The 55,815-nt window shown below is 61.1% G+C and carries 57 protein-coding genes (2 of these 57 cut by a window edge); 38 read left to right on the top strand and 19 right to left on the bottom strand.

The genetic code is table 11. The features are described 5' to 3' along the window. The 28 genes from fliP to ACB031_RS11080 all read left to right on the top strand — a co-directional run. On the top strand, positions 1-484 hold the 3' portion of the coding sequence (gene fliP, locus ACB031_RS11215; RefSeq protein WP_010634623.1) for a flagellar type III secretion system pore protein FliP. It extends 296 nt beyond the left edge of the window; only the last 484 of its 780 coding nucleotides appear in the window; the start codon falls outside the window, past its left edge; the stop codon is at positions 482-484. 27 nt (positions 485-511) lie between these two features. Continuing rightward, positions 512-781, top strand: a complete 270-nt coding sequence (gene fliQ / locus ACB031_RS11210) for a flagellar biosynthesis protein FliQ (protein WP_005298799.1) — start codon at positions 512-514, stop codon at positions 779-781. A 49-nt stretch (positions 782-830) separates the two neighbouring features. Beyond that, the gene (gene fliR, locus ACB031_RS11205) at positions 831-1,622 is read left to right on the top strand and encodes a flagellar biosynthetic protein FliR (RefSeq protein WP_371139557.1); all 792 of its coding nucleotides are present in this window, start codon (positions 831-833) and stop codon (positions 1,620-1,622) included. 134 nt (positions 1,623-1,756) lie between these two features. Beyond that, entirely contained in the window at positions 1,757-2,887 is a 1,131-nt protein-coding gene (flhB, locus tag ACB031_RS11200) for a flagellar biosynthesis protein FlhB (protein ID WP_017766597.1), read from the top strand. Positions 2,888-2,994: 107 nt separating this feature from the next. After that, positions 2,995-5,097, top strand: a complete 2,103-nt coding sequence (flhA, locus tag ACB031_RS11195) for a flagellar biosynthesis protein FlhA (RefSeq protein ID WP_005298806.1) — start codon at positions 2,995-2,997, stop codon at positions 5,095-5,097. 16 nt (positions 5,098-5,113) lie between these two features. Then, positions 5,114-6,526 (top strand): flagellar biosynthesis protein FlhF, encoded by a 1,413-nt coding sequence (gene flhF / locus ACB031_RS11190; RefSeq protein ID WP_005298808.1) that lies wholly within the window; start codon positions 5,114-5,116, stop codon positions 6,524-6,526. Between the two features lies 1 nt (position 6,527). Next, a complete protein-coding gene (locus ACB031_RS11185; protein WP_010634619.1) occupies positions 6,528-7,403 on the top strand; it encodes a MinD/ParA family protein in 876 nt (291 codons plus the stop codon). Next, positions 7,396-8,115, top strand: a complete 720-nt coding sequence (locus tag ACB031_RS11180) for an RNA polymerase sigma factor FliA (RefSeq protein ID WP_005298811.1) — start codon at positions 7,396-7,398, stop codon at positions 8,113-8,115. Before ACB031_RS11185 ends, ACB031_RS11180 begins: the two co-directional genes overlap by 8 nt. 111 nt (positions 8,116-8,226) lie before the next feature. After that, positions 8,227-8,610, top strand: coding sequence for a chemotaxis response regulator CheY (gene cheY / locus ACB031_RS11175; protein ID WP_010634617.1), 384 nt, complete (start codon positions 8,227-8,229; stop codon positions 8,608-8,610). Between the two features lie 12 nt (positions 8,611-8,622). Further along, positions 8,623-9,363, top strand: a complete 741-nt coding sequence (locus tag ACB031_RS11170; RefSeq protein WP_005298816.1) for a protein phosphatase CheZ — start codon at positions 8,623-8,625, stop codon at positions 9,361-9,363. Between the two features lie 11 nt (positions 9,364-9,374). Then, positions 9,375-11,567 (top strand): chemotaxis protein CheA, encoded by a 2,193-nt coding sequence (locus tag ACB031_RS11165; RefSeq protein WP_371139556.1) that lies wholly within the window; start codon positions 9,375-9,377, stop codon positions 11,565-11,567. A gap of 32 nt (positions 11,568-11,599) precedes the next feature. Continuing rightward, a complete protein-coding gene (locus ACB031_RS11160; RefSeq protein ID WP_017766599.1) occupies positions 11,600-12,709 on the top strand; it encodes a chemotaxis response regulator protein-glutamate methylesterase in 1,110 nt (369 codons plus the stop codon). Positions 12,710-12,711: 2 nt separating this feature from the next. Next, on the top strand, positions 12,712-13,449 hold the full coding sequence (locus ACB031_RS11155) for a flagellar motor protein (RefSeq protein ID WP_010634614.1): 738 nt from the start codon (positions 12,712-12,714) through the stop codon (positions 13,447-13,449). Positions 13,450-13,451: 2 nt separating this feature from the next. Further along, positions 13,452-14,375 (top strand): flagellar motor protein MotB, encoded by a 924-nt coding sequence (locus ACB031_RS11150; RefSeq protein ID WP_017778738.1) that lies wholly within the window; start codon positions 13,452-13,454, stop codon positions 14,373-14,375. 4 nt (positions 14,376-14,379) lie between these two features. Further along, entirely contained in the window at positions 14,380-15,174 is a 795-nt protein-coding gene (locus ACB031_RS11145) for a ParA family protein (RefSeq protein ID WP_005298826.1), read from the top strand. Continuing rightward, positions 15,171-16,040, top strand: a complete 870-nt coding sequence (locus ACB031_RS11140; RefSeq protein WP_371139555.1) for a chemotaxis protein CheW — start codon at positions 15,171-15,173, stop codon at positions 16,038-16,040. Before ACB031_RS11145 ends, ACB031_RS11140 begins: the two co-directional genes overlap by 4 nt. 69 nt (positions 16,041-16,109) lie before the next feature. Continuing rightward, complete coding sequence (locus ACB031_RS11135) at positions 16,110-16,598, top strand: chemotaxis protein CheW (protein ID WP_005298836.1); 489 nt, start codon at positions 16,110-16,112, stop codon at positions 16,596-16,598. Between the two features lie 18 nt (positions 16,599-16,616). Continuing rightward, the gene (locus ACB031_RS11130) at positions 16,617-17,003 is read left to right on the top strand and encodes a DUF2802 domain-containing protein (protein ID WP_010634610.1); all 387 of its coding nucleotides are present in this window, start codon (positions 16,617-16,619) and stop codon (positions 17,001-17,003) included. Between the two features lie 163 nt (positions 17,004-17,166). Continuing rightward, entirely contained in the window at positions 17,167-17,802 is a 636-nt protein-coding gene (gene ccmA, locus ACB031_RS11125) for a cytochrome c biogenesis heme-transporting ATPase CcmA (RefSeq protein ID WP_005298840.1), read from the top strand. Positions 17,803-17,807: 5 nt separating this feature from the next. Next, the gene (gene ccmB / locus ACB031_RS11120) at positions 17,808-18,476 is read left to right on the top strand and encodes a heme exporter protein CcmB (protein WP_244365027.1); all 669 of its coding nucleotides are present in this window, start codon (positions 17,808-17,810) and stop codon (positions 18,474-18,476) included. Positions 18,477-18,639: 163 nt separating this feature from the next. Beyond that, the gene (locus ACB031_RS11115) at positions 18,640-19,380 is read left to right on the top strand and encodes a heme ABC transporter permease (protein WP_005298843.1); all 741 of its coding nucleotides are present in this window, start codon (positions 18,640-18,642) and stop codon (positions 19,378-19,380) included. 2 nt (positions 19,381-19,382) lie between these two features. Continuing rightward, positions 19,383-19,589, top strand: coding sequence for a heme exporter protein CcmD (ccmD, locus tag ACB031_RS11110; RefSeq protein WP_005298845.1), 207 nt, complete (start codon positions 19,383-19,385; stop codon positions 19,587-19,589). Further along, entirely contained in the window at positions 19,586-20,077 is a 492-nt protein-coding gene (ccmE, locus tag ACB031_RS11105) for a cytochrome c maturation protein CcmE (protein WP_010634607.1), read from the top strand. Before ccmD ends, ccmE begins: the two co-directional genes overlap by 4 nt. Next, the gene (locus ACB031_RS11100) at positions 20,074-22,029 is read left to right on the top strand and encodes a heme lyase CcmF/NrfE family subunit (RefSeq protein WP_010634606.1); all 1,956 of its coding nucleotides are present in this window, start codon (positions 20,074-20,076) and stop codon (positions 22,027-22,029) included. The genes ccmE and ACB031_RS11100 overlap by 4 nt, the downstream gene beginning before the upstream one ends. Beyond that, the gene (locus ACB031_RS11095; RefSeq protein ID WP_010634605.1) at positions 22,026-22,556 is read left to right on the top strand and encodes a DsbE family thiol:disulfide interchange protein; all 531 of its coding nucleotides are present in this window, start codon (positions 22,026-22,028) and stop codon (positions 22,554-22,556) included. Before ACB031_RS11100 ends, ACB031_RS11095 begins: the two co-directional genes overlap by 4 nt. 11 nt (positions 22,557-22,567) lie before the next feature. Next, entirely contained in the window at positions 22,568-23,047 is a 480-nt protein-coding gene (locus ACB031_RS11090) for a cytochrome c-type biogenesis protein (RefSeq protein ID WP_005298856.1), read from the top strand. Then, complete coding sequence (ccmI, locus tag ACB031_RS11085) at positions 23,044-24,318, top strand: c-type cytochrome biogenesis protein CcmI (RefSeq protein ID WP_371139554.1); 1,275 nt, start codon at positions 23,044-23,046, stop codon at positions 24,316-24,318. Before ACB031_RS11090 ends, ccmI begins: the two co-directional genes overlap by 4 nt. A 79-nt stretch (positions 24,319-24,397) precedes the next feature. Continuing rightward, a complete protein-coding gene (locus ACB031_RS11080; protein WP_371139553.1) occupies positions 24,398-25,210 on the top strand; it encodes a VacJ family lipoprotein in 813 nt (270 codons plus the stop codon). A 124-nt stretch (positions 25,211-25,334) separates the two neighbouring features. Here ACB031_RS11080 and sodB read toward each other — a convergent pair whose 3' ends face one another. Next, positions 25,335-25,919, bottom strand: coding sequence for a superoxide dismutase [Fe] (gene sodB, locus ACB031_RS11075; protein WP_005298860.1), 585 nt, complete (start codon positions 25,917-25,919; stop codon positions 25,335-25,337). Positions 25,920-26,205: 286 nt separating this feature from the next. Between sodB and ACB031_RS11070 the strand changes: the two genes are divergently transcribed. Then, on the top strand, positions 26,206-26,550 hold the full coding sequence (locus tag ACB031_RS11070) for a Grx4 family monothiol glutaredoxin (RefSeq protein ID WP_010673955.1): 345 nt from the start codon (positions 26,206-26,208) through the stop codon (positions 26,548-26,550). A gap of 66 nt (positions 26,551-26,616) precedes the next feature. Here ACB031_RS11070 and ACB031_RS11065 read toward each other — a convergent pair whose 3' ends face one another. Beyond that, a complete protein-coding gene (locus ACB031_RS11065; protein WP_026140853.1) occupies positions 26,617-27,828 on the bottom strand; it encodes an RsmB/NOP family class I SAM-dependent RNA methyltransferase in 1,212 nt (403 codons plus the stop codon). Positions 27,829-28,038: 210 nt separating this feature from the next. Here ACB031_RS11065 and ACB031_RS11060 point away from each other — a divergent pair, with 210 nt between their 5' ends. The 6 genes from ACB031_RS11060 to ACB031_RS11035 all read left to right on the top strand — a co-directional run bounded on the left by ACB031_RS11060 (position 28,039) and on the right by ACB031_RS11035 (position 33,966). After that, the gene (locus ACB031_RS11060; protein WP_371139552.1) at positions 28,039-30,018 is read left to right on the top strand and encodes a reprolysin-like metallopeptidase; all 1,980 of its coding nucleotides are present in this window, start codon (positions 28,039-28,041) and stop codon (positions 30,016-30,018) included. After that, on the top strand, positions 30,015-30,344 hold the full coding sequence (locus tag ACB031_RS11055; RefSeq protein ID WP_371139551.1) for a hypothetical protein: 330 nt from the start codon (positions 30,015-30,017) through the stop codon (positions 30,342-30,344). The genes ACB031_RS11060 and ACB031_RS11055 overlap by 4 nt, the downstream gene beginning before the upstream one ends. Positions 30,345-30,498: 154 nt before the next feature. Continuing rightward, positions 30,499-31,137 carry a pyridoxamine 5'-phosphate oxidase gene (gene pdxH / locus ACB031_RS11050; protein WP_005298871.1) on the top strand — a complete coding sequence of 213 codons (639 nt, stop codon included), beginning with the start codon at positions 30,499-30,501 and terminating at the stop codon, positions 31,135-31,137. A gap of 38 nt (positions 31,138-31,175) precedes the next feature. Beyond that, the gene (locus ACB031_RS11045) at positions 31,176-31,790 is read left to right on the top strand and encodes a glutathione S-transferase family protein (RefSeq protein ID WP_201892261.1); all 615 of its coding nucleotides are present in this window, start codon (positions 31,176-31,178) and stop codon (positions 31,788-31,790) included. Continuing rightward, positions 31,790-33,418, top strand: coding sequence for a GNAT family N-acetyltransferase (locus ACB031_RS11040; RefSeq protein ID WP_371139550.1), 1,629 nt, complete (start codon positions 31,790-31,792; stop codon positions 33,416-33,418). Before ACB031_RS11045 ends, ACB031_RS11040 begins: the two co-directional genes overlap by 1 nt. 32 nt (positions 33,419-33,450) lie before the next feature. After that, on the top strand, positions 33,451-33,966 hold the full coding sequence (locus ACB031_RS11035) for a GNAT family N-acetyltransferase (RefSeq protein ID WP_005298877.1): 516 nt from the start codon (positions 33,451-33,453) through the stop codon (positions 33,964-33,966). Positions 33,967-34,030: 64 nt separating this feature from the next. Here ACB031_RS11035 and ACB031_RS11030 read toward each other — a convergent pair whose 3' ends face one another. From ACB031_RS11030 to ACB031_RS10960, 15 genes are all read right to left on the bottom strand, one after another. After that, positions 34,031-34,438, bottom strand: coding sequence for a hypothetical protein (locus ACB031_RS11030; protein ID WP_371139549.1), 408 nt, complete (start codon positions 34,436-34,438; stop codon positions 34,031-34,033). A 241-nt stretch (positions 34,439-34,679) separates the two neighbouring features. Further along, positions 34,680-35,810 carry a JmjC domain-containing protein gene (locus tag ACB031_RS11025; protein WP_371139548.1) on the bottom strand — a complete coding sequence of 377 codons (1,131 nt, stop codon included), beginning with the start codon at positions 35,808-35,810 and terminating at the stop codon, positions 34,680-34,682. Positions 35,811-35,947: 137 nt separating this feature from the next. Further along, entirely contained in the window at positions 35,948-37,318 is a 1,371-nt protein-coding gene (gene purB, locus ACB031_RS11020; protein WP_010634594.1) for an adenylosuccinate lyase, read from the bottom strand. Between the two features lie 122 nt (positions 37,319-37,440). Continuing rightward, complete coding sequence (gene hflD, locus ACB031_RS11015) at positions 37,441-38,052, bottom strand: high frequency lysogenization protein HflD (RefSeq protein WP_371139547.1); 612 nt, start codon at positions 38,050-38,052, stop codon at positions 37,441-37,443. A gap of 157 nt (positions 38,053-38,209) precedes the next feature. Further along, positions 38,210-39,316, bottom strand: a complete 1,107-nt coding sequence (gene mnmA, locus ACB031_RS11010; protein ID WP_124249733.1) for a tRNA 2-thiouridine(34) synthase MnmA — start codon at positions 39,314-39,316, stop codon at positions 38,210-38,212. Between the two features lie 158 nt (positions 39,317-39,474). Further along, positions 39,475-39,942 carry an NUDIX hydrolase gene (locus tag ACB031_RS11005; protein WP_117405175.1) on the bottom strand — a complete coding sequence of 156 codons (468 nt, stop codon included), beginning with the start codon at positions 39,940-39,942 and terminating at the stop codon, positions 39,475-39,477. 95 nt (positions 39,943-40,037) lie between these two features. Beyond that, positions 40,038-40,967: a pseudouridine synthase gene (locus ACB031_RS11000; protein ID WP_324038972.1), complete on the bottom strand. Its 930-nt coding sequence runs from the start codon at positions 40,965-40,967 to the stop codon at positions 40,038-40,040. Between the two features lie 77 nt (positions 40,968-41,044). Next, positions 41,045-41,812 (bottom strand): PTS sugar transporter subunit IIA, encoded by a 768-nt coding sequence (locus ACB031_RS10995; RefSeq protein ID WP_260750687.1) that lies wholly within the window; start codon positions 41,810-41,812, stop codon positions 41,045-41,047. Next, complete coding sequence (locus ACB031_RS10990; RefSeq protein WP_017409976.1) at positions 41,813-42,118, bottom strand: PTS fructose transporter subunit IIB; 306 nt, start codon at positions 42,116-42,118, stop codon at positions 41,813-41,815. Between the two features lie 241 nt (positions 42,119-42,359). Then, entirely contained in the window at positions 42,360-43,766 is a 1,407-nt protein-coding gene (uhpT, locus tag ACB031_RS10985; RefSeq protein WP_017780840.1) for a hexose-6-phosphate:phosphate antiporter, read from the bottom strand. 417 nt (positions 43,767-44,183) lie between these two features. Then, positions 44,184-46,091: a fructose-specific PTS transporter subunit EIIC gene (locus ACB031_RS10980; RefSeq protein ID WP_017780839.1), complete on the bottom strand. Its 1,908-nt coding sequence runs from the start codon at positions 46,089-46,091 to the stop codon at positions 44,184-44,186. Positions 46,092-46,785: 694 nt separating this feature from the next. Continuing rightward, positions 46,786-48,237 (bottom strand): AAA family ATPase, encoded by a 1,452-nt coding sequence (locus ACB031_RS10975; protein WP_319909860.1) that lies wholly within the window; start codon positions 48,235-48,237, stop codon positions 46,786-46,788. A 328-nt stretch (positions 48,238-48,565) separates the two neighbouring features. Further along, positions 48,566-49,042, bottom strand: a complete 477-nt coding sequence (locus tag ACB031_RS10970; RefSeq protein WP_371139546.1) for a GNAT family N-acetyltransferase — start codon at positions 49,040-49,042, stop codon at positions 48,566-48,568. Positions 49,043-49,096: 54 nt separating this feature from the next. Next, positions 49,097-49,372, bottom strand: coding sequence for a hypothetical protein (locus ACB031_RS10965; protein WP_017781171.1), 276 nt, complete (start codon positions 49,370-49,372; stop codon positions 49,097-49,099). Positions 49,373-49,467: 95 nt separating this feature from the next. After that, positions 49,468-49,932: a MerR family transcriptional regulator gene (locus ACB031_RS10960; RefSeq protein WP_371139545.1), complete on the bottom strand. Its 465-nt coding sequence runs from the start codon at positions 49,930-49,932 to the stop codon at positions 49,468-49,470. Between the two features lie 216 nt (positions 49,933-50,148). On the opposite strand from ACB031_RS10960, the gene ACB031_RS10955 reads away from it, so the two are divergent. Beyond that, positions 50,149-51,393 carry an NADH:flavin oxidoreductase/NADH oxidase family protein gene (locus ACB031_RS10955; RefSeq protein ID WP_371139544.1) on the top strand — a complete coding sequence of 415 codons (1,245 nt, stop codon included), beginning with the start codon at positions 50,149-50,151 and terminating at the stop codon, positions 51,391-51,393. A gap of 121 nt (positions 51,394-51,514) precedes the next feature. Here the strand turns inward: ACB031_RS10955 and ACB031_RS10950 are convergent, their stop codons facing one another. Next, complete coding sequence (locus ACB031_RS10950; RefSeq protein ID WP_371139543.1) at positions 51,515-52,552, bottom strand: Mal regulon transcriptional regulator MalI; 1,038 nt, start codon at positions 52,550-52,552, stop codon at positions 51,515-51,517. Between the two features lie 273 nt (positions 52,553-52,825). Here ACB031_RS10950 and malX point away from each other — a divergent pair, with 273 nt between their 5' ends. Both malX and ACB031_RS10940 read left to right on the top strand, forming a co-directional pair. Then, positions 52,826-54,397, top strand: a complete 1,572-nt coding sequence (malX, locus tag ACB031_RS10945) for a maltose/glucose-specific PTS transporter subunit IIBC (RefSeq protein WP_025201980.1) — start codon at positions 52,826-52,828, stop codon at positions 54,395-54,397. Positions 54,398-54,472: 75 nt separating this feature from the next. After that, entirely contained in the window at positions 54,473-55,675 is a 1,203-nt protein-coding gene (locus ACB031_RS10940; RefSeq protein ID WP_371139542.1) for a MalY/PatB family protein, read from the top strand. Positions 55,676-55,702: 27 nt separating this feature from the next. Here the strand turns inward: ACB031_RS10940 and ACB031_RS10935 are convergent, their stop codons facing one another. Continuing rightward, positions 55,703-55,815 carry the end of a hypothetical protein gene (locus ACB031_RS10935; protein ID WP_322111602.1) on the bottom strand. Its footprint extends 667 nt past the window's final position, so only the last 113 of its 780 coding nucleotides appear in the window; its start codon lies beyond the right edge, outside the window — the gene reads right to left on this strand; its stop codon occupies positions 55,703-55,705.

Below are 55,815 nucleotides of genomic sequence, written 5' to 3'. Positions count from 1 at the left end.
GTTGATCGGCATCGCCCTGTTCATGTCGTTCTTCATCATGTCGCCGGTGCTGGATCGCATCAACAACGAGGCGCTGCAACCCTATCTGGCCGAAACCATCCAGGCCAAGGAGGCGCTGGAGCGGGCCGAGCTGCCCATCCACCAGTTCATGCTGGCCCAGACCCGGATCAAGGATCTCAACACCTTCATGGAGATAGCGAACGTGCAGGTGGACAAGCCCGCCGACGTGCCGCTGCGGGTGCTGATCCCGGCGTTCGTCACCAGCGAGCTCAAGACCGCCTTCCAGATAGGCTTCATGCTGTTTCTGCCCTTCCTGGTGATAGACCTGGTGGTGGCCAGTATCCTGATGGCGATGGGGATGATGATGCTGTCACCCATGCTGGTGTCGCTGCCGTTCAAGCTGATGCTGTTCGTCATGGTGGATGGCTGGAACCTCATTCTGGGATCCCTGGCCAACAGCTTCGGTCTGGGTGCCGGTGGTTAAGGGCGAACGACGCAAGGAGCGAATGGCATGAGTCCTGAAACCTTTATCGACGTGTTTCGCGAGGCGCTCTGGCTGGTCACCATCATGGTGTGTGCCGTGATCCTGCCGAGCCTCTGCGTCGGCTTGCTGGTGGCCATCTTCCAGGCCGCCACCTCCATCAACGAACAGACTCTGAGCTTTCTGCCCCGTCTCATCGTCACCCTGTTTGCGCTGGGGGCGGGGGCGCACTGGGGCCTGCAGAGTCTGATGGACTTCTTCATGCTGATGGTGAGTCAAATTCCCGAGGTGGTGGGATGAGTAGCCAGGCCGTGCGCCTGCCGCTGCCGCAGGCCGGCAGGGTGCCCGCATGACCTATACAACCGCTCTCATCATGGAGTGGTTGTCTTCCATCGTCTGGCCGTTGGCGCGAGTGAGCGGGCTGCTGATGGTGATGGCAGTGTTCGGCAGCCGGCTGACCCCGGCCCGCATTCGCATCAGCCTGGCGCTGGCGCTCACCCTGATGATCGCCCCTCTCTTGCCCGCCATGCCCAGGATTGAGCTCTTCTCCGTCGGCAGTTTTCTGGTGCTGGGGCAGCAGCTGCTGATCGGCATCGCCCTCGGCCTGATGACCCAGTTTCTGATGGAAAGCTTCGTGATGGCCGGCCAGATCATCGCCATGCAGACCAGCCTGGGGTTTGCCACTCTGGTGGATCCCATGAACGGCCAGTCGGCCCCTGTGGTGGGTCAGTTTTATCTGATGCTGGCGACCCTGGTGTTTCTGGCGGTGGATGGTCACCTCATCATGCTGCGCATGGTGGTGCTGAGCTTTGATACCCTGCCGGTGTCGGACAGCGGCCTCAGCCTGCCCTCCATTCGCGATCTGATCGGTTTTCTCGGGGTCATGTATCAGGCCTCGCTGGTGATGGCGCTCTCCGCCATCGTCGCCCTGCTGCTCATCAACTTTGCCTTTGGCGTCATGACCCGCGCCGCCCCTCAGCTCAACATCTTCAGCATCGGCTTTGCGGTCAGCATGATGTCGGGCCTGCTGATCCTCTGGCTCACCATAGGTGGCTTCCTCGGCCATTTCGACAGCATGTGGGAGCGGGTGCAGGAGACCAGCTGCACCCTCATCGGCACCCAGTGTCTGGGGGGCCAGTAAGATGTCGGCGGCAGGCTGGGGGGCCCATTGCACGGGATGGATTGCCTGGACCTGCCCTGTTGGCATGGTGCGACTGAACAACGGCGCTCAGGCGGGTTTGATACCTGATTGCCTCAACCTGTGCGGGGGTCAGCATGGCTGATACCGATCAGGAACGTACCGAACAACCCACGGGCAAACGTCTGCAACAAGCCCGGGAAAAAGGGCAGATTGCACGATCCAAGGAGCTGGGCACCGCCAGCGTCCTGCTGGCGGCCGTATTCGGCCTGCTGATGGTCAAGGAGAGCCTGGCCGGCGCCATGGTCAAAGTGCTCACCATGGGCTTTACCCTGGACAGGGAGCAGGCGTTCGATCCCAACGCCATGATGACCATGCTGCCGGCCCTGCTGCGCGAACTGCTGCAGCCTCTTGGTCTGCTGTTCATGCTGGTGGCCATCGCGGCCTTCGTCGGCAACGTACTGATGGGGGGGATGAACTTCTCCTCCGAGGCCATGCTGCCCAAGTGGAGCAAGCTGAGCCCCCTCAACGGCATCAAGCGGATGTTCGGGGTGCAGTCCCTGGTCGAGCTGATCAAGTCCATCGCCAAGGTGGTGTTCATCACCCTGTTCGCCTGGTGGATGCTCTCCAGCCAGTTCAACCACCTGCTCAACCTCTCCCTCGAGGGCTACCCGGGCGGCATCATAGACGCGCTGGATCTGCTGCTGTGGATGCTGATCATCCTCTGCTGCGCCCTCATTCCCATCGTCGCCATCGACGTGCCGTTCCAGCAGTGGAACCACATGCGCCAGCTCAAGATGACCAAGCAGGAGGTCAAGGACGAGTTCAAGGACAGCGAGGGTAAACCCGAGGTGAAAGGGCGGATCCGTCGCCTGCAGATGGAGATGGCGATGCGCCGCATGATGGGGGACGTGCCCAAGGCGGACGTGGTGATCACCAACCCGACCCACTACTCGGTGGCGCTCAAGTACGATTCCGCCAAACCTGGTAGCGCGCCCAAGGTGGTAGCCAAGGGTACCGATGAAATCGCAATGAAGATCAGGGAGATAGCCCGAGAGTACGAGATCCCTGTGATGCCCTCTCCGGCGCTGACTCGCGCCATCTACCATGCTACCGAGATAGGCCACGAGATCCCGGAGGGGTTGTTTGCCGCCGTGGCCCAGGTGCTGGCCTACGTCTATCAGCTCAGGAAGTTCCGCCGTGGCCGTGGTCGCCGCCCCAACCCGCTGGCCAAGGATCTGCCCATCCCGCCCGAATTTCGCAAATGACAAACTTCTGACACAGTCAAAATAAAATCATTTAATTTCAATGGGTTGCATTGTTGGCTTGATGTTTGCTTTAATCTGGCATCAGCGGTTTGAGATTGAGAAAAACGATGAAACTCCAGGCATCATTGGGCCGTATCAAAGAGTACAAGTGGCTGTTGACCAAGGGCGTGGGGACGCCGCTGCTGGTGCTGGCCTCCCTTGGTATGGTGGTGCTGCCCATCCCGCCGCTGATGCTGGATATCCTCTTCTCCTTCAACATCGCCCTCTCCATCGTGGTGTTGCTGGTAGCGGTCTACACCCGCCGGCCGCTGGAATTTGCCGCCTTTCCGACCGTGTTGCTGATCGCAACCCTGCTGCGTCTTGCCCTCAACGTCGCCTCTACCCGGGTGGTGCTGCTGGAAGGCCACAACGGCAGTGCGGCGGCCGGCCATGTGATCGAGGCTTTCGGCAACGTGGTGATCGGCGGCAACTACACGGTCGGCATCATCGTCTTCATGATCCTGATGATCATCAACTTCGTGGTGGTCACCAAGGGTGCGGGCCGGATCTCCGAGGTGAGTGCACGCTTCACCCTGGATGCCATGCCCGGCAAACAGATGGCCATCGACGCGGATCTGAACGCCGGCCTCATCAATCAGGAAGAGGCCAAGAAGCGTCGCCAGGATGTGACCCAGGAAGCCGACTTCTACGGCTCCATGGACGGTGCCTCGAAATTCGTGAAAGGGGATGCGGTGGCGGGGATCATGATCCTCTTCATCAACATCCTGGGCGGTTTCATCATCGGCATGGTGCAACACCAGCTGAGCTTCGGCGAAGCGGCCCAGATCTACACCCTGCTGGCGATAGGTGACGGTCTGGTCGCCCAGATCCCGTCCCTGCTGCTCTCCATCGCCGCCGCCATCATCGTCACCCGTCAGAATACCGATCAGGACATGGGTACCGCGGTGCTGGGTCAACTGTTCGACAACCCCAGAGCCCTCATCATCTCGGCCGGTATCCTGCTGATGATGGGCAGCGTGCCCGGCATGCCCCATCTGGCGTTTCTGAGCCTGGGTGGCGTCGCCGCCGCCGGCGCCTGGTGGCTGCTACGCCGCGAGAAACAGCTGGCCGCCAAGGCCGCCAAGGGCGAGCTGATGCCGGCGAACGCGGAGCAGCCTCACGAGCAGAAAGACTTGAGCTGGGACGACGTGATGCCGGTGGATATCATCGGGCTGGAGGTGGGTTATCAGCTCATCCCGCTGGTGGACCGCAATCAGGGCGGCGAGCTGCTCAACCGGATCAAGGGGGTGCGCAAGAAGCTCTCCCAGGAGCTGGGTTTTCTGGTGCCTGCGGTGCATATCCGTGACAACCTGGATCTCGCCCCGAACCAGTATCGCATCACCTTGATGGGGGTCAGTACCGGCGAGGCCAATGTTTACCATGATAAGGAAATGGCCATCAATCCGGGTCAGGTGTTCGGCCAGATCCAGGGGATTGCCACCCGGGACCCCGCCTTCGGACTGGAGGCGGTCTGGGTCGCCAAGGAGCAGGTCTCCCAGGCGCAGACCCTGGGCTATACCGTGGTGGATACCGCGACCGTGGTGGCCACTCACCTCAGCCAAATCCTCTCCAACCATGCCGCTCTGCTGCTGGGTCACGATGAAGTGCAGCAACTGCTCGACATGATAGGGAAGCATCAGAACAAGCTGGTGGAAGGGCTGGTTCCTGAGGTCATCTCCATGGGTAACCTGGTGAAGGTATTGCAGAATTTGCTCAATGAAGGCGTGCCAATCCGCGATATGCGCACTATCCTGCAGACCCTGGTGGAATATGCCCCGCGCAGCCAGGATCCGGAAGTGTTGACGGCCGCCTGCCGTATCGCCCTGCGGCGCCTGATCGTGCAGGAGATTGCCGGACCGGATCCCGAACTGCCGGTGATCACCTTGGCACCGGAATTGGAACGTATATTGCATCAATCCCTGCAGGCAGGGGGTGGTGATGGCGCCGGCATCGAGCCGGGACTGGCGGAGCGGATGCAGCGCTCGCTGGTGGAAGCCACACAACGACAAGAACTGGAAGGCCAGCCGGCCGTGCTTCTGACATCAGGGATACTGCGCAATACCCTGGCGAAATTTGTCAAGAATGCCATTCCTGGATTGCGCGTTCTGTCTTATCAGGAAGTGCCTGATGACAAGCAAATCCGCATCGTCAGTGCGGTAGGACAGAACTAGTTAGCGGAGATGACGGGTGAAGATTAAGCGGTTTTTTGCCAAGGACATGCGAACGGCTCTGGCCGAGGTCAAGGAGACTCTCGGGCCCGATGCCGTCATCATGTCCAACAAGAAGGTCACCGGTGGGGTGGAGATAGTCGCCGCTGTCGATTATCAGTCCCAGGTGCCGGGACCCAAGGACGCGCCGGTTCGCCGTCAGTTGAACGATGAGAGCGTCAATATCTCGTCTGCCGGCCGGCAGATGACGCGCTCCGCGCCGAGCCCGGCCAAAGAGCAGAATGAACACTATGCCGATACCCTGGCCGCCCTGCTGGCCCGCCAACAGAAGCTGAACCCGGCAGGTCAGGGGCTCAACGGCGCCGCGCCAGCAGCAGCCAGCGGTGCTCCCCGTACTCTGGCCGAACAGGGACAGTGGGGAAATGCTCCCGAACCGGCCAAGCCGAAGGCGAGGGCTGCCGCGCCCGGTCGTGCTCCCCAATCCCCTCAGCGGGATCAGGAGATGGAGGGGATGCGCAAGGAGATGGCCAGCATCCGCAAGCTGCTGGAGCACCAGATCTCCGGCCTGATGTGGCAGGAGGTGGAGCGCCGCGAGCCGATGCGCGCCCTGCTCATCAAGGAGCTCAAGAAGATGGGCTTCGATGATGCCTTCGCCGATCAGCTGGCCGGCATGATCCCCGAGGATATGCCAATCCATCAGGCCATGGCCCAGCTGGCCGAGGTGCTGACGGCCCAGCTCAAGATCAGCGAAGACGAGATTCTGCGCCAGGGCGGGGCGGTTGCCCTGCTCGGACCGACCGGGGTGGGCAAGACCACCACCATCGCCAAACTGGCGGCGCGGTTTGCCATGAAGTACGGTGCCGAGCAGGTGGCCCTCATCACCACCGACAACTACCGGATCGGAGCCCATGAACAGCTGCAGACCTATGGTCGCATCATGGGCTGCCCGGTGCGCCAGGTGCGGGATGCCGAGGAGCTGGCCAATGCCCTCTATCAGTTCCGCCACCGCCGGCTGGTGCTGATCGACACGGCGGGGGTCGGGCAGCGGGATATCCGGTTGACCGAGCAGCTCGATACCCTGGTCAAGAATGCCAAGGTGCGCATCCGCAGCTACCTGGTGATGTCGGCCACTTCCCAGCGTCGGGTGATGCAGGAGGCGGTGGACCATTTCCGGCGTATTCCATTGAGCGGCTGCATACTTACCAAATTGGATGAGAGTCTGAATCTGGGCGAAGTGATTAACGTGTGTATCCAGAATGCGTTGCCCATCAGCTATATCACTGATGGACAAAGGGTTCCGGAAGATATTCAGGTCGCCAATGCGGCGCAGCTCGTCGGAGCTGCCATGGGCTCGCTGGAGCGGGAAACAGAAGAACCCTATTTCTGGGGCACAGGCTTTGGCGAGGCCGAAGATTCGGAGTTTTATGAGTAACATGTATATGGATCAGGCGAGTGGTCTGCGCAAAATGCGTCAAAACAATCGAGTAAAAGTGATCGCCGTGTCTGGTGGCAAGGGGGGCGTAGGCAAGACCAACGTAACCCTGAACGTGGCGGGAGCCATGGCCGCACAAGGCAAACGGGTGATGGTGCTGGACGCCGACCTTGGCCTCGCCAACGTGGACGTCATGCTGGGGCTGCGGGTGCATCGCAACCTCTCCCATGTATTGGCGGGCGAGTGCACCATCGACGACATCATAGTCGAAGGCCCTTACGGCATGATGATAGTGCCGGCGACCTCGGGCACCCAGTCCATGGTCGAGCTCTCGCCGGTGCAACACGCCGAGCTTATCCGCGCCTTCAGCGAGATGAAGACCCAGGTCGACATCCTGCTGGTGGATACCGCGGCGGGCATCTCCGACATGGTGCTGAGCTTCACCCGTGCGGCTCAGGACATCATGGTGGTAGTGTGTGATGAACCGACCTCCATCACGGATGCCTACGCCCTCATCAAGATCCTCTCCAAGGAGCACGGCGTCTTCCGCTTCAAGGTGGTGGCCAACATGGTGCGCTCCTTGCGCGAAGGGCAGGAGCTTTACGCCAAGCTGACCCGGGTGACCGACCGCTTCCTAGATACCTCGCTGGAGCTGGTCGCCTGCGTGCCTTATGACACCAATCTGCGGGCTGCCGTGCGCAAGCAGAAGCTGATTGTCGAAGCCTTCCCCAAGTCTCCGGCCGCACTGGCATTCAGAGCGCTGGCCAACAAGGCGGCAAGCTGGCCCATTCCTAACCAACCCGGCGGTCATCTCGAATTTTTCCTGGAAAATTTGCTGCAAAAGCCGGTCATAGCACAGGAAGGTTCCCGTGAATAAAGCCCAAGCGTACTTGCGTCATCAGGATTCCTACGTGCTGGTCGAGCGCCATGCTCCGCTGGTGAAGCGGATCGCCCAGCATTTATTGGCTCGCCTGCCAAGCAGTGTCTTGCTGGATGACCTGATCCAGGCAGGTATGATTGGGCTGCTCGAAGCCTCCCGCAATTTCGATGGCAGCAAGGGGGCCAGTTTTGAAACCTACGCCGGGATCCGCATCCGCGGCTCCATGCTGGACGAGATCCGGCGCGGTGACTGGGTGCCGCGCTCTGTGCACCGCAACAGCCGCACCATAGCTGAAGCTATCGAAAATGTTGAACAAACCCACGGTCGTGATGCTCGCGACACCGAGGTGGCCGCCCAGATGGGGGTCAGCCTCGCCGAGTATCACACCATGCTGCAGGATGTGTCCTGCGGCAAGATCATCGGCATCGAGGATCTTGGTGTCAGCGAGGATGTCATCGGTCACCCCGATGACGAGCCGGGCAGCAACGGCTTTGATGAACTGGCGGCCGAACGTTTCCAGGGGGCACTGGCCGAACACATTGCCCGCCTGCCGGAACGGGAAGCGCTGGTGCTCTCCCTTTACTACGATGAAGAACTGAACTTGCGTGAAATAGGCGAGGTATTGAACGTCAGCGAGTCTCGCGTGAGCCAGATACACAGTCAGGCGATGCATAGATTACGCGCGCGTTTAAGAGATTGGCATGTATAAGTGTTTGTACTGGCTACACTGAAACAAAACTCTAAGGCATAATCCGCAAAACAAAACCTGCGATCTGCATCATGTAAGTGAGCCGCTCTGGCGGCTATTTAGGAGGGAATTTTGGACAAGAACATGAAAATCCTCATTGTTGACGATTTTTCAACGATGCGCCGGATTATCAAGAACTTGCTGCGTGACTTGGGATTCAACAACACCCACGAAGCAGACGATGGCAACACGGCCTTGCCAATGTTGAAAAATGGCGATTTTCAATTTGTCGTGACCGACTGGAACATGCCCGGCATGCAAGGCATCGACTTGCTCAAGGCTATTCGCGTCGATGACAAGCTCAAACACCTGCCGGTACTGATGGTGACTGCTGAAGCCAAGCGCGAGCAGATCATTGAAGCCGCTCAGGCCGGCGTCAATGGTTATATCGTCAAGCCTTTCACTGCTGCAACGCTCAAAGAGAAACTCGACAAAATCTTTGAACGAATCGGCTAAGGAGCAGCAGGGATGAAGGCCAAAACGAGTGCAATGATTTCGCTCGATCAGGCAAGGATGCTTGTTGCCCATCTTGAGCAAGGTGAATTCGAACAGGCCGACACTCTCATCGCCGATGCGTGTGCGCCCAATGCGGCGGCCCTGTTTGACAAAGTGGGTCAGTTGACCCGACAACTGCATGATTCCCTACAAGATTTTCGGCTGGATCCCAGGATCCCCGATCTGGCCACCCATGAAATTCCCGATGCGCGGGAGCGCCTCAGCTATGTCATCGACATGACGGACAAGGCAGCCAATCGCACCATGGATGCGGTGGAAGCCAGTCTGCCCATTGCCGATCGGTTAAATGACAACATTCAACTCGTTCTGCCCAACTGGAATGCCCTGATGAGCAGAGACATGAGTGTTGGGCAATTCAAGTCTTTGTGTCACCAACTGGATGATTTTATTAAGGCTTCTGAATCTGATGCCGATAAATTACGGCAACTGCTGACAGAAATCCTGATGGCGCAAGATTTTCAGGATTTGACCGGCCAAATGATCCGCAAGGTCATCAAGTTGGTCCAGGAAGTTGAAACTAAATTAATAGAAATGCTGACTATGTTTGGTGAGGCATCTGCCGAGCATTCTTCTCGCAGCCTTCCTGTAAGCGGGATTGAAGCCGAAGGCCCCATCATGAACCCTGAGACTCGTTCCGATGTGGTCAATGGTCAGGATGATGTGGACGATCTGCTGTCTAGCCTGGGATTTTAATGGAGTGACGCATGGCCTTCGAAGTTGATGAAGACATACTGCAAGACTTTTTGGTCGAAGCATCCGAAATATTGGAACAGTTGTCTGAACAACTGGTCGACTTGGAAAAGCGACCCGATGACAAGAATCTGTTGAATGCCATATTTCGCGGCTTCCATACCGTCAAGGGCGGCGCCGGTTTTCTCTCGCTGACCGAACTGGTGGACGTCTGCCACGGTGCCGAGAACGTGTTCGACATCTTGCGCAACGGCAAGCGGACCGTGACCGCCGAGTTGATGGACGTGATCCTGCAGGCCCTGGATGCCATCAATGTGATGTTCGCCCAGGTGCAGAATCGCGAACCGCCTAGCCCTGCGTCCGCCGAAATCCTTCATGATCTGCACGAGCTCTGCAAACCCGAAGGGGAAGAGCAGCTGTTGACTGCCTCTGCAGGCAGCAGTGCGCCGGTGGAGGCTGCCGCTCCCGTGGCTGAAGAGGTGGCTGTGATTGCCGAGCCGGAGCCTGCGGCCGTGCCGGAACCCGAGCAGGAGGCCTCCGTGGTCAGCGGTGGTGGTTCCATCGATGAGATCTCGGCCGATGAGTTTGAACGCCTGCTTGACGAGTTGCATGGCGTCGGTGGCGCACCTACCGCAGCGGCTAGCCCTGCTGCGCCGAGTTCCGGCGACATCACGGATGACGAATTTGAAGCCTTGCTTGACCAGCTCCATGGTCAGGGTCAGCACGGTGGCGCTCCCGAAGTCAACCCGCTGAAATCGGTACAGAAAGAGGTGGACGAGCTGATCGATGACGATGAGTTCGAACGTCTGCTGGATGAACTGCACGGTCGCGGTCAGAGTCCGCAGAGCAGCATGTCAGCCCCGGCGGCGCCCCAGACTCCAGCGCCAGCAGCACCGGTTACTCCGGTGCCGGCAGCCAAACCGGATCCTGCACCTGCTGCGGCCAAGCCAGCCGCCGCGCCGGCAGCGGCAAAACCGGCTCCTGCAGCGGCGCCATCCAAGCAGGCTGCGCCAGCGCCCGCCGACAGTGCGGTGCAAAGCGACACTACGGTACGGGTGGATACCAAGACGCTGGACGTCATCATGAACATGGTGGGTGAGCTGGTGCTGGTACGAAACCGTCTGGTGAGCCTTGGCATCGCCAGCAACGATGAAGACATGTCAAAAGCCGTTGCCAACCTGGATGTGGTGACGGCGGATCTGCAAGGTGCGGTGATGAAGACCCGCATGCAGCCTATCAAGAAAGTATTTGGTCGCTTCCCACGGGTGGTGCGGGATCTGGCCCGTACCCTCAAGAAAGAGATCGAGCTGGTAATGGTCGGTGAAGAGACCGATCTCGACAAGAACCTGGTGGAGGCCCTTGCTGACCCGTTGGTTCACCTGGTGCGCAACTCTTGCGACCACGGCGTCGAGATGCCGGATGTTCGCGAGAAGGCGGGCAAGCCACGGCAAGGTACCATTACCCTGAGCGCGTCCCAGCAGGGCGATCATATCCTGCTCTGCATCGAGGATGATGGTGCGGGGATGGATCCCGAGAAGCTCAAGTCCATCGCCATCAGTCGTGGTGTGCTGGATGCCGATACTGCGGCACGCATGAGCGACAACGATGCCTACAACCTGATCTTTGCTCCCGGCTTCTCGACCAAGTCAGAGATCTCCGATATCTCCGGCCGTGGCGTCGGGATGGATGTGGTGAAGACCAGCATCGTCAGCCTGAACGGCTCGGTGCATATCGATTCGACCTGGGGCAAGGGCACCCGTCTCGAGATCAAGGTGCCGCTGACCCTGGCGATCCTGCCGACCCTGATGGTGGAAGTGGGCGAGCAGACGTTCGCGCTACCGCTGGGCTGTGTGAACGAGATTTTCCATCTGGATCTGAAAAAGGCCAACATGGTGGATGGACAGCTCACCATCATAGTGCGCGAGAAGGCCATCCCATTGTTCTATCTGCACAACTGGCTGGTCAGAGGCAAAAACCGAAAATCGCGTCAGGATACGGGCCACGTGGTGATTGTCCAGATTGGTACCCAGCAGATCGGTTTTGTTGTGGACAATCTGATTGGCCAGGAAGAGGTGGTGATCAAGCCGCTGGACAGCCTGCTGCAGGGGACTCCCGGCATGGCCGGGGCGACCATCACCAGTGATGGCGGTATTGCGCTCATTCTGGATGTGCCGAGTCTGCTCAAGGCGTACGCCCGTAGACATTGATACCCCAGGCTCAAGGAGTTAGAAGAATAACAATGGCAATCAAGGTATTAGTTGTCGACGATTCAAGCTTCTTCCGTCGTCGGGTCAGCGAGATCATCACTCAGGATCCCATGCTGACGGTCATCGACACGGCCCAAAATGGGCGGGAAGCGGTAGAAAAGGCACAGCAGTTGCGTCCTGACGTGATCACCATGGACATAGAGATGCCGGTGATGGATGGCATCAGTGCCGTGCGTGAGATCATGGCCAAGTGCCCCACGCCGATCCTGATGTTCTCTTCTTTGACCCATGAAGGGGCCAAAGCCACGCTCGATGCGCTCGATGCAGGGGCGCTCGACTTTCTGCCCAAGAAATTCGAAGACATTGCCCGTGACAAGGATGAAGCCGTCCGTCTGCTGCAACAGCGGGTCAAGGAGATTTCACGCAAGCGCTTCCTGATGTCTGCACCGGCACGCCCGAAGGCGCCCGAGCCCGTTGCCAGGACGCCTCTGAATGCGCCACGTCCGGCAGAACGTCAGGCAGAGCCGCAGCGTGCTGCTCCGGTGGCCGCATTCAAGCGCAGCGGCAAGAGTTATCAGCTGGTGGCCATTGGTACTTCCACTGGCGGCCCGGTCGCCCTGCAGAATGTGTTGACCAAGCTGCCCGGCGATTTCCCGCATCCGATCCTGCTTATCCAACACATGCCGGCGACCTTCACCGCGGCCTTTGCCGCACGTCTCAATGGCCTGTGCCAGATAGGCGTCAAGGAAGCGGAAGACGGCGATGTGCTCAAGCCCGGTCACGCCTACTTGGCACCCGGTGGCAAACAGATGCTGCTGGAGGGCCGTGGTGCCGGTGCCCGTATCCGCATTGTCGATGGCAATGACAAGGTCAACTACAAGCCGTGCGTCGACATTACCTTCGCCTCTGCCGCCAAGACCTATGCCGACAAGGTGCTTGCCATCGTGTTGACCGGGATGGGGGCGGACGGTCGGGATGGTGCGCGTCTGCTCAAGGAGCAGGGCTCCACCATCTGGGCGCAGGATGAAGCGTCCTGCGTGGTTTATGGCATGCCGCAGGCGGTTGCCAAAGCCGGTATTGCCACTGAATCGCTGCCGCTTGATCGGGTCGCACAACGTATCCTGGTTGAGCTGGGCCGCTAACGATGGGCATGTTTGGCCTGATCCTGGCACTGGGAGCCATTGCCATTGCCCAATTGTGGCATGGCGGCAACCTGTTGACCCTGCTCGATGGACCCGCGTTTGTCATCGTGGTGGGGGGAACCTGGGGGGCGGTCATTTTGCAGACGCCGCGCAAGTTCCTGCTGGAAGCGATCAGGCAGACCCGCTGGATGGTGCTGCCGCCGGACTGGGATCTGGTCGCTCAGGCCGAGAGATTGCAATCCTGGGCTATCTTTGCACGCCAGCAAGGGTTGCTGGCGCTGGAGAATCAGGCCGAACAGGAGAGTGACGAATTTACCCGTCATGGCCTCACCATGATAGTGGACGGGGTTTCGGTTGACGATATTCGCATGTTGCTGGAAGCGGATATCGATATCGAGCAGGAGCGCAACGAGCACTCTGCCAGGGTCTTCGAGGCCATGGGGGGATACAGTCCGACCATCGGCATCATAGGTGCCGTCATCGGGCTGATCCAGGCGATGTTTCATCTGGAGGAGCCCGCTGCTCTCGGTGCCGGCATTGCCGTCGCCTTCGTTGCCACCATTTACGGGGTCGGCTTTGCCAACCTGCTCTACTTGCCGATCGCCAATCGCCTGCGTGCTTTTCACTATCATTACGCCCTGTTTCAGGAGATGACGCTGGAAGGCCTGATGGCCATCGCCCATGGCGAGAATGGCCCCCAGGTTGAACGGCGGTTGAAGGCTTATCTGAAGGGAGAGTAGCCATGCGCAAGCGCTATCGTTTGCATCTGCAAGGTCGGGAACACCTCGATCGCTGGCTGGTTTCCTACGCCGACTACATGACGCTGATCTTCGCCCTGTTCGTGGTGCTCTACTCGGTGGCACTGGTCAACAAGGACAAGTATCGCGCCGTCATCGACGGCATGACCCAGGCATTCAATGTGATGCAGCCCCGCAGCGATGGCTTGCTGGAGGGGCAGGGCAAGTCGCTGCTGAACAATGAAGTGTCCGCCGCAACCTCTGTGCTGGAAAGTGCCAAGGCCCGTTCACCCTCGCAGGCTCCTATTTCTGGTGTTCCCATTCTGCAAGATGGTATGACTCTTGCGAAGATAGATTCGCAACTGCAGGAGAACATGGGGTCTCTGGTGGATGCCGGGGTAGTCAAGTTGACACAGGATGACAACTGGCTGACGGTGGAGCTGAGTTCCGGCCTGCTGTTTGGCAGTGGCAGCGCGTTTATGAGCTCCAATGCAGATCCGGTGCTCAATACTCTTTCAAGTATCCTGAAACCGGTCGATAACTATGTGAGAGTGCGGGGTTACACGGATAACCAGCAGATAAATAATGAAATTTTTCGCTCCAACTGGACGTTGTCGGCAGCAAGAGCGGAGGCCGTACTCACTGCCCTGATCGCCAAGGGGATAGCCCCGCAACGACTTGCCTACGAGGCGTACGGGGAGTTCTCTCCCTTCTCGGACAACAGTACCGAGCAGGGGCGTTTACAGAATCGCAAGGTGGTGGTCGCTATTTCCAAGTTCGCCTGGGTACCACCTCCGACGCCGACTCCTCCCGTTCAGCCAGTGACGGAGGAGCCGGTCCCGGCAGTTCAGCAGGCAGTCGAGGCAGGAGAGGTCAAGGTGATCTCGCTGCCAGGTGGTGGCATACGCATAACAACGAGGCAGGATTGATACAGTGATTGTTTGGACGGTTGCCAACCAAAAAGGTGGGGTCGGTAAAACCACCACGGTGGTCTCGTTGGCCGGTATTCTGGCTCAGCGTGGTCAGCGGGTGCTGTTGATCGACACCGACCCTCATGCTTCCCTGACCTCATATCTCGACTTTGACTCCGATCGGCTGGATGGCACCCTCTATGAGCTGTTCCAGGCGGTCAAGCCCACGGCGGAGCTCGTCAATAAACTGACGCTGCGTACCAAGTTTGAGAACATCCACCTGCTGCCCGCCTCCATTACCCTGGCCACGCTGGATCGGGTAATGGGCAATCGGGAAGGGATGGGGCTGGTGCTCAAGCGGGCACTGCTGCGCATCCAGGATCAATACGACTATGTGCTGATCGACTGCCCGCCCGTGCTGGGGGTCATGATGGTGAATGCGCTGGCGGCCTGTGACCGGATCCTGGTGCCGGTGCAGACCGAGTTCCTGGCGCTCAAGGGGTTGGAGCGGATGATGAAGACGTTTGAAATCATGCAGCGCTCCAAGCGGGAGAAGTTCCGCTATACCGTCATTCCCACCATGTTTGACAAGCGAACCCGCGCCTCGCTGATGACCCTGCAGTCCATCAAGGAGCAGCACGGGAGCGCGGTCTGGAATGCCGTCATACCCATAGATACCAAGTTTCGGGATGCCAGTTTGCTTCACATTCCCCCCTCCATCTATTCGCCGAGCAGCCGCGGCACCTACGCCTATGAGACGCTGCTCAACTATCTTGATGCGCAAGAGCGCCAGCGTGCTCATGAGGTGACATCATGAGAGATACCACCCAAGTCCGGGCCATGGATGACTACTTCCACTCCCTGCTGCTGGAGGATGCCCTGCTGCTGGATGCCGACGAGCCTGACTCCGCGCCCGTCATCCAGCTGCAGCGCAAGCCCCAGCCGGTTGCCGAGAAAGTGGCCCAGCCCTATCTGGAGGCGGATCAGCGGCTGGAACAGTTGAGTGAACTGCTGGCCCAGGTCGGTCAGGTACAATATGAAATCGACGCCCTGAGCCATGAAGAGGCGGTCACTGAACCGCTGCAGATCGAGGCCGAAGATGCCTTGCTGCCGGTTGAGCCGGTCTGGCCCGAGGAGATGCCCGAGCCGGTGGCGGCGGATCCCGCGACTCTGGTGGTGACGGAGACCGAGGTAGCGCTGGCGCCACAGGAGGAGGTTGCCCCCTCCACCTGGGAAAACATCGATACCGGCAAGGAGTTTCAGGCGCTGTTCTTTGAAGTGGCCGGCGTCACCTTTGCCGTGCCGTTGACCGAGCTTGGCGGTATTCATCAGCTGGGGGAGGTGTCATCCCTCTTTGGCCAGCCCAGCTGGTACAAGGGGATCATGACGTCCCGCGAGCAGAAGATGAACGTGGTGGACACGGCGCAGTGGGTCATGCCGGGCCAGCATCTGGAAATAGATGACTACAAGTATCTGATCATGTTGGGTGAATCCCCCTGGGGACTGGCCTGCCATCATCTGAAGGGAACCGAGTTATTGCACCGTGATCAGGTCAAATGGCGCCATCAGGAGGGCAAACGTCCCTGGCTGGCCGGCATGGTCAAGGAGAAGATGTGTGCCCTGCTGCACGTGAAGGAATTGCTCCTGTTACTGGAGCGCGGGGTCAACATAGAAGGTCGCTGATAACTTCTGCACTCGGGCTGTTTTATTGCTAGTTTTACCAGTAGACGTTTTCATAAAAGGAATAAAAACATGACAGAAAAGCGCAATATTGCACAGAATCTGGCCGAAGACGAAGTGCTGCAATGGGTCACCTTCCAGCTGGAAAATGAAACCTACGGCATCAACGTGATGCAGGTGCAGGAGGTGCTGCGCTACACCGAGATCGCCCCTGTGCCGGGTGCCCCCGAATACGTGCTGGGCATCATCAACCTGCGCGGCAACGTGGTGACCGTCATCGACACCCGTTCCCGCTTCGGCCTGCCTTCTGGCGATGTGAGTGAAAACTCGCGCATCGTCATCATCGAGGCGGAGAAGCAGGTGATCGGCATCATGGTCGACAGCGTGGCCGAGGTGGTCTATCTGCGTTCATCCGAGATCGATGCGGCCCCGGCCGTGGGTACCGAAGAGAGCGCCAAGTTCATTCAGGGGGTCAGCAATCGCGATGGCCAGCTGCTGATCCTGGTCGATCTGAACAAGCTGCTCTCCGATGAAGAGTGGGAAGATATCGGTTCCCTCTGATAGGAAGATGATGTGTTGATGATTGAAATTGCCGCCTTGGGGGTGTCCTTGCTGGCGTTGGCGCTGGCCCTGTACGGGGTGTTAGGCAGCCGACGTGGCCAGCGAGAGTCCGAGGCCAGGGTGGAGCTGCTGCAGGGTCAGCTCGAGAGTCTGCGCAAGCAGATGATGGAGCTGCATACCGGAGCCATCGGCATGGGCCAGCGTCTGCAATCCGTTGAAGGGGCCATGCAGCAGGTCAATGACCGCCAGCAGGAGCTGACCCTGCAGGATCCGGAACGCCGCCTGTACAGCCGGGCCGCCAAGATGGTGGAGCTCGGTGCTGACCTCGATGAGGTCATGAACGAGTGTGAATTGCCAAAGGCCGAGGCTGAATTGTTGATTTCATTGCGAAAAGGCCGCTCATGATCGATCGGGAAGGCGTCTGCCTTCCTGATTTTCCCGCCCCGCTTTGCGGCTCTCCAAGGCGGGATCTCCCCCACAAATCCTGCTGATAATTGGCATCTTTGAAAAGACGCTTCCCGATACTGTGTTAATATGCAGGCCGCTTCTTTTCACTGATTACATCCTCATGCTGCTTCAAATTCACAACCTGAGCTGCGTGCGTGAAGATCGCACTCTGTTTGAACATCTCTCCTTTGCGGTGGCTCCCGGTGATCTGGTGCAAATTGAAGGTCCCAACGGCGTCGGCAAGACCAGCCTGCTGCGCCTGCTGACCGGCCTGTCTCAGCCTTTTGCCGGTGAAGTGTGCTGGAATGGCGAGAATATTCGCCATTGCCGCGACGAATATCACGCCAATCTGCTTTATCTCGGTCATCAGCCTGGTGTCAAGGCTGCCCTGACACCGCTTGAAAACCTCGCCTTCTACCAGAAACTGCACCATGCGGCCGATACCAGCGTGGATCTGTGGCGGGTGCTGGCCCAGGTCGGTCTGGCCGGCTTTGAAGACAACCCCACCGGTCAGCTCTCCGCCGGTCAGCAGCGCCGCGTCGCGTTGGCCCGTCTGTGGCTGAGTGACCAGCCGGCACTCTGGATCCTGGACGAGCCGTTCACCGCCATCGACAAGCAGGGGGTGAAGGTGCTGGAGCGGCTGTTCCTGACCCATGCCGAGCGGGGGGGCATGGTGATCCTCACCACCCATCAGGACATGACCCTGATGCAGGGACGGCTGAAGACCCTCTCTCTCACGCCCTTGCTGCAGGAGTAGTTCTGATGTTGCGCGCCGTAATGCACCTGATCCACCGTGAGCTGCTGATGGCCCTGCGCCAGCGCTCCGACATCCTCAACCCGCTCTGGTTCTTTCTCATCGTCATCACCCTGTTTCCGCTGGGGATCGGCCCCGAGCCCAAGCTGCTGGCCCGCATTGCCCCCGGCATCATCTGGGTGGCGGCCCTGCTGGCGGCCATGCTCTCCCTGGAGCGGCTGTTTCGCGACGACTTCGGCGATGGCGCGCTGGAGCAGATGATGCTGATGCCCCATCCGCTGGGATTGCTGGCGCTGGCCAAAGTGATCGCTCACTGGTTGCTGACCGGCCTGCCGCTGTTGCTCATCTCCCCGCTGCTCGCCATCCTGCTGTCGCTGGACATGAACACCTATCTGGCGGTGGTGGCAACCCTGGCGCTGGGCACTCCCGTGCTGAGCCTGCTCGGGGCGATCGGGGTGGCCCTCACCGTGGGTCTGCGCAAAGGGGGAGTGCTGCTCAGTCTGCTGATCCTGCCGCTCTATATTCCGGTACTGATTTTTGCCACCTCCGCCATCGATGCGGCGGGGATGGGGCTGCCCTATTCGGGGCAGCTGGCGATTCTGGGGGCCATGCTGGCCGGTGCGCTCACCTTGACCCCGTTGGCGGTCTCGGCGGCGCTGCGGGTCAGCATGAATTGATGAAAGCGTCTGAGAAAGTGGCCATGGAAGGGCCGTTATAAAAAATATAATTGAGATAGATCAAGAGGATGGCTGCTTATTGCTTTCGGGGGATGTGATGTTTTCCGGCAGTGGGTAAGGTAGGCCTCGCCACGATATTAATAACAGAAAGGTTTTGTGAGCTATGTGGAAATGGTTGCACCCTTACGCTAAACCCGAGCGCGCTTACCAGCTGGCAGGGACCTTGCTGCCCTGGTTTGCCGTGACCAGCCTGCTGGCATTCATCATCGGCACCCTTTGGGGGTTGGCGTTCGCCCCTGCCGATTACCAGCAGGGTGACTCCTTCCGGATCATCTACATCCATGTTCCCGCCGCCATTCTCTCCATGGGGGCCTACTCCACCATGGCGGTCGCGGCCTTCATCGGTCTGGTGTGGCAGCTGCGGATGGCCGACATGACGGTGGCCGCCATCGCGCCGGTCGGTGCCGTGTTTACCTTCATCGCGCTGTTTACTGGCGCCGCCTGGGGCAAACCCATGTGGGGCACCTGGTGGGTGTGGGATGCGCGGCTCACCTCGGAGCTGATCCTGCTGTTCCTCTACCTGGGGGTCATCGCCCTCTACAACGCCTTCAGCGACAAGGTGCTGGCTGGCCGGGCCGCCGGCATCCTGGCACTGGTGGGGGTGATCAACCTGCCCATCATTCACTACTCGGTGGAGTGGTGGAACACCCTGCATCAGGGCGCCACCATCACCAAGTTTGACAAGCCCTCCATCTCCCCCGAGATGCTGTGGCCGCTGCTCATCATGATCCTGGCCTTTGCCGCCTTCCTCGGGGCCCTCTCCCTGATGCGTTTTCGAAACGAGCTCTTGATGCGGGAGTGGCACCGCCCCTGGGTCAAAGAGATAGCCGAGCAGGAGAAGTAAGCATGCACTTTGCCTCATTCAGTGACTTTCTGGCGATGGGCGGTTACGCCTTCTACGTCTGGCTCTCCTTCGGTCTGACCCTACTCTGCCTGGTCGGCATCGTCATTTCCACCCGTATGAAAACCCGCAGCCTGCTCGGCGAATTGCGCAGCAAGCAGGCGCGCGAGGCTCGTCGCAAGGCGGCCCAGCAGATGGAGAACACCCTATGAACCCGAGACGCAAAAAACGCCTCACCATCATCCTGGCGATCAGTGCCGGCCTCGCCGCCGTGATCGGCCTGGTGCTCTATGCCCTCAGCCAGAACATCGATCTCTTCTATACCCCGAGCGAGCTGGTGGAGGGCAAGGGGCCGGACAAGATCAAGCCGGAAGAGGGGCAGCGCCTGCGCATCGGGGGTCTGGTGGTACCTGGCTCGGTGCAGCGGGATCCCCAGAGCCTCAAGGTGGTCTTCAAGTTGGTGGACAACGGCGGGCATCTGGTGACCGTCGAGTTTGACGGCATCCTGCCGGATCTGTTCCGCGAGGGGCAGGGCATCGTCGCCCAGGGCACCCTCAAGGATGCCACCACGGTCGCCGCCTTCGAGGTGCTGGCCAAGCACGATGAGAACTACATGCCGCCGGAAGTGGCCGATGCCACCAACGGCATGCACTTCAAGCCGGAATATACCGACGCGCAGTTGAAGGGGAGCAAGCAATGATCCCGGAATTAGGACAGTTCTCACTGATCCTGGCGTTTGCCACCGCCCTGCTGCTGGGCAGCTATCCGCTGCTCGGGGCCAAATGGGGGCGCCTTGGCATGATGTCGGCGGCCCGTCCGCTGGCCTATGCCCAGTTCCTGCTGCTGTTGCTGTCGTTCCTCTGCCTGACCTGGGCCTTCATCGACAACGACTTCACCGTGCAGTACGTGGCCACCAACTCCAACAGCCTGCTGCCGCTGGCCTACCGCATCTCCGCGGTGTGGGGAGCCCATGAAGGTTCCCTGCTGCTGTGGGTGCTGACGCTGGGGGGCTGGACCGCGGCGGTCGCCATGTTCAGCCGTCGACTGCCGCTCGACGCGGTGGCGCGGGTGCTCGGGGTGCTCGGCCTCATCTCGGTCGGTTTCACCGCCTTCGTGCTGTTTACCTCCGACCCCTTCACCCGTACCTTGCCTTATTTCCCGGTGGATGGACGCGATCTCAACCCGCTGCTACAGGATCCGGGTCTCATCTTCCACCCGCCCATGCTCTACATGGGCTATGTGGGCTTCTCGGTGGCGTTTGCCTTCGCCATCGCGTCCCTGATGACAGGTCGGCTCGATGCCACCTGGGCGCGCTGGTCGCGTCCCTGGACCATGGCGGCCTGGGTCTTCCTCACCCTGGGTATAGTGCTGGGCTCCTGGTGGGCCTATTACGAGCTCGGCTGGGGCGGCTGGTGGTTCTGGGATCCGGTGGAAAACGCCTCCTTCATGCCCTGGCTGGCGGGTACCGCCCTGCTGCACTCGCTGGCGGTGAGTGAAAAACGCGCCACCTTCAAGGCCTGGACCGTGCTGCTGGCGCTCTCCGCCTTCTCTCTGAGCCTGCTGGGTACCTTCCTGGTGCGCTCCGGCGTGCTGGTGTCGGTGCATGCGTTTGCCTCCGACCCGACCCGCGGCCTGTTCATTCTGGGCTTCCTGTTGGCGGTAATCGGTTCATCCTTGCTGCTGTTTGCCTTCAAGGGCTCCCAGGTGAGAAGCCACGGCAAGCACGAGTTGTGGAGCCGCGAGACCCTGCTGCTTGGCAACAACATCATGCTGGTGGCGGGTCTGCTGACCGTGCTGCTTGGCACCCTGCTGCCGCTGGTACACAAGGAGCTGGGGCTGGGTAGCATCTCCATCGGTACTCCCTTCTTCAACCACATCTACAGCTGGCTGATCATTCCGTTCGCCCTGTTGCTGGGGGTCGGCCCGCTGTTTCGCTGGCGTCGTCAGGATCTGGGCGAGCTCAAGGGCAAGGTGGTCCTGGCTCTCCTGCTGAGCCTGGCCGCCGCCATCCTGCTGCCGCTGCTGCTGGCCGAGGAGTTCAAGCCCTGGGCTGCGCTCGGTATCGGGCTTGGCGCCTGGATCATCGTGACCAGCGTGCAGGAAACCTGGGCACGCGCCACCCACAAGCACAGCTTTGCCGTCGGCGTGCGGCGCCTTGGCAACAGCCACTGGGCCATGATCCTGGGCCACGTGGGTCTTGCTGTGAGCATAATCGGCATCGCCTGCACCCAGAACTACAGCATCGAGAAGGACTTGCGCATGCAGGCCGGCGATCGGGTCCATTTTGCCGATTATGAGTTCGTCTTCACCGGGATCAAGGAGAAGAACGGCCCCAACTACGACGGCTTCAAGGGCGTGCTGGAAGTGCACAAGGATGGCAAGCAGGTAGCCCTGCTCAAGCCGGAGAAGCGCATGTACAAGGTGACCCGGATGCCGATGACCGAGGCGGCCATCGATGCCGGCTTTACCCGTGACCTCTATGCGGCCCTTGGTGAGCAGCTCGACAACGGCGCCTGGGCGGTGCGGATCTACTACAAACCCTTCGTGCGCTGGATCTGGTTCGGCGGTGTCTTCATGGCCATTGGCGGCGTGCTAGCGATGCTGGACAAGCGCTACCGTTTCGGTCGTCGTGAAGAGGAGGCCAAGGCATGAGCAAGAAGACCTGGTTGTTTCTGATCCCCTTCATCGTCTTTCTGCTGGGGGCCGTGTTTCTGTTCAAGGGGCTCTACTCCGATCCCACCAAGCTCGAGTCCGTGATGGTGGGCAAGGAGGTGCCCGTGTTCACCCTGCAGGATATCTATGACCTCAATAAGCAGCATGACAGGAGCATCCTCAAGGGGCGTCCCATGCTGCTCAACGTCTGGGCCACCTGGTGCCCGACCTGCTACGGGGAGCACACCTACCTCAAGGAGCTGGCGGGGCAGGGGATCTATATTGTCGGCATGAACTACAAGGATGAGCGGGCCAAGGCCATCAACTGGCTGGCGGAGCTCGGCAATCCCTATCAGATCAATCTGTATGATCCCGACGGCATGCTGGGGCTAGATCTGGGGGTTTACGGCGCGCCGGAGACCTTCTTCATCGACAGTCAGGGCATCATCCGCTATCGCCACGTGGGTGACGTCAACCCCGAGGTGTGGGCATCGACCCTCAAACCCATCTATGACGCCATGAAGTGAGGGAGAACCCGATGAGAATCTTGATTGCATCCCTGCTGCTGCTGGCGGGACTGGGCGGGGCGGGTCAGGCGCTGGCCGCCATCGATGTCTACACCTTCGACAACGACGCCCAGGAGCAGACCTTTCGTGAACTGACCAAGGAGCTGCGCTGCCCCAAGTGCCAGAACCAGGACATTGCCGACTCCAATGCGGGCCTGGCCAAGGACCTGCGTGACAAGACCTACCAGATGGTGCGCGAGGGCAAGGAGAAGCAGGAGGTGGTGGACTACATGGTGGCCCGCTACGGCAACTTCATCCTGTACAACCCGCCGCTGATGGCCTCCACCCTGATCCTCTGGCTGGGGCCGCTGCTGGTGATCGTGGTGGGCATAGTCCTGGTGGTGGTGCGCAGTCGCCGTCGTCCCGCGGCAGCTACGCCGGCGGATAGCGCCCTGAGCGCGGAGGAGCAGCGTCGTCTGGCTGCCCTGCTCAAAGAGGAAGAGAAACAATGACCGCATTTTGGATAGTGATCGCGGCCCTGCTGGTGCTGGTGAGCCTGGCACTGGTGTTGCCCCTGTGGCGGGGAGAGGGCCGCCAGAGCATCAGCCGCTCGGCCCTCAACAAACAACTCTATCGTCAGCGTCTGCTGGAGATCGGTGAAGAGCGCGAACAGGGGGTGCTGGCGGAAGAGCAGGACACCCTGATCGAGTTGCAGCGCAGCCTGCTGGACGACATCCCCGACGTGGAGCAGACCGCTCGCGGCGGCAAGAGTCTGATCTGGATCCCGGGTGTGCTGGTGCTGCTGGTGGTGAGCCTGGGGCTCTACTACAAGCTCGGTGCCTGGCAGGAGGTCAGCCGCTGGCAGGACGCCAGCAGCCGGTTAGGCGAGCTCAGCAACCGCATCCTGGTGGAGCGCAATGCCGAGGTCACCGAGCAGGATCTGCTGGACTTCACCCTGGCCCTGCGCACCCGCCTGAAAGAGGAACCGAACGATTACCGCGGCTGGCTGCTGCTGGGTCGACTGTCGCTGGATGGCAATGATCCCGATATGGCCCGCGAGGCACTGGAGCGGGCCTACGCTCTGGCACCGCAGAAGGGGATGGTGGCGGTGCCCTATGCCCAGGCGCTGATGATGACAGGGGATGACGCGCAAGCCGATCAGCTGCTGCGGGGGGCCATCGCCCAGGATCCGGCCAATATCGAGGCGCGCTCCGTCTACGCCTTCATGGCTCTGCAAAAAGAGGACTTCAAGACCGCCCTGCAACGCTGGCGCGAGATGCTGCCGCTGATGGAGAAGGGCTCGACCCGCTACACCATGGTGGAGCGCTCCATCGAGTATGCCGAGCAGCAGTTGAAGAAACGCGGCATGGCCAGTGCGGCCGTGCCGGCAGAGACGAGCGGGCAGAGCACCGCCTCCGCCCAGGTGCTGGAGGTGAAGGCCGGCGAGTTCCCGCTCAAGGTGACGCTGGCCGATGGCATTGCGCTGCCGGAAGATGCCCATCTGTTCGTGTTTGCGGTGATCCCCAACGGACCGCCCATGCCCATCGCGGTCAAGCGTATCCCAGGCCCGCACTTCCCGGTGACGCTGTCGCTGGGTGACGGCGATGCCATGATGGAGGGCAACAAGCTGGCCGCCTATCCCGAGCTGCAGTTCAAGGCGCGCCTCTCCCGTGGCGGCAACGTCATGAACAAGGAAGGGGCGTTCGAAGGGGCCTCGGTCCCGGTCGCCACCGGCTCAATTCCTTCAGCGCCGATTGACATCCGCATCGATCACGCCCTCTAATACGCCTCTGGCCCGGCCCTCGATGGGGCCGGGCTGCCTATAATTCAGATTAATCACAATAAAAAGCTAGGACTTCCATATGCATGTGCGTGTAGGGGCATTGACGGTGGCCTTGTTGCTGGGTGGCTGTGCTGGCGGCCCGCCCAAGCCGGGCCCCGAGAGCCTTGACCTCAAGGAGACGCCGAGCCGGCCCGAAGCGACCAGCACGGCCAGTGACAGCCGTGACCCATTTCAGGGTGCCAACCGGGCCATGTGGGCCGTCAACTACGATGTGCTGGAGCCCTACGTGGCTCGCCCCGTGGTGCACGGCTACGCCCGCTACGTTCCGCAGGGAATGAAGGATGGCATCGAGAATCTGGTGGAGAACTTCAACGAACCGAGCAGCATGGTCAACCACCTGCTGACCGGCGACTTGAAGGGGGCGGGTACCAACCTGGGCCGCTTCACCCTCAACACCACTGTGGGTCTGCTGGGTATCTTCGACGTGGCCAAGCATGCGGGCCTCGAGCGCAACAAGCTGGAGCTCTCTACCGTGCTCGGGCGCATGGATATAGGCGAGGGGGCCTATGTCATGGTGCCCGTCTATGGCCCCACCACCACCCGCGAGATAGTGGGGGATACCATAGACGTGCTCTACTTCCCTTACTCGCTGCTGACTTTCCCGCTGAAAGCGGTGCACTGGGCGCTGGATGGTCTGGGTACCCGTTCCAAGCTGATCGATCAGGAGCGGATCATCGACAACGCGCTCGATCCTTACGCCCTGACCAAGGACTTCTATCTGCAGTACAACCAGAACAAGGTGACTGGTCGTCAGACCGAGCTCAAGCAAGAGCAGCAGGAGAAGCAAGACGACAGCAACCTGGATGACTATCTGGACGAGATCGACCAGTGATGCCTGTGCATCCCGGCTCGAATGACAAAGGCGCCTGCGGGCGCCTTTTTGCTGCGCTGGCCGCCACTTGCGCCATAAAAAACGCCCCGCAAGAGCGAGGCGTTTTGGCAAGAGTGTGGCGCTATCAGGCAGCCAGGTTCTTGGCCACGAATTCCCAGTTGACCAGGGCCCAGAAGGTTTCCATGTACTTCGGACGCAGGTTGCGGAAGTCGATGTAGTAGGCGTGCTCCCACAGGTCGACGGTCAGCAGCGGGGTGGTACCGGCTTCGGTCAGCGGGCAACCGGCGTTGGAGGTGTTGACGATGGCCAGGGAGCCGTCAGCCTTCTTCACCAGCCAGGTCCAGCTGGAGCCGAAGTTGCCGATGGCAGACTTGGTGAACGCATCCTTGAACTCGGCGAAGGAGCCGAACGCCTTGGTGATGGCATCGGCCAGGGCGCCAGTGGGCTCGCCACCGCCGTTCGGGGAGAGGCAGTGCCAGTAGAAGGTGTGGTTCCAGATCTGGGCGGCGTTGTTGAAGATGCCACCAGTGGAGGTCTTGATGATCTCTTCCAGAGACTTGCCTTCAAACTCGGTACCCGGCACCAGGTTGTTCAGGTTGACCACGTAGGTGTTGTGGTGCTTGCCGTGGTGGTATTCCAGAGTTTCCTGGGAGATGTGCGGTTCCAGAGCATTGATTGCATAGGGCAGAGCGGGAAGTTCGAATGCCATTTTCTACTCTCCATTGGCTGGCCGTGCGAAGGCGACGGTTGCAAGACATTGCGTACTCTTTTCTATTTTGAAAAGAATTGTTCTTGAAGTGATGGGGCCAGTTGGCCCAAAGCCCATCGATTGTACCAGCATCAAAGATGGCCTAACAACTCTTGATTCTCGCCATGATCCGGATCAAGCTGCGGCGTATTGATTCGTCACTTCTTGCTGTTGCCGCGGTTTGCCAGTTTGTGGTCTGCCCGGATTGCAGTAGAATGGCCGCCGAAATCGCTCTAGTGAGGCACCTATGGAAACTATTGAAAAGATCAAACAGCAGCTGGCTGAAAACCCCATCATCCTGTACATGAAGGGCTCCCCCAAGCTACCCAGCTGCGGTTTCTCTGCACAGGCCTCCCAGGCCCTGATGTCCTGTGGCGAGCCGTTTGCTTACGTCGACATCCTGCAAAACCCGGACATCCGCGCCGAGTTGCCGAAGTTTGCCAACTGGCCCACCTTCCCGCAGCTGTGGGTCGAGGGCGAGCTGGTCGGCGGCTGCGACATCATGATCGAGATGTTCCAGGCTGGCGAACTGCAAACCCTGATCAAGGAAACTGCCGCCAAACACAAGCAGGATGACGCAGCCGCCGAATAAGGCCGCCATCGCATCATGCAAAAAGGGGAGCCATTGGCTCCCCTTTTCTTATGCTGCAAGCAGGTATCAGGCGATGCGCTCGATGCGCGCCAGATAGAAGCCGTCGAAACCGGTGGCCGCCGGGCTTACGGTGTGATCACCGAGCAGGCGGAAGTTTTCGTTGGCGGCGAGGAACTTGTCCACCTGCTGGCGGTTCTCCTCGGGCAGGATGGAGCAGGTGGCGTAGACCAGCATGCCGCCCACTTTCACCATCTGGCTGTAGCGCTGCAGGATCTCTTCCTGCAGGGCGACCAGCACCGGCAGCCGCTCGGCGGTATCGCGCCACTTGGCATCCGGATTGCGCTTGAGTACGCCAAGGCCGGAGCAGGGCACGTCCAGCAGCAGGCGATCCGCGCTCTCTTTGAGACGCTTGACGGTCTTGCTGCTGGTGATGACCCGGGTCTCCACGTTGTGGGCACCGGCGCGGCGGGCGCGCTGCTTGAGGTTTTCGAGCTTCCACTCTTCCACGTCCATGGCCAGCAGGCGGCCCTTGCCCTTCATCATGGCGGCCAGATGCAGGGTCTTGCCGCCGGCACCGGCACAGGCGTCGATCACCCGCATGCCGGGGGCTACGTCGAGCGCCGCCGCGATGTGCTGGGAGCCGGCATCCTGCTGCTCGAACCAGCCGTCGGCAAAGGCGTTGGTGCGAAACAGGGCGGCATCCGAGGTCACTTCCAGGGCGCTCTCGACCCCTTCCACCGGTACAGTGGTGACCTGCTCTTTGGCCAGCGCGGCCTGCAGCTCGTCACGGGTGCACTTGAGGGTGTTGACCCGCAGGTAACGCTTGGGCATGGCGGTCAGGGCGGCACGCTCGGCCGGCCAGGCATCGCCCAGCTGTTCGCTGCCGAGCTTTTCCAGCCAGGTCGGGCAGCCATCCATCAACACCGGGTTTTTCTTGGCTTCGGTCAGGCGGCGACGAAACGCCTCTTCATTGAAGCGATCCAGCGTCGGATGGTTGGGTTGAGCTATCTTGTGGAAAGCATGCCAGCTGTGCAGCAGCGGCCAGACGTGCTTCTCGGCCTGGCGGACCTGAATACCGGTCAGGGCGCAGTAGAGGCTGAGGCGACGCAGCAGATCGCCGGTGACCAGGGCAATCCTTGCCTGTTCTTGCGGTTTGAGTTCGATGCCGGAGAAGTGACGGGCATAGGCGCGATCCAGGGTGAGACCCTGGCCCAGCACATCGTCAACAATGGCAACGACCAGGTCCCCGAGACGGGGCAACAGTGGGGATTTGAGCATGAGATTAACCTTGGTCAGAAAAAGACGAACCGTCGCCATGGTGACGCGGCTCAAAAACTGATAAATCCGCGCAATGATAGGGGCTAGACAGGGTTGGTGCAACACTCCTCATTTGGGGAATATCCGGTAGGTGGTACTGGACTAAACAGGGCTGCAGGCGAATGATGCCGGTTGCAGTTCAGGTGAGTGCATTTTAAAAGGACTAAAAAGATGCAGTTGATGAAATTTTCTCCCTTGGCGCTGGTGGTTGCCAGCTTGATGAGTTCGGGCGGCCTTGCGGCCAAGGAGTGGGATACGGTCGCGGCGCGCGCCACCGCCGCCGACGGTTATGAAGTGCGGGCCAACCAGTTTCGGGTGGCCAAGGTGCCCATCGACTATTTTGCCGGACTGCAAGCCGGGGCGGGTTTGCTGACCCTGCCGCTGCCCGACGGGGGAGAGGTGACCTTCACCCTGCAGGCCTATGACCTGCTGCCGGCCGATCAGGCGGCCAAATTCCCCGAAATTAAGACCTTCAAGGGTCACAATCCGGCGGCGCCGGTAGAGACGGGGCGCTTTGATCTGGGGCCGCTGGGCTTCCACGCCATGTTCACCCATCAGGGCAAGACGGTGTTCGTCGATCCCCTCAGTAATGCCGAGGGGTATGCCGTCTATTACCAGCAGGACGCCTACAGCCGGCTGGAGGAGGAAGCGGACAAGGTTATCGGCAGCGATGCCAGCAAGGCGCTGGCGCACAAGGTGCAGGTGGATGGCAACGTGCGCAAGCGCTACGTCATCGCCATCTCGGCGGCGGGGGAGTACACCCAGTTCCACGGCGGTTCCAAGGTGCTGGCCACCGCGGCCATCGCCACCCTGCTCAACCGGGTCAACGAGGTGTACCAGCGCGACGTGGGGGCCGAGTTTCAGTTGGCCAGCGGCAACGACAACATCATCTTTACCGATCCCATCAGTGATCCTTTTACCAATACTGACAGCGATGCAGCGCTCAATATTACCGTTCAGTCTAATGCGCAGGCCTTGCCCAGCGAGCCTTTAGGCGCGTTTGACATCGGCCATGTGGTCAATACCGGTAGCGGTGGGTTGGCTGGGTTAGGGGTGCTGTGTACTACGGGTCGTTCACGGGGGGTGACTGGTTCAAGTACTCCGCAAGGAGATGCCTTCTTTATCGACTATGTGGCCCACGAGATCGGCCACCAGTTCGGCGCCGATCACACCTTCAATGGCACCACCAACAGCTGCGGCAGCGGTAACCGTGTTGCGGATCAGGCTTGGGAGCCGGGCAGCGGCACCTCCATCATGGCCTATGCCGGCATCTGCGGGGAGGAGAATATCCAGCCCCACGGCGACCCCTATTTCCACAGCAAGTCCATCGAGCAGATGCGGGCGCACATGGCGACCGTGCCGACCTGTGGCACCTCCATCGATCTTGTCAACAACGCGCCCCAGGCGGCGGCCGGGGCCAGCCGCATCATTCCGGCCAACACGCCGTTCGCGCTCAAGGGGGCCGGCGCCGATCTGGACGGTGATCCCCTGACCTACACCTGGGAGCAGATCGATCTGGGGACTGAGTCGAGCAGCCTGGCCACCATGGTGGACGACGGTAGCCGGCCGCTGTTTCGCTTTGTCTCCCCCACCAGCTCACCGGAGCGGATCCTGCCGAGCCTGCCCTCCCTGCTCTCGGGCACGCTAGCCAAGGGCGAGGCCTGGCCCACCACCAACCAGGATCTCAATTTCCGGCTGACGGTGCGTGACGGCAAGGGCGGTGTCGCCAGCGACGACATGAAGGTACAGGTGGTCAATACCGGCAGCGCCTTCCGGCTGACTGCGCCGCTTGGGGTGTCGTTGACGCCGGGGGCAAGTCAGGCGGTCAGCTGGGATGTGGCCGGCACCAACCTGGCTCCGATCAGCTGCAGCAAGGTGGATCTGCTCCTGACCCAGAACGAGGGAACCAGCTGGAGCAGCCTGGCGGTCAGCCAGCCCAACAGCGGCTCGGCCACCGTGACCCTGCCGGCAGATCTGGCCAGCGCCGCCCGCCTGAAGGTGGCTTGCAGCGACAACATCTTCTTCGCCATCAGCCCGGCCAAGCTGCCTGTCGTCCAAAGCGGCGGCAGCTCGGGCGGTGGCGGTGGTGGCGCCCTCGGTCTCTGGACCCTGGCGCTGGCCCTGCTGGGCTGGCAGCGGAGGCGCGGATGAGGGCGGCCTGGCTGGTGCTGGCGTCCCTGCTCGGCGGCTGTCAGGCCGATGCCGATACCCTGGAGCAGGCGGTCAGCGCCAGCCTGGCCAAGCAGGATTACCGGCTGATCGTGCGGGCCGGGCGCGGTGAGGTGGCGCCCGGCATAGCGCCGGCAGAGCAGGCATCAGCCAAGGCCCGCTGCGGCGTGCGCTATCTGGAGGGGCTGGGGGATGTGATCAAGCCAGGCCAGCAGGAGGCCCAGGCTAAACTGGCGGCCTACGCGGCCGACTACAACCGGCGCATGCTGGCGCACTGCCCGTCACGACCGGCGACGGATCGGCAGTGACAGAGGGCCGTCAAGGTCAACAGGGGGAGGCGCGAGCCTCCCTCTTTTTTACGGCTGTCATTTGCCGGTCACAAGGCTTGTACCCATGGCGTGCTCGTCGCACAATGCCTGCACGCATGGCCGCATGGGCGGCAAAGAGAGAAGGAAAATCAAGATGATGGATGTAGCCGATCTGCGCCGTGAATACACCCGGGGTGGACTGCACAGGGCTGATCTGCCGGCCGAGCCCCTCGCCCTGTTCGAGAAGTGGCTGGCCCAGGCGTGCGAAGCCAGGCTGACCGACCCCACCGCCATGGTGGTGGGCACAGTGGATGCCGACGGCCAGCCCTGGCAGCGCACCGTGCTGCTCAAGCACTACGACGCCGAAGGCATGGTGTTCTACACCAACATGGGCAGCCGCAAGGCACACCAGCTGGAGGGCAACCCCCGCATCAGCCTGCTCTTCCCCTGGCACACCCTGGACAGACAGGTGCACGTGACCGGCCGGGTGGAGAAGATGAGCACCTTCGAGGTGATGAAGTATTTCCACAGCCGCCCCAAAGACAGCCAGATCGCCGCCTGGGTCTCCAAACAGTCGACCCGCATCTCGGCGCGCGGCGTGCTGGAGGCCAAGTTCCTCGAGCTCAAGCAGAAGTTTGCCAATGGCGAGGTGCCGCTGCCGAGCTTCTGGGGCGGTTTCCGGGTGCGCATCGACACGGTCGAGTTCTGGCAGGGGGGCGAGCATCGCCTGCACGACCGCTTCTACTACACCCGCGAAGGGGAAGGGTGGCACATCGAGCGGCTGGCGCCCTGAGTGCCCCGCTAGCCTTTTGCTGCTGACAAGGAGTCTGTATGCGTCTGTATGGCGATCTGAAGTCCGGCAACTGCTACAAGCCCTGGCTGCTGGCCCGCTGGCTTGAGCTGCCCCTCGAATGGGTGCCGGTGGATGTGCTGGCGGGGGAGACCCGCACCCCCGACTTTTTGGCCCTGAACCCCAACGGCAAGATCCCGGTGCTGGAGCTGGCCCAGGGCGACACCCTGGCGGAGTCCAACGCCATCCTCTTCTACCTGGCGCAAGGGTCGCCCCTGTGGCCGGCCGAGCCGCGCCAGCAGGCCGAGGTGCTCAAGTGGCTGTTCTTCGAGCAGTACAGTCATGAGCCCTATATCGCGGTAGCCCGTTTTATCGTTCACTATCTGGGGCGGCCGGAGTCCCAGGAGGCGCGCCTCGACGGACTCAAGGCCGGCGGCGAGAAGGCGTTGGCGGTGCTGGAGCAGCGGCTCAAGCAGAGTTCCTACCTGTGCGGTGAGGCGCCGACCATCGCCGACATCGCGCTGTACGCCTACACCCATGTGGCGGAGGAGGGGATCTTCTCGCTGCAGGGGTGGCCCGCCATCCGGGCCTGGATTGCCCGTATCGAGGCGCATCCCCGCCACCTGAGCCTGCCTGCTGCCTGTCAGGCCGGCTGATGGAACTGCTGATCGAGCGCGCCCTGTGGCAGCCCCACTGGGCGCCGGTGTTGCAGGCCTGGCAGCGGCAAGGTCATGGCTGGCAGTTGCTGCAGAGCAAGGTCGATGAGCGTTTGCCGAACGATACCGGCGGACTCTGGTCTTGTTGTCCGCCCAATGGCGTGCGTTCGGCTAGCGCACTGCTGGCCGCCTGGCTGGACGGCGATCTGCCCGGCCAGCAGGCCGTTGATCCGAGCCGGCAGATCCTCATCAGTGGCTCGTCCTCCCTGCTGACGCTGGCGCGAGAGGAGGGGCTGCTGACCCTGGGAGGGCAGGGGGCCGATCTGGCGCTGACGGCGCAGGACGATCTGGGCGCCGTGCTCAACTGCCTGCTGGCCCGCCGCCTGACGGTGCCCGTGCTGGCCGAACCTCCCTCCCGGTCGGAACCCGCCCTGCAACTGCGCCCCCTGCTGGCGCTCGATGAAGCCGAGGTGGTGCGCTATTGCAGCGATGCGGCGCTCGCCCGCTACACCCTCAACATTCCCCACCCCTATCCGCCGGAGGCGGCTCGCGACTGGCTGGCCGGCTGCTGGCGCAAGGCGGCGCTCGGATTGGGCTGGAGCTGGGCGCTGACCCTGCCGGCAGGCGAGGGCCAGGCACCGCTGGTGGGGGTGATCTCGCTGCACTGGAACGGCGAGCTGGCCTGGTGGGTGGGCGTGCCCTGGCAAAACCGCGGGCTGGCGACCCGGGCCGCCCAGCTGGTGAAGGCCTTTGCGTTCGACCGGCTGCAGCTGCCGGTGCTCACCGCCCGCCACATGCCGGACAACCATGCCTCCGGCCGGGTGATGGCCAAGCTGGGCATGCGCTATTGCGGTCGACGGGCATTGAGTGGCCAGCGCCAGAGCCAGAACCAGAGCGAGGTGAGCTACTGGCAGCTGGCACGAAGCCTGACGCTGGCGGCGCCGGTCGAACGGCAGCTGGCCCCCCTGCTGGCCGACGAGCGGGTGGTGGCGGCCCTCTTGCAGACACAGGTCGGGGAGGGGGCGCCGCAGTGGCTGGCGCTGTTCATGACAAATCGGGATGAGGCAGAAGAGGGCGAGCCCGCCGCCTCGCCGCCATGCTCCCTGGATACTGGCGGGCCGCTGGCGGTGGAATACTACGACCAGGATGCGCTGGCACAGGCCGAGCCGGAGCAGCTCCATCTGCTGCGCGGCCTGCTGCTGAAAGACGCCGAGGAGCAGGGGCTGGACTACCTGCTGCAGCTGGCCAGCCTGCAGCGCCATGGGCCTGTGTTGCTGACCCTGGCGGAGCGGCACCAGCGCCTGCGCTGGCTCGCAAGGGAGGAGTCCAGGCTCGCCCTGCTGGCCGCTGAGCCGCTCACCCATCGCTATCATCTGCTCGACTTGCTGGTGGCCATGCCCGCTCTGCTCGATGAGCTGGCCGGTCGCTGGCATCGGGATGCCGACGATACTCTGGCCTGGCTGGCACAGGCCGAACCGCCGCTGTTCAACGCCTATCGAACCGCCATCACCCGCCTGCAACCGGCCGATCTGCATGAGTTGCTGGTGCAGGTGGCGGATCGTTTTCCTGAGTTCACCCTCCCATTTCTGGACAAAGATGCTCAGGGCGGCGGGCAGTTTGTGGAATAATGCCCGCTCTGCTGTACGAGGAGTAACGCTGTATGCTGAGAACCGAGCGCCCTGGCGACATGCTGCCGGTCTATGACCTGGTGAGTGCCGCCTTTGGCCGTACCGACGAGGCCGAACTGGTCAACCGCCTGCGCGAATGCGGCGCAGCCGTGGTGACCATGGTCGAGGAGGAGGAGTACGAGTTCATGGGGCACCTGATGCTGAGCCCGATCACCATTAACGGGGTGGAGGGGCCCTGGCTTGGTCTCGCGCCCGTGGCGGTCCACCCGGATTGGCAGGGGCAGGGGATCGGCTCGGATCTGGTGCGCGAGGGGCTGGATACGGCGCTGGAGATGGACTGGAAGGCGGTGGTGGTACTTGGTGACCCGACCTATTACAGCCGCTTCGGTTTTCGTCCCGCCAGCGAGTTCGGCCTGCACTGCATCTATGAAGTGCCCGCCGACTGCTTCATGGCGATGGAGCTGCAGGAGGGCGGTCTGGCTGGCGTGCAGGGGGAGGTGCTCTACCACCCGCTGTTTGACGAGTTGCCGGAAGAGACGGCATCCTGACCCATAAAAAAAGCCCTCAGCGAGGGCTTTTTTTATGTCATCCCCTTGTGTGTACAGGGCTTGCTCAGGCGCGGGTATCGAGCAGGTTGCCCTTGCGATCCTCGGCCCCTGTCGTGCCTGCCAGTTGTTTGCCAAGGGGGCTCTGCCGGTATTGCAGGTAGTCGCCGAGCTGCTGTTGCTGCTGGTGGCGTTCTTCCATCCGGTAGAGATCGACAGCCGTCGGGGCGCTTTGCTCATCGCTCTCCTGCCCACTGGCTTGCAGATAGCGATCCACGGCGGCCTTGTCCTGCTGCTGCTCTGTGTAGGAGACGGCCAGAGTGCGGCGGGTGGTCTCTTTCTCCTCCTGCGTCGCCACGTATTCATCTCTCTTGTCCAGCGCCTTGTCACGACCCAGGTTGAGCTGCTCCGGGGTCAGCTTGGAATAGGCGTTGCCATAACCGGGCAACGGCATGGGACGAGTGCTGATCTGCATGGGATACCTCTCTGCTAAACCTGGTTGCTTGAGCAATGGCCGCATGATACGAGCTTTCACTTGCGCAAAAAAGCATCATCAGGTGTGCCGTCAAGAGTGGGTTCAGCTTCGAAAGCAGGTTGTGGATAAGGCAAGCAGTGAAACGAGCCGCCGGGGTGGCCTGGTCGGCAGCATAGACGGTGAGGTCGGGCAGCAGAGATAGAAAAGGCGCCCGAGGGCGCCTTCTGTCACCGCGAGGGGATCAGTTGAAGAACCAGTAGCCGCGGTTGACCAGCCGAGTCAGCAGCTGCAGGAAGCCGGCCTGATCGGCCAGCTCCACCATGTCGGTCTGGGTAACCATGTCCTTGTCGCACAAGAGCGAAATTGCTGCCGCATCTTCGCTTGGCAGGGTCCAGGCTTCGCCGTCGATGTAGCAGGTCTGGCTTTCGCCACTGAACCAGACAGAGCGCAGGCCCGGCACCTTGATGGCGGGCTCGCCCTGGGTCAGCAGGTCGGCCACTTCCTCGGCGCTGTAGTCCGGCTCCACCGGATTGACGTCCAGATCATGCTTGGCCTCGGAGATCATGGTGCCGAACCACTCCTTGAACAGGGTCTCGTCATCGAGTGCCTGCTGCATCAGCTCGCGCAGGCGGTGCAGCTCATGGGGCTGGATCTCGCCGTGGCGGGCACGGGGCTTGAGATCGGCATCGCCGTAACGCTCGGTGCGGATCTCGTTGTCGATCAGGTGATCGGCAAAGGAGGAGATAAGCGCCTTGGCATCGGGCGCGCGAAAACCCACCGAGAAGTTCAGGGAGGGCTCGATGGCGTAGCCCTCGTGGGGGAATCCAGGCGGAATGTAGAGGATGTCGCCCGGCTCCATGATGACGTCGATGATCGCCTCGAACGGCTCGCAGTGCAGCAGGGCGGCGTGGGCGGCAAACTCGCTTCGCGGTGTTGCATCGCCGACCCGCCAGTGGCGCTTGCCCTGACCCTGGGTGATGAAGACGTCGTAGTTGTCGATGTGGGGGCCGACGCCACCGTGAGGGGTGGAGAAGCTCACCATCACATCGTCAAAACGCCAGCCCGGGATGAACTGGAACGGCAGCGCCAGCTCGTTGACCTCGGGGGCCCAGTGGTTGCAGGCCTGCACCAGCACGGTCCAGTTCTCTTCGCCCAGGTGATCGTAGGATTCGAAGGGGCCGTGGGCAGCTTCCCACTTGTTGTTGAAGCGGGTCACCAGGCGCGATTCAATCACCTCTTCCATGGCCAGACCCGCCAGCTCGTCCGGGCTGATGGGATCCTGAAAGTCGGTGAAACCGCCCTTGATGAGGAGCGGGCGCTTCTGCCAGTAGTGCTCGAGGAAGTGAGCGATATCCAGATTGAGTTGGTACATGGTCTTCTCGTGTCTCTGTGAGAGAGGTGTTGCCCAAGACGGGCTTGGGCAACGCCACTCATGGCCCTGCCTGGGCAGGGAAAACAACAGGGGGCCCTGTGGCTAGTGCCCAGGGCCCCCGATACTCTCTCGCCCGCTTATTTCAGCAGGTCGACCAGACGCTGGGCGTCACCGATATAGTTGGCCGGGGTCAGCTTCTTCAGCTCAACCTTGACGGCTTCCGGCAATTCCAGGGTGTCGATAAAGGTACGCATCCCTTCGGCATCGACGCGGCGGCCACGGGTCAGCTCTTTGAGCTTCTCATAGGGCTTCTCGATGCCGTAGCGGCGCATCACGGTCTGGATCGGCTCGGCCAGCACTTCCCAGTTGGCATCCAGATCGGCGGCCATGGCATCGGCGTTGGCTTCCAGCTTGGAGATACCCTTCAGGGTCGCCTGATAGGCAATCAGGGAGTAACCCACTGCCACGCCCAGGTTGCGCAGCACGGTCGAGTCGGTCAGATCACGCTGCCAGCGGGAGATGGGCAGTTTGCTCGCCAGGTGCTGGAACACGGCGTTGGCCAGACCCAGATTGCCTTCGGAGTTCTCGAAGTCGATGGGGTTGACCTTGTGCGGCATGGTGGAGGAGCCGATCTCGCCGGCGATGGTGCGCTGCTTGAAGTGGCCCAGGGAGATGTAGCCCCACACGTCGCGATCGAAGTCGATCAGGATGGTGTTGAAGCGCGCCATGGCGTCGAACAGCTCGGCGATGTAGTCGTGCGGCTCGATCTGGGTGGTGTAGGGGTTCCAGGTCAGGCCCAGAGAAGTGACGAACTCCTCGGAGAACTGGTGCCAGTCCACTTCCGGATAGGCGCTGATGTGGGCGTTGTAGTTGCCCACGGCGCCGTTGATCTTGCCCAAGATCTCCACTGCCATGATCTGCTTGAGCTGACGCTCCAGACGGTAGGCGACGTTGGCCATCTCCTTGCCCATGGTGCTCGGGGTCGCCGGCTGACCGTGGGTGCGCGACAGCAGCGGCATGTCGCGGTACTCGGCGGCCAGACGCTTGATCTCGGCAATCAGCTTCTCGCAGTAAGGCTTGATGACCTCCTCGCGGGCGGTCTTCAGCATCAGGCCGTGGGAGTTGTTGTTGATGTCTTCGGAGGTGCAGGCGAAGTGGATAAATTCGCTGACGGCGGCCAGCTCAGGGTTTACTTCGACTTTTTCTTTGAGGAAGTACTCCACCGCTTTCACATCATGGTTGGTGGTGCGCTCGATCTGTTTGATGCGGGCGGCGTCGCTCTCGTTGAAGTTGCTGACGATGCCGTCGAGCAGGGCACTGGCGGCTGCGCTCAGGGCAGGGACTTCCGGGATCCCGGCGTGGCTGGCCAGTTTTTGCAACCAGCGCACCTCGACTTCGACGCGAAAACGCAGCAGACCGAATTCGGAGAAGATAGGGCGCAGGGCATCGGCCTTGTCGCCATAACGACCGTCAATCGGGGAAACAGCAGTCAGCGCGGACAGCTCCATGGGGTGAACTCCTGATGATTGGTGTGGGGGATTCGTATCCACTCGCGTGCGGGCCGGGGGCTATCAAGGCTGATGTGCGGCTGTTCACCCTGTTCTCCCTCTGCCTTTGCGCGAGCCAATGATTAGTAACGCTTGGCCAGTTCCACCATCTTCTTGCGGGCGAAGATGATCTGGGTACGGCTGCCGCCGAGCTGGCGCCACAGCACGCAGGCCCGGATGCCGGCCAGCAGCAGGGCGCGCACCTTGTGCTGCACCAGCGGCTGCTGCAGGAACAGCGGGGTACCCGCCACCTGGATTCTGGAGCCGATCGGGCTGATGAGATCGCTGTAGATGCTCGCCATGTTGGCCAGGATCTGCTCGTCGAGCAGGTCGAAATGCTGTTGCTGGCGACCAATCTGGCCGATCCGCTCACCCAGCATGTTGAGAATGTCCTTGCGCTTGGCCAGCTTGCGCTCCAGCGCAATCAGGCTCACCACGTAGCGGGTCAGCTCGGCATTCTTCTGGCTGCCGTCGGCGCCCAGCTGCTCGACCAGGGCGCGGTAGCCGTCGCGAATGGCGAGGTGGTTGCCGAACACGTCCAGTGGCTGCTTGGGGTCGGTGACCAGGATGCTGGAGAGGCTCTCGCGCAGGGAGGCCTCGTCACAGGTGCCGTCGCGGGCCACCTTCTGCACCAGGTAGGCGGCCTGGCAGATGCCGGCAAAGGCCATGGTTCTGTCTTGGAATTTGTCGCTCATATCTTCACAGCCCTGTTCTGTTCATTCACCGGCCGATGTCATGATCCGGCCAGGAAGTTGCCAATCATGTATCACTGCCTTGTGCTGTTTATTCTTTGTCCCTTCTCCCGCGAGGGGAGAAGGGAGTAGAGCGCGGACGCTTGTGAGCGTCCAGCCCTTACACCGGATGGCTGAAACGCTGCTCTATGATGCCACCGCCCAGACACACTTCCCCGTCGTAGAAGACGGCGGACTGACCCGGGGTGACCGCAGCTTGGCTTTCGTCGAAGATGACCCGGATGGTCTCATCGTCGATGGGCTGGATCAGGCAGGGGATATCTTCCTGCCGATAGCGGGTCTTGACGGTGCAGCGGCGCGGTTCGCGAATGGGGGTGCGATCCACCCAGTGCAGCTGGCTCGCAATGAGGCCATCGGAGTAGAGGCGGGGATGTTCCCCCTGCGCCACTATCAGGGTGTTGCGCTCGACCTCTTTGTCGACCACGTACCAGGCCTCTTCGGTGGCATCTTTGCGTCCGCCGATGCCAAGGCCCTTGCGCTGGCCCAGGGTGTGGTACATCAGCCCCTGATGCTCGCCGATGACTTTGCCATCGACGGTTTCGATGGGGCCGGGCTGGGCGGGCAGGAACTTGGCCAGGAAGTCCTTGAATTTGCGCTCACCGATAAAGCAGATACCGGTGGAGTCTTTCTTCTTGGCGGTGATGAGATCGAGCTGCTCGGCGATGCGGCGCACCTCGGGTTTTTCCAGATCCCCGACCGGGAACAGGCTCTGACCCACCTGAGCTTCGCTCAGGGTGTAGAGGAAGTAGCTCTGATCCTTGTTGGTATCGAGGCCGCGCAGCAGGCGCGGGCGGCCGGTGCTGTCGTCACGGCGCACATAGTGGCCGGTGGCGATGTAGGTGGCACCCAGCTCTTCGGCGGCGAACTCCAGGAACGCCTTGAACTTGATCTCCTTGTTGCACAGGATATCCGGGTTCGGCGTACGGCCGGCCTTGTACTCTTCGAGGAAGTGCTCGAACACGTTGTCCCAGTACTCGGCAGCGAAGTTGATGGTGTGGAGTTTCATCCCCAGCTTGTCGCAGACGGCCTTGGCATCAGCCAAATCCTGGGCGGCAGAGCAGTACTCGTCCGTGTCGTCTTCTTCCCAGTTCTTCATGAACAAGCCTTCGACCTGATAGCCCTGCTGCTGGAGCAGGTAGGCCGAGACGGAAGAATCCACGCCGCCGGACATGCCGACGATCACCTTGATTTGGCTGTTGTCTGTCATTAGTCGAAGTTACCAGTTCGTTTAAACGGGGCGTATTCTACCAGAATTTCGCGCCCCCGGTCACATATCCATGCCGCCGTTCCCATCAGGAACCCGGCAGCAGGAAATCGTTTTTCTTGTCTCGGCCCCACAGCGTCAAAAAGAGCTTCTAACGGCTCTCAGACAAAGGCCTTGAGGGCCGACAGTGGCAGCCTGGTACCCGCCAGATAGTCCTGAATGCATTGCCACACCAGAGGGCTTCTCAGGGCCGCCTTGCACTCGGCAATCTCCTCCAGGGTGAGCCAGTGGCAGGCCAGCACGTCGCCGTCGGGATCCTCTGGATGGTGCTGACCCGGCGCCTTTTCAAGGTCGAAGATGACGGCGATGCGCACAAAGGTGGCCTCGCTGTCCGCCGGCTTGTAGAGATAGACCCCGAGCCAGGCGGTGGGAGCGGCGGTGAGCCCTGTCTCCTCCTTCAGCTCGCGGCAGGCAGCCTGGACGAGATCTTCCCCCGGCTCCACGTGGCCGGCGGGCTGGTTGAAGCGGCGCTGGCCTTTTATCTCCTCTTCCACCAGCAGGAAGCGGCCCTGCCAGTGCACCAGGGCGGCCACGGTAAGGCGGGCGGGCAGGGGGGGATGATCGCTCATTGGGACTCCTTGTCTTGTGTATTGTGCCTTGCTGTGGCACTCGATCAGGTTGCGCCATCTATGTTGCGGCACGCTGGCCAAATGGCTTACGCGTGTTATTCCGATGGCTTGCTGCGGGCCGGGCGGCGCGCGGTGCCACGCCCGCCGCTGCGATTGGCCGGGCGGGGGCTTGCTTCGCGGCTGTCCCGCTTCTGGCGTTGTTCCTGGTGTTGAGCGTCACGGGTCGGCCGGGCCTTGCTGTTGCTGCCGGCCCCCTGTGGCCTGGCGGCTGTGCGCGGCTTGCCGTGCACAGCCGATTGCCGCGGTGCCGCTACCAGCTCGGGAGCGGGCAGGGCGCGGCTCTCCCCCGGTGACAGACCATCGAGGGTCCACTCCCCGATGGCGTAGCGGATCAGGCGCAAGGTGGGGTGGCCGATATGGGCGGTCATCCGCCGCACCTGGCGGTTGCGCCCCTCCACAATCTTGATCTCCAGCCAGCTGGTGGGGATCTCTTTACGCTCGCGAATGGGCGGGTTGCGCGGCCACACCGCGGGTTCCTCCATGATGCGCGCCCCGGCGGGCAGGGTCATGCCGTCGTTGAGCTCCACCCCGGCGCGCAGGGCGGCCAGTTTCTCCTCGCTAGGCACTCCTTCCACCTGTACCCAGTAGGTCTTGGGGGTCTTCTCCCCCGGCTGGGTGAGGCGCGCCTGCAGCTTGCCGTCGTTGGTGAGCAGCAACAGCCCCTCGCTGTCACGGTCGAGCCGGCCCGCGGCATAGATGCCGGGCTCGGTGATGTAATCCTTGAGGGTCTCGCGGCCCGCCTCGTCGGTGAACTGACAGAGCACCATGTAGGGCTTGTTCAGCAGCAACAGCTTGCGATCGGCAGGCGCCGGTGCCGGTTTGCGCTCGCCCTCCTTGTCTCTCATGGTGTGCTGCGCCTCCCTGCGCTGGGATGGGCGCGCCGTGGCGGGCCCTTTGGCCTTGTGCTCGGTGTCAGGGCGGGCGGAGAGGGAGAGACGGGGGCGGGCTGATTTCATCGCATGCATACCAAAAACAGGGGAAGGGCGAGTGTACCACAGGGGGCTGTCGCGGGCATGAACGACGGGGACGGGAGGCCAGCCGCTCAGCCAAGCAGGCCGTCAATGACGATGGCCTGACGGGCGGGGGCGGAGCCGGCGTGCAGCAGCGCGGTACCCACCTGCTCGTCTATCAATGCGCGGGCCAGCCGGGTGAGGGGGCGCAACTGCTCGGGGGCAAGACCGGCGGGTACAGCCAGCAAAATCAGGGTCTGCACCGGCCCGAGCGCGGAGCCCCATTCGATGGGCTCGCTGCTGCTGAGCAGCGAGAGCGCGGGGCGACGGATGGCTGGGCAGATGACGTGGGGCATGGCGAGGCCGGGCCGGATGATGGTGGCGGCCAGCTGCTCGCGCGCGGCGATGGCCTGCTCCAGCATGGGTCTGTCGCTCATCAGCGCGGCGGGCAGCAGATCCACCAGCACCGCCAGTGCCTGGGCCTTGTCGAGGGGCGCCGTGGCATGGCCGAGCTGGGCCAGGGTGAAGCAATAGTCGGGCAGGGCCTGGCCCAGGCGCTGCTCGGCCAGGGCGGCGCTGCCGGGGCGCCCCAGCGGTTGGCCCAGCTCCACGCACCAGCAGGTGAAGGCCATGTGGGCGAGCTCGGCATCCAGCCCCTCGATCAGCAGCAGACAGAGATCGCCGGGCTGGGTGGCCAGGGTGAGCAGGGAGAGCTGGTTGGTCGCCTCTACCGCCTGGCGGCGGGTGACGTTGATGAACTGGATATGGGACTTGAACAGCCCGGCCAGCCGACTCAACTGCTTGGCCTGGGTGATGGTGAGCCCCAGCCGGCAGTGAAAGGAGATCTCGCGGATCAGCATTCAGACGCCGGGGGCGGCGGTCTTGAGCACGGCCACCGCATCGAGCAGCACCGCCTCCAGCGCCACCTGGTGGATAGGGCAGCCGAGGAAGCGATCTTTTTGCTCAATCTCGATATCGGAGGCGATCAGCACCAGATCGGCGCCGGCGATGTCGCGGGCGGTGAGGATGTTCTCCAGCCCCATGGCTCCCTGGGTCTCGACCTTGATCTTGAGCCCCAGCTTGTCGGCGGCTTTTTGCAGCGCCTCGGCGGCCATGTAGGTGTGGGCGATGCCGGTGGGGCAGGCGGTGACGGCGAGGATCTTCATGGGCTCTCACGGCAAATTCGGGTGGGGCAACAAGATAGCGCCAAGGGACGGCCTTGCCAAAGGGACGGAGGCAAAAATGGGATCCCGACTGCGCTCTGTTGAAGGGATGGGCAAGGGGTGAGCGTTTTTGCGGCCACAAAAGGGACGAGTGGGGAAAAGAGGGGATAAAAAACGGCCCGCCAGAGGGCGGGCCGAATACACACTACGGAGTGAAATCTTAAGATCGGGCGGATGCCGGGGCTCAGACGGACTGGGTCGCCAAAGTGGCAGCTTTCAGCTCACGTTTGATGCGGCGGATCTTGCGCTCTTCGGCAACCGCGACGCAGGCCATCAGCACCAGACAGGCAGCGGCTGCCATGTCCAGCGCCGCGAAGGTGCCGGTCCAGCCGGTCAGGCCGAAGATGGGGGTGCCGTCGGCGATCATGCCCAGACCCAGTTTGGCGAAGCTGTCACCGATGAGGTAGGCGAAGGTGCCCTTGACGCCATCGGCCACGCTGATCCCCTGCTTGGGTACGAAGCCCACGGCGGCCACGCCGATCAGCAGTTGCGGACCGAACACCAGGAAGCCCAGCAGGAACAGAGAGCCCAGGAACATGAACTGGGTGGTGGCGTGCTGGTAGAGCCCCAGGGTGGCGATGATCAGCGCCAGCGCCACGCAGGCCACCAGACCACGGCGACCGTTGGCCAGATCCGAGAGGTAACCCCACATCAGGGTACCGACCAGGGCGCCCACTTCAAAGAAGGTAAAGCCCTGGATGGCCACGTCCTTGGAGAAGCCCAGCTCCTGGTGGGCGTAGACGGTGGACCACTGGTCGATACCGATGCGCACCACGTAGAGGAAGATGTTGGCGAAGCAGAGCAGCCAGATCACCTTGTTGAGCAGCACGTACTTCACGAAGATCTGCCACTTGGTCAGCTTCTGCTCTTCGGTGGCGACGTCTTCTTCGCTCGCCACTTCGTCAAACAGCTCTTCCACCTTGCCAAGGCCATAGGCCTCCGGCGAATCGCTACCAAAGCGCAGGCCGATAAAGCCGACGATCAGCGCGATGATGGAGGGGAAGATGAACATGCCGAGCACGTTGCCATCGAACAGGTAGTTGGCACCGAACAGCGCCACACCGGCCGCACCGGCGCCGCCCACGTTGTGGGAGAGGTTCCACATGCCCAGATAGGTGCCACGCTTGTTGCGGGGTGTCCACTTGGTGATGGTGGAGTAGCTGCAGGAGCCGCCGCAGCTCTGGAAGAAACCGCTGGCCGCGTAGAAGAAGATCATCAGGTAGAGGCTGAAACCGGTGCCGCCCATGCTGGCACTGAAGCCCAGCATGCAGAGGGAGGAGAGGATCAGCATCAGCGGCAGGAACTGCTTGGTGTTCTTGCCATCGGCATAGTAGGAGACGATGGTCTTGCCCACCCCGTAGGTGATGGAGAAGCCAAGGCCGATCATGCCGAGCTCGGTCATGGAGAGACCGTACTCCTGGATCATGTCGTTCTGCGCAATGTTGAAGTTCTTGCGGATCAGATACATGGTCAGGTAACCGATGAACACAACCAGATAGGATTGCATAAACGGTTTGAACCAGAGCTTGCGCCGGGCTTCGACCGGCAGGTTCAGGGTGGGGACCCGGACCTGTTCGAGCAGTTTAAACATCTTCGTTCATCCTCTGCGAGATAGACGCTGTTTCCGCCGCGTTCCACCCTTTTTGATTGGAGTTGGAGGTCACGCCACGGAAAGAACAACAGGAAGCGGGCGCGGTGCGCGGCGAGCCCCTGTCGATTGAACCCATGCCCGTCCCTTGCGCCATGGCGCGGGTCGGGTAACCACATCAGGTAGCGTGACTTTAATGAGGCGCGCTGCAAATGGCGTGAGAGCCATCCCTAGGGGGGGTAGGAAAATTTCCTAGTTTGGCGGGATCCGGCCGCGAAGCGTGAAGAGGATCACAAGCCGGCGTCGTACAGCAGAGGTGAGTGGGCTCTCTCGAACCCGACAAATAGACGAGGCCACCCGCAGGTGGCCTCGTCCGGTTTGTCATCCGTCCCGCAAGGGGGCGGCTTGGTTGGGCGGGGATCAGGCGGCCTTGGCCAGCGTCACCTCGTCACTCTTCTTGACCCGCAGTTTTTTCAGGGCAACCGCCACCACACCGGTGACGATGGCGCCGCAGATCATGCAGAGCAGCGCCAGCAGTGGCTTGTTGACGGCACCCAGCAGGGCCACGATGGGGCCACCGTGGGCGACGCTGTTGGTGATGCCAAACAGGAAGGCCATCACAGCCGCGGTCATGCTGCCCAGCACGTTGGCCGGAATGACGGCGAGCGGGTCCCGGGCGGCAAACGGAATCGCCCCCTCGGAGATCCCCACCAGGCCCATGGCACCGGCGGCTTTACCCGCTTCAATCTCGGTGGCATCGAAGATGCCGAGCTTGCGACCGAGCACGGTGGCCAGCGACATGCCAAGGGGGGCGGCCGGGATGGCGCAGGCCATGGCACCCATGAACTGGGTCTGGCCGGAGGCGATCATGCCCACCGAGAACAGGAAGGCCACCTTGTTGACCGGGCCACCCATGTCAAAGCCAGCCATGCCCCCCAGCACGATCCCCAGCAGCACCAGGCTGCCACCGCTCATGGAGAGCAGCATGGCGTTCAGACCCGTCATCATGTCGGCAATGGGGGCACCGATGATGAAGATGAAGACGGCGGCGATAAAGAGCGACCCGACGATGGGGGCGATCAGGATCGGCACCAGCGGCTGCACCATCTTGTGGTAGTGACGGGTGGCAATCCAGCGCACCAGATAACCGACCAACAGGCCCGCGATGATGGCACCGATAAAGCCGGTGCCGGCGTCGGCGCCGTAGAAGCTGCCGTTGTTGGCGATCCAGCCGCCGATAAAGCCCGGTGCCAGCGCCGGTCTGTCACCGATGGCGTAGGCGATGTAGCCCGCCAGAATGGGGATCATCAGGGTGAATGCGGCGACCCCCACGTTGAGGATCTGGTTCCACATGCTCCCTGCCGGGATCTGCATGCCGCTCGGGGTCGGATCGCCGCCGATGGCCAGTGCCAGGGCGATCAGCAGACCCCCCGTGACCACAAACGGGATCATGTGGGAGACGCCGTTCATCAGATAACGGTAGAGATCCGAGCTGCCGCCAGAACTCTTCTCTTCACCTTTTCTATCATCCTTGTCCGCCACATAGGCGGGGGCCTTCAACGCCTGCTCGATGAGGCCCTTGCCATCCTTGATGGGGGCCTTCACGCCGGTCTTGATGAGCTGTTTGCCGTTGAAGCGGGCCATGTCCACCTGTTTGTCGCAGGCCACCACGATGGCGCTGGCGCGGGCGATCTCGGCCGCAGTCGGGCTGTTCTTGACGCCGATGGAGCCGTTGGTCTCCACCTTCACCTCAAAGCCCAGCTCCTTGGCTGCGCGCTCCAGGGATTCTGCCGCCAGGTAGGTGTGGGCGATGCCGGCCGGGCAGCCGGTGACGCCGATGATCAGCCCCTTGTCAGCGGCGGGCGCCGGGGCTGTGTCTTCTTTCTTCTCGAGCAGCAGGGCCAGCGCGGCGGCCGGAGTTTTGGCTGCCAGCAGGGCATCGATAAAGCCCTCTTCAATCAGCTTGGCGGAGAGCTCGGCCAGCACCTCGATATGGTGGTTGGCGCCGCCAGCCGGGGAGGCAATCATGAAAAACAGCCGGGAGGGCTTGCCATCCTCGGCGCCGTAGTCGATGCCGGCGCGGCTGATGCCGATGGCCACCGCCGGGGTGCTCACTGCCGCACTCTTGGCGTGGGGCAGGGCAACGCCCTCTTCAAAGCCGGTGTTGTCCAGCTCTTCCCGGGCCCATAGGTCCTTGATGAACTGCTGCTCGTCGCTGACCTTGCCTTGCGCCGCGAGCAGACGGGTCATCTCGGTGAAGACCTCCTCCTTGCGCGTGGCCTTTAAATCGAGCGCGATCAGCTGCTCGTTGATAAGGGTGGTGATCATGGCGTTCTCCCTGCTCCTGGCCGGAGCCTGTTGGCATCTTTTCCTGGGCTAGCGCCCAGGAGATGCAGACAAAAGTGACCCCACTATTATCCCGCCCGCAGGGCCGCGCACCTATCGGACAAAACTGCGAAATACTGGATTTTTGTGCGATATGGCCTTGAGTGTGATCCTGATCGCATAGCAGACCAGCTGAAAAAATGGGTCTGGATTGAATCGATGAGTTATTTTTTGTCTTTAATAATCAGTATGTTGATGTTGGTTTTTTCAACGTGCCTTTATGATGGAGTGTGATGCTATCCGGCCAGGAATCGGAGCAAAACTATAAATTTGTGAGGTGAAAAGAGCGGGCGGGGTGTGAGCTGTCGCACATAAATGGCAGTGACGGGGCGCTTGATAAGGGGATGCAGGCGAGAGAATAGGTGGAGAAATGGATTGAGCCATTGGAACCAGACAGCTCACCACAACGGGCGAATGAAACCACAGGTATGGGCGTCGTAGGGTGCAATGAACGAAGTGAATTGCACCGCTTGTTTGGGCAGAGAGTGTGGTGGAGAGGGGATGGCTGAAAAAATAGAGGTGATAACGCGAACGTCCGAATACGCTCCGCTATTCGAACCTACGGGCTATAAGCTGGAGACCCCAGCACAGTGGAAGTGCTGGGGTAAGAGACTAGGTCTTCTCTTTATTTTTTGTTTTAGGCTACTTGAATCTCTGAATCCAAATGATCAGATATGGCCTCAATAATGTCATTTGCAATATCATCATCTGCACATTCTCTAAGCCAAACACGACACATAGCTCTCCATAACTCATCAGAGCCTAAAACTATTCTGTCTGCAATGGACTTTATCCATTCATGGTGGTCAGGGAGTGTTAAAGCGTTTTCTGCAGCATGAACAAAATCGGTATGAGAGCGGTTAATTAAGATGGCTATCCCTTGCCATTCTTTCTCTCGTAGCTCTTCGAATATCATTCTTTCCGGGGCATCTTCTCCTGGGAGGATCATGCATCCAGGGGCTGGGTCTTGATCACCATCAAGAATTACCACGGTTGGTCTAGAAAATCTATTTCCATCAACCATTTGACCAAGTGCTTTACCTACAGAGGCTGCACCAAATGCTGAAATTGAGCATCGAGAAAGGTTATCCAATGTTCTTTTAGCCATAATTTCTTCGACGAGTATCTTGGCGGTATTATCTTCGACGTAGACATCAATTTCAGGATGCACTTCTTCATCCATTTTTGACAGCGCAAATTCAGGACTAACACCAGGAACTACACATTTCTCAGCTCCGTTTTTGAATACATAAACTCTAGCTGATGCAGGTAGTTCTTCTAGAACATACGGTGAATGTGTAGTGATAATAAACTGAATTAGCTTGGTTCTAGATATTTCAGCTAGATCTCTAATTAATCTTCTTTGGGCTCTTGGGTGTAATGATGTTTCAATTTCATCAATAAGAACAATACTATACATAGGAATATCTATTGCTATCATATCTGCAATTGTAGCTTCTCCTGCTCCTTGATGAAATCCTGAGTATTCAGTTCCATTATGAGAAACAACAGGTATGTTTCTGGTTTGATCTAAATTTGTTGTCGCTTGTCTTGCAGCTACATATGGTTTGCCAATTATATTTGAAAAACGTTGTAAAGCATCATCAGCAAAAGCTAATGAACTTGCTTCATTCAACGCTGGTTTTGCTAATCTAGCATAGCCAGTACGTGCTGATATTGGTTGGATACGCCGTAGATCTAAATAAATTACTGGGCGTTTTTTCCTTGTGTCATTACCACGCCATCTAGTTGTTGGTTTACGAACAGATACCTCTGATGAGTTTGGTCCTTCTTTAACTGATGCTTTTATGATAACGCCAACTAAGGAATCCCAAGCTGTATCGGGAAAAAAATTTGATGCGAAAAATTTATCCTCAGTTGTTGACTCATAAATGCTTGCTACGGCTTGAATAATTGTGCTTTTCCCAGCACCATTTTCGCCACAAATTGCAACTATAGGGAAATTGAAATCTGTTCTCTGTCCTGTCCATCCCCTGACGCCATCAAGCTCGATCCATTCTAAATGCTTAGGAAAATCACCTCGTTGCCATTTTCCTGCTAACTTTCTAATTTCTTTGCTTAATGCCATTTTTTGCTCCTTAAAAGAAATTTAAAAAACATTGGACATTGTGACAGACAGCCATTTTGAGAATTTTCGTATTCTACGATGAATTATTCATATATTGATTGTCTACCAGTTAATCACCAGCTAGTGTTCCAATGTACTTGAACGAATGCCCGTATTGAGGCGGTACGTTTGCTATGTGAATGACTCTAAATTAGGCGTTAGTTGTCAATTGGATATCTTAACCAAGGTCATTGGATGGCAAAACAGGAAGCTGATAAAAATTAGCCACAGATCAACAAATTGCTTGATAAAGATGATGGGTTGACTGCCGCCTGCCGGTAGCTGCGGGTTACTGGCCGCTATGGAGCGGGTTATTGGGTTTCAGCGCCAGCGATAGCCGCAGCATATCCTTGTGCTGGATGCCGTGCTCCATCAGGGGCTCCGGGTAGTGGGTAAGGAAGTGATCCTTCACGACGGCATCGACGCGAAAGCCGTGGCGCTGGTAATAGGTGAGCTGGTGGCCGAAGCTGCCGGTACCGAGCTCGACGCGGCATACCCCTTTCCCGGCCAGGCTGGTCAGTATGAAGCGCAGCAGGCCGGAGCCGATGCCTTGCTGCTGGCGGTTGGGGGCAACGGCGATATTGAAGATCTCGGCCGTTTTCTCCCCCACCAGACCCGCCACACAGGCGCCCACTACCTCGTTGCCCGCCAGGGCGGCAAAGCCCCAGGCGCCGGGCAGATAGGTGGCAATGCGCTGTTCTGCGGGATCGGCCTCCAGCAGCAGCGCCAGCGGCAGTTGACCGGGGGTCATTTCGACAAACTTCATCCTTATTTCTCTGTTATCTCGCTCTGACTGTCCGGGGGCGCCGTCTTCTGGGCCTCAATACTCCAGAAACTTCTCGCCGCAGCGCTCGCAGATCAGGTGCTTTACATGGGTGGCCTGATAAGCGAGGGTCTGGCCGAATACCGCGTTGGTCAGGCTGCTGGAACGAAAGGCTTGCCAGAAGGCTTTGCGCGGATCCTTGGGCATGATGTCCTGGCTGTGATCCCGTGGCACCAGCACTACGATATGGCGGGTGCGCTCCCGGCATTTGTCACAGCGATGGATTTCGCTTGGTGGCTCGCTTTGGGGTTGGGCGGTGCACTCTGTTGTCATGATGATGACCTGTTATGGATGGCGCGCCCATCATAGTCTTCTTCAGTTGGCTCTCAATCCCCCATGCTGGGGGCGTGTACTGGTTGCGAGCGGGATCACTTTTTGGGGTGCGTAACGGGCTTGGTTGCGATGGTGTTTTTTGCGATGCCCTCGGGGGAGGGAATACCCATGCTGGCCAATACCCGGGCGGCGTTCTCTTCACACGGCATCTCGTCGGGTTTGGACTCCACCAGCCGGATCAGGGCCTGCAATTGCTGCTTGCTGTGGGCAAGCCTTGCCTCCAGCGCTTCTATGTCGCTTACCTTGGCCTTGAGCGCCGCCAGTAGCGGGACGTGTTGCCAAGAACTGATATCTGCGGGCACCAACTGCTTGATCTCGTCGAGGGAGAAGCCCGCCTGTTGCGCCTGGCCGATGATGGTCAGCAAGGGTACCGTCTCGGGCGGGTAGTCGCGATAGCCATTGGCACCCCGCCGTACCTTGCTGAGCAGGCCTCTGGCTTCGTAGAAGCGGATGGTCGAGGCCGCCATGCCGGTCTGTTTGGCCAGTTCACCGATCTTCATCTTGCCTCCTGGGCTGCGGGTTGGCGGGTCTGCCCGCCAAACGGCGGGATCAAGGGGAATTCTAGGGTTAAAGCCCGCTTGAATGTCAACGGCACTGAGCAGGGACTGTGCGGGTGGATAGCATTTCTCCCATCGCTACGGCATCCCGATAAAGGGGCTTGACCTTCAAGTCAGCTTCAAACTTATGGTGGGGTCCTCATTACCGAGGAGATCGCCATGAACCCATTTACTCCCCTGACCCTGCCCAATGGCAGCCAGCTTATCAACCGCCTCGCCAAGGCGGCCATGGAAGAGAACATGGCCGACCGTGACCATGCCCCCTCAGAGGCGCTGATCCAGCTTTATCGTACTTGGGCAGAGGGTGGCGCCGGCCTGCTCATCACCGGCAATGTGATGGTGGACGGCCACGCCATGACGGGGCCGGGGGGCGTGGTACTCGATTCCCACGATCTTTCCCCGGCGCTGGCCGAGCGTTTCAGTGCCTGGGCCGAGGCGGCCAAGAGCGGGGGCGCCCAGATCTGGATGCAGATCAACCACCCCGGTCGCCAGATGCCGGCGGCGCTGGGGCAGCCCACCCTGGCCCCTTCCGCCGTGCCCATGGCGCTCGGCAGTTTCTCGAGGCAGTTCGCCCCGCCCAGAGCCATGAGCGAGGCCGACATTGCCGAGGTGAAGGCGCGCTTCATCAACACGGCGCTGTTGGCACAGCGTGTCGGTTTTGACGGGGTGCAGATCCACGCCGCGCACGGCTATCTGCTGAGCCAGTTCCTCTCACCGCTCACCAACCAGCGCCGTGATCGTTGGGGCGGCGGCCTTGAGAATCGAGCCCGCTTGCTGCTGGAGATAGTAGAAGGGATCCGCCAGCAGGCGGGGGAGCGCTTCTCACTGTCGGTCAAGCTCAACTCCGCCGACTTTCAGCGTGGCGGCTTCAGCACCGAGGATGCAAAGGCGGTGGTGGAGATGCTCAACCCGCTCGGGGTGGATCTGGTGGAGCTCTCCGGCGGCAGTTACGAGGCGCCCGCCATGCACGGCCAGGCCCGCGATGGTCGGACTCTGGCGCGGGAGGCCTATTTTCTGGAGTTCGCTCGGGAGATCGTCTCCGTTGCCCATATGCCCGTGATGGTGACCGGGGGAATTCGTCGCTACCCGGTGGTGGAGCAGGTGCTCGGTAGCGGGGTGGCGGTCGCCGGCATGGCCACTGCGCTGGCCATCGCCCCGGATCTGCCCGCCAGATGGCACCATGAGCAGGCGGCAAGCGCCGAGCTCAGGCCCATCCCCTGGCGCAACAAGGTGCTGGCCTCGGTAGGTTATATGGCGATGGTGAAATACCAGTTGCGGCGGCTGGGGCGCGGCCAGCCGAGCCGCCCCAAGATCGCGCCCGCCCTGGCGCTGGCCTGCCAGCAGTGGCAGACCCTGCTTGGCAACGCCCGCTATCGACGCTGGATCAAGGTGCAGGAAAAGTGAAGAGGTAGCGGCTCGTGAATCTGCCAGCCTTGCCAACTCAGGCCGATGCCCGTTTTTGCGGTTTGCTGGTGAGCGGTGACGATATGGCGGGTGGGGGCAAGCTCGGGTTTGCCCAGCCAACTCAAGCCGACGCCCTCTTCTGCAAGCTGGGGGTGATGATATGGCGAGTGGGGGCGAGCTCGGGCTGCTGCATCCGGGTCAGCAGGCGCAGGGCGGCCTGGCGGCCTATCTCTCGCGCTGGCGAGCTGACGAAGGTGAGGGCGGGGGAGGTGAGCTCGGCCTCCGCCACGTCGTCAAAGCCGAGCAGGGCCACCTGCTGGCCGATGTAGTTGTCCTTGCCCACGCTGCGCCCGCTCGCCTCGACGCCGTAGATGCCACCGAGGGCCACCTCGGGATAGTGACAGAGCACGGCGGTCACCTTGGGGTGCTGGTGCAGCAGCTGGGCAATGGTGTCGGCGGCGCTGCGCTGGGTGCGCTCGCACTCCAGTACCCACTCCGATTTGAAGGGCAGGCCATATTGCAGCAGGCTGGCGCAGTAGCCGCCGATCCGCTCGGCGCGGGTGAGGGAGTCGGCCCGCCCGCCGACGTAGGCGATGTGGCGGTGACCCTGTTCGATAAGGTAGGTGGTGGCCTGCTGGGCGGCGTGGGTGTTGTCAGGGCCGATAAAATCCACGTCGTCCCGATAGTAGGAGCGGGCGGCGCACACCAGCGGCAGCGCCGAGTCGAGCAGGTGCTCCAGCGGCTTGGCGGCCGCGCCGCGCACCGGGTTGAAGATGATGCCGGCCACCCCCTGGCGCGACAGGGACTGGATGCTCTGCTGCAACCGCTCGGGGCTGTGGCCGCACTGGGTCAGAAAGAGCAGATAGCCCTGCTGCTCCAGCACCTCGCTCACCCCGGCGGTCACCTCGGTATAGAAGGGGTCCGTGATGTCCCGCAGGATCAGCCCCACCAGATTGGATTGCTGGCTGCGCAGGTTGGCGGCGGCGCTGTTGGGCACATAGTCGAGCGCCCTGATCGCCTGTTGTACCCGCTCGGCGGTGGCCGGCGAGATGCGCCCCTTGCCGTTGAGCACCATGGAAACGGTAGTGACCGACACCCCCGCCCACTGGGCGACGTCGGTGATCTTGGTGGCTTTGGCAGAGAGGGATTTGGGCGACATAGGGCGAACGGGCGACGGCGAGTTGAGAGCGAGGCCCCAGCATACCTGCTCATATGCCTGAGTGAAACGTTACATCACCATCGGGCCGATCCGGCTCACAGTTTTGCAAGCACTTCCCTGACAGCACTTATATTCTGTGATCCTGTCGGCACTTGTGAGTTGATAAAACGTTTTATCATCCAGCAAAACCAGATACGGCTCGCCGTTGCCATCCGTCAGGGAGGCCACCGGGCAGGCGTATCGAATGACCCTCACCTCACAAGGATCTGACACATGGCCAAGTCCCCCGCCAAATCCACCATCTGGGAGTTCCTGCAGAGCCTCGGCAAGACCTTCATGTTGCCGGTCGCCCTGCTGGCCTTCTCGGGCATTCTGCTCGGTGTCGGCAGCTCGCTCACCAGCGATGCGGTCAAGCAGAGCATGCCCTTCCTCGACAATACCGTGCTGCAGCTGCTGTTCCTCTGGATGACCAAGGTGGGGCTGGTGGCCTTTATCTACCTGCCGGTGATGTTCGCGGTGGCCATTCCGCTCGGGCTGGCAAGGGAAGAGAAGGGGGTGGCGGCCTTTGCCGGTTTCGTCGGCTATGCGGCGCTCAACCTCTCCATCAACTTCTACCTCACCGTGGCCAACGTCATCGGTGACGCAGCGGCAGAGAAGGCCTACGGAGTGAAAGCCATCCTCGGCATCAGCTCCATCGACACCGGCATTCTGGGGGCCATCATCGTCGGGGTGATCGTCGCCAAACTGCACGCCCGCTTCTACACCTACAAGATGCCCGATGCGCTCGCCTTCTTCGGCGGCGCCCGCTTTGTGCCCATCATCACCGCCATCGTGCTGGGGGTGGTCGGTCTGGTGGTGCCCCTGGTCTGGCCCTGGTTCGCCGCCGGCATCAACGGCATAGGGGCGCTCATCTCCCACGCCGGTCCCTTCGGCCCCTTCCTGTTCGGTACCGGCGAGCGGCTGCTGCTGCCGCTCGGTCTGCACCACATCCTGGTGGCGCTCATTCGCTTCACCGAGGCGGGCGGCTCCCAACTGGTGTGCGGCAACGAGGTGAGTGGCGCCCTCAACATCTTCTACGCCGAGCTCTCCTGCGCCGACACCACCCAGTTCTCGGTGTCGGCCACCTCTTTCCTCTCTCAGGGCAAGATGCCGGCCTTCCTCGGTGGCCTGCCGGGGGCGGCGCTCGCCATGTATCACTGCGCCCGCCCGGAGAATCGTGGCAAGATCAAGGCGTTGCTGGTCTCCGGCGTGGTGGCCTGCGTCATCGGCGGCATCACCGAGCCGCTGGAGTTCCTGTTCCTGTTCGTGGCGCCCGTGCTCTACGTCATTCACGCCATCCTGACCGGGCTCGGCTTTATGACCATGGGGCTGCTCGGCGTCACCATCGGCAACACCGACGGCAACCTCATCGATTTTCTGGTATTCGGCGTGCTGCAGGGCACCGCCACCAAGTGGTATCTGGTGCCGGTCGCGGCGGCCATCTGGTTTGCCATCTACTACAGCGTGTTCCGCTTCGCCATCGTGCGCTTCAACCTGAAAACCCCCGGCCGTGAAATCGAGACCAGCGAGGCGGCTCAACCCGCAGGCAAGAAGGCAGGCAACAGCGGCTACAACGGCGAGGTGATCCTCAATGCGCTGGGCGGCGCCGGCAACATCCTGGCGCTGGACAACTGCATCACCCGCCTGCGGATGTCGGTGCAGGACATGAGCCGGGTCGATGACAAGGTATTGAAGGCGAACGGCGCCATCGGGGTGATCAAGCTCGACGAGCACAACCTGCAGGTGGTGATCGGGCCCCAGGTCCATCTGGTGAAAAACCAGCTGCAGAGCCTGATGGGGGCCTGAGTCGGCCCTCTGTTACCCTGCGTCGGGGGGCGCCAAGCCCCCTTGTTCATTGCTGTTTTTGCTGGCGAGAAAGAGATGCCCACTACCGAATCCTTTGATTTTGACCGCCAGGTCGATCGCCACGGCACCTACTGCACCCAGTGGGACTATGTGGCCGACCGTTTTGGCCACGCCGACCTGCTCCCCTTTACCATCTCCGACATGGACTTCGAGACTGCCCCCTGCATTCGCCAGACCCTGGCCAGGCGCCTTGAGCACGGGGTCTTTGGCTACAGCCGCTGGAATCACGACGACTTCAAGGGGGCGGTGAGCGACTGGTTTGCCAGCCGCTACGGGGCTCGCCTCGGCCCCGAGACACTGGTCTACGGCCCCTCGGTCATCTATGTGATTGCCCAGCTGGTGAGCCTCTGGTCGGCGCCGGGGGAGGGGGTGCTGGTGCATACCCCCGCCTACGACGCCTTCGGCAATATGCTGGCTGCCAACGACAGGGTGCTGCTGCCCTGTCCGCTTAAAAAAGAGCAGGGGAGTTACCAGATCGACTGGGCCAGCTTCGAGCGCCAGGCGGCCCGCCCCGATTGCCGCGTTCTGCTGCTGTGCAGCCCCCACAACCCCACCGGCCGGGTCTGGACGCGGGATGAACTGGGCCGGATGGCCACTATCTGCCAGCGCCACGGGGTCAGGGTCATCTCGGACGACATCCATATGGATATGAGCTTTGCCCGCTACCTGCCGTGGAGCGAGGTGGCGCTGGATGACCACTGGGCACTGGTGAGCTCGGGCTCCAAATCCTTCAATATTCCGGCCCTTGGCGGCGCCTATGCCTTTATCGCCAACGCCGAAGCGCGGGCCGGCTATCTGCAGCGGCTCAAGGCGGCCCATGGCCTCTCATCGCCCCCCATTCTCGGGGTGCTGGCCCATATCAGCGCCTATCGGGATGGCGGTGTCTGGCTCGATGCCCTTAAACGCTATCTGCACGACAACCTGACCCAGGTGGCGGCGCGGCTCAACGCCGCCTTCCCCTCCATCGACTATCGGGTGCCCGAGGGGACCTATCTCGCCTGGATTGACCTGCGCGGCCTTGGCATCGACTCCACCGAGCGGATGGATGCGCTGCAACGCTTGCTGGTGGAGAAATACCGGGTCGCCATCATGCGCGGCGACACCTATGGCCCTGAAGGCAAAGGCTATCTTCGCCTCAACGTCGGCTGCCCTCGCTCGAAAGTAGATAAAGGCCTTGATGCCCTGATCGGTGCGCTGCAAGAGCTGCTGGCCAGATAGCGCGCCGCCGCCCTCGGGCGGCGGTTGCTATTTCGAGGCGGCCTTGTCAGGCCGATAGCGGGTCTCTTCTATCTGATCAAAGCGCAGGATCAGGGTATCACCCCCCTTGAGGCGATAGGCGCAGTGGGAAGTGTTGCAGG

The organism is Aeromonas sp. S8(2024) (assembly GCF_041403085.1).
Taxonomy (GTDB): Bacteria; Pseudomonadota; Gammaproteobacteria; order Enterobacterales; family Aeromonadaceae; genus Aeromonas; species Aeromonas dhakensis.
The sequence above is the reverse complement of the archived record's forward strand: the minus strand, read 5'-3'. Positions and strand labels throughout refer to the sequence as shown.

Excerpts from the sequence above, each read along its gene's own strand:
- ACB031_RS11170 (WP_005298816.1), top strand. The coding sequence starts at position 8,623 with ATGAAGGCCAAAACGAGTGCAATGATTTCGCTCGATCAGGCAAGGATG.
- ccmB (WP_244365027.1), top strand. The coding sequence starts at position 17,808 with ATGTTGCGCGCCGTAATGCACCTGATCCACCGTGAGCTGCTGATGGCC.
- ACB031_RS10990 (WP_017409976.1), bottom strand. The coding sequence starts at position 42,118 with ATGAAGATCCTCGCCGTCACCGCCTGCCCCACCGGCATCGCCCACACC.
- ACB031_RS11065 (WP_026140853.1), bottom strand. The coding sequence starts at position 27,828 with ATGCTCAAATCCCCACTGTTGCCCCGTCTCGGGGACCTGGTCGTTGCC.
- ACB031_RS11035 (WP_005298877.1), top strand. The coding sequence starts at position 33,451 with ATGCTGAGAACCGAGCGCCCTGGCGACATGCTGCCGGTCTATGACCTG.
- ACB031_RS10975 (WP_319909860.1), bottom strand. The coding sequence starts at position 48,237 with ATGGCATTAAGCAAAGAAATTAGAAAGTTAGCAGGAAAATGGCAACGA.
- purB (WP_010634594.1), bottom strand. The coding sequence starts at position 37,318 with ATGGAGCTGTCCGCGCTGACTGCTGTTTCCCCGATTGACGGTCGTTAT.
- ACB031_RS10980 (WP_017780839.1), bottom strand. The coding sequence starts at position 46,091 with ATGATCACCACCCTTATCAACGAGCAGCTGATCGCGCTCGATTTAAAG.
- ACB031_RS11030 (WP_371139549.1), bottom strand. The coding sequence starts at position 34,438 with ATGCAGATCAGCACTCGTCCCATGCCGTTGCCCGGTTATGGCAACGCC.
- flhA (WP_005298806.1), top strand. The coding sequence starts at position 2,995 with ATGAAACTCCAGGCATCATTGGGCCGTATCAAAGAGTACAAGTGGCTG.
- ACB031_RS11045 (WP_201892261.1), top strand. The coding sequence starts at position 31,176 with ATGCGTCTGTATGGCGATCTGAAGTCCGGCAACTGCTACAAGCCCTGG.
- ACB031_RS11160 (WP_017766599.1), top strand. The coding sequence starts at position 11,600 with ATGGCAATCAAGGTATTAGTTGTCGACGATTCAAGCTTCTTCCGTCGT.
- ACB031_RS11155 (WP_010634614.1), top strand. The coding sequence starts at position 12,712 with ATGGGCATGTTTGGCCTGATCCTGGCACTGGGAGCCATTGCCATTGCC.
- ACB031_RS11055 (WP_371139551.1), top strand. The coding sequence starts at position 30,015 with ATGAGGGCGGCCTGGCTGGTGCTGGCGTCCCTGCTCGGCGGCTGTCAG.
- ccmD (WP_005298845.1), top strand. The coding sequence starts at position 19,383 with ATGCACTTTGCCTCATTCAGTGACTTTCTGGCGATGGGCGGTTACGCC.
- ACB031_RS11000 (WP_324038972.1), bottom strand. The coding sequence starts at position 40,967 with ATGCATGCGATGAAATCAGCCCGCCCCCGTCTCTCCCTCTCCGCCCGC.
- ACB031_RS10965 (WP_017781171.1), bottom strand. The coding sequence starts at position 49,372 with ATGACAACAGAGTGCACCGCCCAACCCCAAAGCGAGCCACCAAGCGAA.
- mnmA (WP_124249733.1), bottom strand. The coding sequence starts at position 39,316 with ATGACAGACAACAGCCAAATCAAGGTGATCGTCGGCATGTCCGGCGGC.
- fliR (WP_371139557.1), top strand. The coding sequence starts at position 831 with ATGACCTATACAACCGCTCTCATCATGGAGTGGTTGTCTTCCATCGTC.
- ACB031_RS10995 (WP_260750687.1), bottom strand. The coding sequence starts at position 41,812 with ATGCTGATCCGCGAGATCTCCTTTCACTGCCGGCTGGGGCTCACCATC.
- ACB031_RS11095 (WP_010634605.1), top strand. The coding sequence starts at position 22,026 with ATGAGCAAGAAGACCTGGTTGTTTCTGATCCCCTTCATCGTCTTTCTG.
- ACB031_RS11070 (WP_010673955.1), top strand. The coding sequence starts at position 26,206 with ATGGAAACTATTGAAAAGATCAAACAGCAGCTGGCTGAAAACCCCATC.
- sodB (WP_005298860.1), bottom strand. The coding sequence starts at position 25,919 with ATGGCATTCGAACTTCCCGCTCTGCCCTATGCAATCAATGCTCTGGAA.
- ccmA (WP_005298840.1), top strand. The coding sequence starts at position 17,167 with ATGCTGCTTCAAATTCACAACCTGAGCTGCGTGCGTGAAGATCGCACT.
- ACB031_RS11140 (WP_371139555.1), top strand. The coding sequence starts at position 15,171 with ATGAGAGATACCACCCAAGTCCGGGCCATGGATGACTACTTCCACTCC.
- ACB031_RS11115 (WP_005298843.1), top strand. The coding sequence starts at position 18,640 with ATGTGGAAATGGTTGCACCCTTACGCTAAACCCGAGCGCGCTTACCAG.
- ACB031_RS11090 (WP_005298856.1), top strand. The coding sequence starts at position 22,568 with ATGAGAATCTTGATTGCATCCCTGCTGCTGCTGGCGGGACTGGGCGGG.
- ACB031_RS10940 (WP_371139542.1), top strand. The coding sequence starts at position 54,473 with ATGCCCACTACCGAATCCTTTGATTTTGACCGCCAGGTCGATCGCCAC.
- ACB031_RS11040 (WP_371139550.1), top strand. The coding sequence starts at position 31,790 with ATGGAACTGCTGATCGAGCGCGCCCTGTGGCAGCCCCACTGGGCGCCG.
- ACB031_RS11130 (WP_010634610.1), top strand. The coding sequence starts at position 16,617 with ATGATTGAAATTGCCGCCTTGGGGGTGTCCTTGCTGGCGTTGGCGCTG.
- pdxH (WP_005298871.1), top strand. The coding sequence starts at position 30,499 with ATGATGGATGTAGCCGATCTGCGCCGTGAATACACCCGGGGTGGACTG.
- flhB (WP_017766597.1), top strand. The coding sequence starts at position 1,757 with ATGGCTGATACCGATCAGGAACGTACCGAACAACCCACGGGCAAACGT.
- ACB031_RS11185 (WP_010634619.1), top strand. The coding sequence starts at position 6,528 with ATGTATATGGATCAGGCGAGTGGTCTGCGCAAAATGCGTCAAAACAAT.
- ACB031_RS11080 (WP_371139553.1), top strand. The coding sequence starts at position 24,398 with ATGCATGTGCGTGTAGGGGCATTGACGGTGGCCTTGTTGCTGGGTGGC.
- fliQ (WP_005298799.1), top strand. The coding sequence starts at position 512 with ATGAGTCCTGAAACCTTTATCGACGTGTTTCGCGAGGCGCTCTGGCTG.
- ACB031_RS11060 (WP_371139552.1), top strand. The coding sequence starts at position 28,039 with ATGCAGTTGATGAAATTTTCTCCCTTGGCGCTGGTGGTTGCCAGCTTG.
- ACB031_RS11100 (WP_010634606.1), top strand. The coding sequence starts at position 20,074 with ATGATCCCGGAATTAGGACAGTTCTCACTGATCCTGGCGTTTGCCACC.
- ACB031_RS11165 (WP_371139556.1), top strand. The coding sequence starts at position 9,375 with ATGGCCTTCGAAGTTGATGAAGACATACTGCAAGACTTTTTGGTCGAA.
- ACB031_RS10955 (WP_371139544.1), top strand. The coding sequence starts at position 50,149 with ATGAACCCATTTACTCCCCTGACCCTGCCCAATGGCAGCCAGCTTATC.
- ACB031_RS11005 (WP_117405175.1), bottom strand. The coding sequence starts at position 39,942 with ATGAGCGATCATCCCCCCCTGCCCGCCCGCCTTACCGTGGCCGCCCTG.
- ACB031_RS11150 (WP_017778738.1), top strand. The coding sequence starts at position 13,452 with ATGCGCAAGCGCTATCGTTTGCATCTGCAAGGTCGGGAACACCTCGAT.
- ccmI (WP_371139554.1), top strand. The coding sequence starts at position 23,044 with ATGACCGCATTTTGGATAGTGATCGCGGCCCTGCTGGTGCTGGTGAGC.
- uhpT (WP_017780840.1), bottom strand. The coding sequence starts at position 43,766 with ATGTTTAAACTGCTCGAACAGGTCCGGGTCCCCACCCTGAACCTGCCG.
- ccmE (WP_010634607.1), top strand. The coding sequence starts at position 19,586 with ATGAACCCGAGACGCAAAAAACGCCTCACCATCATCCTGGCGATCAGT.
- ACB031_RS10960 (WP_371139545.1), bottom strand. The coding sequence starts at position 49,932 with ATGAAGATCGGTGAACTGGCCAAACAGACCGGCATGGCGGCCTCGACC.
- ACB031_RS10970 (WP_371139546.1), bottom strand. The coding sequence starts at position 49,042 with ATGAAGTTTGTCGAAATGACCCCCGGTCAACTGCCGCTGGCGCTGCTG.
- malX (WP_025201980.1), top strand. The coding sequence starts at position 52,826 with ATGGCCAAGTCCCCCGCCAAATCCACCATCTGGGAGTTCCTGCAGAGC.
- ACB031_RS11135 (WP_005298836.1), top strand. The coding sequence starts at position 16,110 with ATGACAGAAAAGCGCAATATTGCACAGAATCTGGCCGAAGACGAAGTG.
- ACB031_RS11025 (WP_371139548.1), bottom strand. The coding sequence starts at position 35,810 with ATGTACCAACTCAATCTGGATATCGCTCACTTCCTCGAGCACTACTGG.
- ACB031_RS10950 (WP_371139543.1), bottom strand. The coding sequence starts at position 52,552 with ATGTCGCCCAAATCCCTCTCTGCCAAAGCCACCAAGATCACCGACGTC.
- hflD (WP_371139547.1), bottom strand. The coding sequence starts at position 38,052 with ATGAGCGACAAATTCCAAGACAGAACCATGGCCTTTGCCGGCATCTGC.